This window comes from Sphaerisporangium rhizosphaerae, assembly GCF_042665155.1.
GTDB classification, from domain to species: domain Bacteria; phylum Actinomycetota; class Actinomycetes; order Streptosporangiales; family Streptosporangiaceae; genus Sphaerisporangium; species Sphaerisporangium rhizosphaerae.
Genome location: NZ_JBHTCG010000034.1, coordinates 1 through 57671 on the forward strand (window position 1 = coordinate 1; position 57671 = coordinate 57671).

The window sequence follows — 57671 nt, forward strand, 5'->3', positions numbered from 1 at the left end:
GGCCGCGCGGACGGCGGCGGACAACCGCTCGCCGTGGGCGTGGCCGTGCCCGCCCGCCTCCGCGCCGCCGCGGGGCAGCCAGGTGACGCGGACGCCGGACGGCACGAGCAGAACCCGGGTGTCCGCCGGGTCGGGCACCTCGAGGATGACCTCGGCGTGCACGTGGCCGGGCAGGGACTCGGCGATGGCGGCGATGGCCGGGACGGCGGTCTCGTCGCCCGCGATCAGCAGTCGTGTCGCGTCCGGCGGCGGAGCCCATTCGCGGCCGGTGGCCGGGCCGCGATGGCGCGCGTCCGGGCCGACCACCACCAGCGGGTCGCCGGGCCGGGCCGAACAGGCCCACCGGGAGGCCGGGCCGGCGGCCCCGTGCAGCACGAAGTCGATGTCGAGCTCGCGGGCGCCGGGGCGCACGGCGCCCGCGGTGTAGGTGCGGATGGGGTTGCGGTGCTCCTGCGGCAGCATCCGCCACCGCCGGTACCAGTCGCCGCCCTCCGGCAGGTGCGGGTAGCCGCGACCCGGGATCGGGAACAGCAGGTTGATCCGCTGGTCGAGCCCGTGGCCGGCGAACAGGTCCAGGTCGTCGCCGGTGAAGGTGACGCGCGTGAAGCTCGGCCCGAGCCCGGTCACGCGGGTCACCCGCACGCGGAACACCCGGTACGCGGAGACCTCCCCGGTCTCCGGACCCGCGGTCTCCTCGGTGCCGACGGCCATGGGCTGCCTCCTTCAGGTCGTGGCTCCCGCTGTAACTTAGCTTTGCCTAACCTAAGAACTCAACCCGGAGTCACCCCGGCTTCTCGAGGGCGGCCAGGCGCACGGGTCCCCGCCGGCGCGGTCGCGACCTCCGACCGGCGCCGGGACGCGCGATTCCGGCACGGCCGACATGCCGCTCGACGACCGGCACCTGTGCAAAAATTGCGGGTCCCGCATCTTTTCTGATCGCGCACTTATTTGCTAGAGTCGGTGGCGTGGACATCGGACAGGACGGCGCGGGGCTGAGAGAACGCAAGAAGCTGCAGACCCGCATCGCCCTGAGCTGGGCGGCCATCCGGCTCACCGTCGAGCGCGGCTGGGACAACGTCCGGGTGGAGGACATCGCCGCCGACGTCGGGGTCTCTCCGCGCACGTTCAACAACTACTTCTCCAGCAAGGCCGAGGCGATCGCCTCACGGCACCTCGACCGCGCCCGGCTGATCGCGGCGGAGCTCCGCGCCCGGCCGGCGTCCGAGCCCATCTGGGAGGCCGTCGTCAACGCGGTGACGGCCCGCTTCGACATGCGGGAGGACGGCGACAGGGCGAAGGACGACACCGGCGCCCTGCCGGAGGTGTCCCACGACCAGTGGGCCGCCGGGCTTCGCGTCATGCTCGCCGAACCGGCGATGCACGGCGAGTTCCTCAAGGCCGGCGCGATCGCCGAGGCCGAGTTGGCCGCGGCGGTCGCCGAGCGCACCGGCACCGACGTCGTCCGCGATCTCTACCCGCGCCTGGTGGCGGCGGCGGTCGGTGCCGCGCTCGGCGTGGTCATGGACCACTGGGTGCGCACCAACGGCTCGGCCCCGCTGATGTCGCTGCTGCACGACGCTCTGGGCAGGATCTCCGCGGGCCTGCCCGATCCGAGGACTCCACCCGCCTGATCCACGAGCTTCACCCGCCTGATCCGAGAGCTCCAGCCGCCCGATCCACGAGCTTCACCCGCCCGATCCGAGAGCTCCAGCCGCCTCAGCTCCACACCGCCGTCCGCTGATCCGGCCGGTTCACCGGCCTCACACCGCCGGCCGCCCCGGGCCGGCCGTCCAACGGCTGTCGCCGACGCCCCCTTGGGCCGCGACCGCTGCCCGCACGCCCATCGACAGGCCGGCGCCGCCGGCCCTGTTCGCCATGCCATCCGAACGCGAGGAGAACCCCCATGTCCGAATCCGAGTCCCGGTCCGCGGCCGTGTCCGCCGACGTCGTCATCGCCGGGGCCGGGCCCAACGGGCTCATGCTGGCCTGCGAGCTGAGCCTGGCCGGGGTGCGGCCGCTGGTGCTGGAGCGGCTGGCCGAACGCGCCCAGGAGGGCAAGGCCAACGGCCTGGTCGGTCAGGTGGTGCGCATGCTCGACCGCCGCGGCCTGTACGAGCGGCTCGGCGGCTCTCCCCCGCCGAAGCCGCAGCCGGGCTTCGTGTTCGGCGCGATGCCACTGCACCTGCACCTGCTGGCCGATCGCGACAACCCGCTGTACATCCTGCAGGTGCCGCAACGCGAGGCCGAGCGCGTGCTGGAGGAGCGCGCCACCGAACTCGGCGTCGAGATCCGCCGGGGCCACGAGCTGACCGGGGTGTCGCAGGACGACGACGGGGTCACCGTCGAGATCTCCGGACCGGACGGCGCCTACCGCCTCACCGCGCGGTACCTGGTGGGGGCGGACGGCGGGCGCAGCGCGGTGCGCAAGCTGTCGGGCATCGGCTTCCCCGGTGTCACCAAGGACGACACCACCTCCCGCACCGCGCACGTCAGCGTCCCGGAGACCATCATCGACCGGGCCACGGGCGGGCTGGACCTTCCCGGCTACGGGGCCGTCATCCCGCCGTTCATGCACCACCGCACCGAGCGCGGGATGTTCGCCTACGCCCCGTTCCCGACCGGGACGATAATGACGACCGCCGAGTGGGAGCCGGGGGCGCGGGAGGACGCCACCGCCCCGCTCACCCTGGAGGAGCTGCGCGCGAGCCTGCGGCGCGTGCTCGGCGTGGATGTGCCGTTCGGCCCGCCGCGAGGCGAGGGACCGCACATGCTGCGCCGGCTGACCGGCGGGAACACCCGCCTGGCCGACCGCTTCCGCGACCGCCGCGTGCTGCTGGCCGGGGACGCCGCCCACGTGCACAGCGCGATCGGCGGCCCCGGCCTCAACCTCGGCCTGCAGGACACCATCAACCTGGGATGGAAACTCGCCGCCGAGATCCACGGCTGGGCGCCGCCTGGGCTGCTGGACAGCTACGAGGCCGAGCGGCGACCGGCGGCCGAGCGGGTGATCATGCACACCCGGGCGCAGTCCGCGCTGATCGCCCCGGGCGGCGATGTCACCTCGCTGCGCGAGCTGTTCGGCGAGCTGTTGCGCGACCCGGGCGCCGTCCGGCACATCGCCGCCACGATGGCGGGTGCGGACGTCCGGTACGACATGGGCGGGGAGGGTGAGGCCCATCCGCTGGTCGGAGGATGGGCTCCGGATCTGACGCTGGACACCGGGGCGGGCCCGGTCCGGCTCGCCGAGCTCACCGCGAGCGCCCGGCCGCTGCTGCTGGACCTGACCGAGGACGGCTCACTGGCGGCGGAGGCGTCCGGCTGGCGTGACCGGGTGGACGCCGTCGCCGGCCGCCTGGCCGCCCCACCCGAGGGGGACGCGGGCGGGACCGCGCCGGTCACCGCGCTGCTGCTGCGGCCGGACTGCTACGTGGCCTGGGCCACCGGCGCCGCCCGTCCGGGCGAGCAGGACCGGCGGGCGCTCAGAGCGGCGCTGTCGCGCTGGTTCGGCGCGCCGGTGGACTCCCTGCGGGACGCCCCGTCCTTGCGCTGATCAGCGCGGACCGGCCCAGCGCGTGCGTGACCACCCGCCCGGCCGCCGGCCGACGCCGGCCATACAGGTCCTCACCAGCGGGTCCGCCAGGTCGCGGAGGGCACGCCGATGTGGCCTCCCATGGCCGGCCCGCCGGGCAGGGCCAGGGCGGCCTCGGGTTCGGGGGCCGTGCGCGGGTCCCCGGAAGCGCCGCTACGGGCGATGTCGCGGGCGACCAGGCCGGCGAGCAGGCTGAGGGCGTGCTCGGAGAGGCTGCCCGGTTCGGCCTGCAGGATGACCAGCTGCTGCCCGGGCGCGCTGTTGACGGAGAACGACTCGTAGGCCAGCTGGAGCTCGCCGACCTCGCGGTGGTGGAAGTGCTTCCACTCCTGGCCGGTGCTGCGCACGTCGTGGCGCGCCCAAAGGCGGCGGAACTCGTCGCTGTGGGCGGACAGCTCCTCCACCAGCTTGGGCAGGAACGGGTCGTCGGGATCGGTGCCCGCGGCGGCGCGCAGCATCGCGGCCTTGTTGTAGGCGGTCTGCTCCCAGTCGAAGAAGAACTCGCGCGCGGCGGGGTCCAGGAAGGTCATCCGCATGAGGTTGTCGCGGTGGCCGAGCCCCGCGTAAAGCGCGTCGGCCATCGGGTTGGCGGCGAGGATGTCCATGTAGCGTCCGTGGACGAACGCCGGGGTGGCCTGCCAGCTGTGCAGGAGGCGCACCAGATGCGGGCTGGCCTCCTCGTGGCGGGCGGCGGCGGCCTGGCGGCGCCGCACCCTGGGGCGCGCGAGCTCGAACAGGTGCTCGGTGGCGTCGGAGTCCAGGTCCAGGACGCGGGCGAGGGCCTCGAGCACGTGCTCGGACGGGCGGCGCTCGCGTCCCTGCTCCAGCCGGATGTAGTAGTCGGTGCTGACGCCGGCCAGCATCGCCACCTCCTCGCGGCGCAGTCCCGGAGTCCGTCGGCGGCCTACTCGCCTGATCCCGACCTCCTCGACGGCCTTGGCTTCGCGCCGGGCCCGGAGGAAGTCACCAAGGAGACGCTCACTGTCCATTTCGTCACGTTACGACACATCTACGGCTTTAGGGTGGGAGTGTTACACCCAGCTTAAATTCTCCCGGGTAGAACGCGTCCTGGCAGGTCAAGCCAGAGTGAAGCACGATGAACGCATGCCTCTCACCGTCACGGAACACAGAGCCACGGCGTCCCCTGGTCGCTTCGCACCGAAGCGACGGACGAGCGCCGAGGCGCCCGTGGCCTGACCTTGTCCCCATGGGCCGTGCGTCCCTCGCCACCGGCTCGCGCCACGGCCCACCGCGTCACAACGCGTGCCGAGAGAAGAGAAGATCATGCAGATGTACCTGTACGGTTTCGCACTGAGCAACTCCGAGATGCTGCTCGCCACCTTCAGCTTCGTCCTGCTCTGCGGAGCGGTGATCGGCGGGGTCAAGGTCATACTGCACGACCCGCTCGACGACCTGCTCCCCGGCGGGCGCTCCTGCGAGGAGGACATGCTGTTCCGCAGGTTCGCCGACGGCGAGATCGACGACGACGAGTACCGCCACCACCGCGAGGCCCTGCGCGGCTCGCCAGGGGCCAGGACGCCATGCGGTGCCGGCGCCGGGAAGGTGAAGCAGTCCGCCGGCCGTCGTCCATGAGGCCGCGCCGGCCGAGAACGGGCCGGCCGGATCCCCCGGTTCCACCGGCGGTACGCGATCGCGTACCGCCGGTGGCTCATGTGCGGACCGGTCACCTCGTCCGGGGCTGGACCGCCGCGGCGGCCCCGCGGGCGAAGCCCCACCTGGCGGGGACGCCACCCGGCTCGGTGGCGCGGGAGCGCTGCAGGACGGTGTCCAGCGCCCACACGCCCGGGCCCAGCACCGCGATGAGCAGGAAGGCCCAGCAGAACATCGCCGCCGCCTCACCGCCGTTGTTCAGCGGCAGCAGGGCCTGCGGCTGGTGCACCGTGAAGTAGGCGTAGGCCATGGAACCCGACGCCAGCACGGCGCTGACGCGGGTGAACAGTCCGACGAGGACGAGCGCGCCGAAGACCAGTTGGATCGCCGCGGCCCACCAGCCGGGCCAGGTGCCGAAGGGGATGGCATGGCCCGAGCCGCGGTTGCCGCCGAGGACGCCGAAGACGGACGACAGCCCATGGCACAGGAACAGCAGGCCTGTCACGAAGCGGAACAGCGAGAGCACCGGTCCGGAGAACCTGTCGACGTTCATGAGTCACCTCTTGGTCTGTGTGGCCGCCGCGCATGGCCCCGGCACGGCATGAGGCCATGCGGGACCGCGGCCGGACGGCCGGGGGTGGGAACCGTCCTCGCGGTCTGCCTCGGGACGGTTCCCGCCGCGCGCGTACGCGCACCGAGTTCCGCCCGCCCGCGAGATACGGGAAGTTCAGGGCGCAGGCGTCGGCGCCTGCCTTTCCGCTGGTCCTCGTCATCCCGTCCATGGACCTCGAGGTCGTCTCGCCCGGCGCCGTCCACATGTGGCCGGACCGGTGAGCGCCCACCCCAGAATCAAGTGCGAGCCACCCCTAGTCAACGCCCCGCGGGCTCGGGTGGACGCCCGCTCCAGGCCGCCTCAAGGCCGCTTCGAGGTCACCGGCCCTGAGCTGCGCATCTTCGCCCCACCCGGCCGGGGCGGCGCGTGCCCCGTGTCACACGCCGGTGAAAGTTTCCGTTGGGATATTCCACTTGCGCGGTAAATCCGCTCCCGGCGCGGGCGGCGAGGCCGTTCTCCGGCGCCGGTCAGGCCGGGAAGGTCACCGTGCAGGGCACGCCGTTGAGCAGGAAGCCGGTCGGCCGGTCGTTGACGCCGCTGTAGGAGGCGTTGAAGCCGAAGGAGTAGGTCTGGCCCGCGTCGATCGCCTGCTGCCAGGCCGGGGCGGCGAAGGTGACCCAGGGCGGCGCCTGGGTGGCGGTCGCGTTCCAGACGACGGTGACCGTCTGGTTCCCCGAGAAGGCCAGCCGCAGCGTCCAGTTCTTGATCGGGATGGTGCCGAGGTTGGTGACGCGCACGTTCGCCGACAGGCCGGTGCCCCAGTCGACGGCCGAGTAGGCCACCCGGCAGGCGGGGACGGGGACCGGGGTGGAGGGCGTGGGGGTGGGGGTGGGCGTCGGCGAGGGGCTCGGGCTGGGCGGGGGCAGGCCCTGCTGGGCGCGGGCGGTGTAGAGCGCGGACGGGACGCTCTGGTTGCCCGCGGCGTCCCTGGCGATCACCCGGAAGCTGTAGAGCCGGCCCGGCACCAGGTTCGTCGCGGCGAAGTAGGGCCGGTCGGCGTTGGCGGAGGTCACCGTCACCGTGCCGATGCGGGAGAAGACGTCGCCCTGCAGCATGGAGACGTCGTAGGCGACGACCCCGACGTTGTCGGTGGAGGGCCGCCAGCAGAACGGCACCGCGCCGGTGTAGTCGGCCGCGCACTCCCACAGCCCGGTCGGCTGGGACGGCGGCTCGGTGTCGGCGAGGGTCGGCGTGGGCCTCGGCGAGGGGGAGGGCGGCGGTACGGGCGCCGCCGCGTGGGCGGGGGTGGCCAGCGCGGTGATCAGCGCCGCCGCCACGGCGACCGCCCAGCGTTTGCTCGAGCGCATGGGTCACCTTTCTCGGTCGGAGGTTCGCGGTTCGGCGGACCCGGTGCGCGGGACCGCCGGCGGTCGCATCAACGCACCGGGGCCCGGAGGGGTCAACCCCCAGGGCGGGGGCGTGGACGGCGGCCATGCGTCCTGCGGGGAAGCCCCGCGCGCGAGGTGAAATTTTCAGCGCCGGCCGCGCGCCCGGCCGTACGAGGGTCCATGACAGCACCACGGAAAGTGTGTTTCGCGGACATGTCGGAACGCGCACCGGAGATCTACCGTGCGCTGAAAGGCCGTGAGCCAGGTCACATTAGGAGCCCCCATGGTCCCATCACCCCCCTCTCCCCCCTCTCGCCGAGCCGGGCCCGCGCGGGCCGCCTCCTTCCTGACGGCCGTCCTGCTCGCGCTCGCCGGCCTGTTCGGCGCCACGCTGACCGCCCCGCCGGCGGGCGCCGCCTCGCTGGTCCAGGTGGGCTCGTTCGGCGCCAACCCCGGCGCCCTCGCCATGTACGCCTACCGGCCCGACGGGCTGGCGAGCGGCCGTCCGCTGGTGGTGCTCCTGCACGGCTGCACCCAGAACGCGAGCGGCTACTTCGCCAACTCCGGCTGGCGCAAGTACGCCGACCAGTGGGGCTTCACGCTCGTGCTGCCGCAGACCGGCAGCGCCAACAACTCCTCCAGTTGCTTCAACTGGTTCCAGACCGGCGACACCGCTCGCGGACAGGGCGAGGCGGCCTCGATCCGCGCCATGGTGGCCTACGCGGTCGCCACCTACGGCTCCGACCCGGCCCGGGTGTACGTCAGCGGCCTGTCGGCCGGCGGCGCCATGTCGGCGGTCATGCTGGCCACCTATCCCGACGTCTTCGCCGCGGGGTCGATCGGGGCGGGGCTGGCCTACCGCTGCGCGACCAGCCTGACCGAGGCGTCCGGCTGCCAGTACGGCGCGACGTCCAAGACCCCGCAGCAGTGGGGCGAGCTGGTGCGCGGCGCCTACCCCGGCTACTCCGGGCCGTACCCGCGCGTCGCGATCTGGCAGGGCCAGTCGGACTACACCGTCACCCCGGCGAACGGCACGCAGCTGCGCGACCAGTGGACCAACGTCCGTGGGGTGTCCCAGACCGCGACCTCGACGAGGTCGCTCACCGGCGGCACGACGCTGCGGGTGTACGGAGCCGACGACGTGCGGCTCTACGAGATCGCCGGGATGGGCCACGGCCTGCCGGTCGACCCCGGGAGCGCGGCCGGCCAGTGCGGCGCCACGGCGGCCTACTTCCTGGACACGATCTGCTCGGCCTACCACGACGCGCTGTTCTTCCGCCTGGACGGCGGGGCCCAGCCGACCCCGACTCCGACGCCGACGGTCACCCCGACCCCGACGCCCACTCCGACCGTGCCGGGGACGTGCGTGCGGGCGAGCAACTACGCCCACACCTCCGCGGGGCGGGCGCACCAGTCGGGCGGCTACACCTACGCCAACGGCTCCAACGACGCCATGGGCCTGTGGAACACCTTCACCGTCCACGCGCTCAGGCAGACCGGCCCGAACTACTGGGTGCTGGCCGACGGCCAGTGCTGAACCCCGGCCGCCGGCGCGGCCCGAGCCTCTCAGCGGTACTCCTCCTGCTTGTCCACGATGTCGCGCGTGTCCAGGACGGCGTGGACCTCGACCGCGCCCGGCCAGGCCGAGCCGGACACCCGCCACACCTCCTCGCGCCCGTGCGGCCGGACCTGCAGGTCGCCGCCGAGGAACACGACGATGCCGGCGGCGGCGAGCGCGCCGAGCTCCACCAGCTCGGCGGCCGGCGGCCCCTCGGCGAGGAAGCGGGTGAGGCCGTCGAGCCAGGGGTCGGCGTGCCGCGTTCCGGCCAGCCCGTCCCGGGCCCGGCGGAGCGCGCGCGCCAGGGCAAGGTCGGCGCTGAAGGAGGGGTCGGCGCGCCTGGCCAGGTCGGCGTGCAGGTAGCCGCGCATCCAGCGCTGCAGCCCGGCGCGGTCGCCGAATCGGATGCCGGCGAGCGGGCGATCGAGCCGGTCCAGGTCCAGCCGGTCGGCGAAGCGCGGCACGGCGCGCCTGATCAGCGCGCGCACCGCCCTGCTCCCCCACTCCTCGGCGGCGTAGGCGGGGGCGAAGTCCTCCCAGGTCGTCCGGACCCGCCCGGGGTGGGCGGTGATCAGGTCGTGGTAGTAGGCGTAACCGAGGTCCTTGGCCACCAGCGGCCACACCTCGCGCCGGAAGTGCGCCGGGCCGCGCGGCAGCGCCTCCGGCGCGGCGAACCGGGGCTCGGGGGCCAGAGCTCCGCTCGGCCGATAGGCGATCGCGGCGTGGCAGGGCACTCCCCTGGCCGAACCCAGGTAGAGCACGGGCTCGCCGCCCGACGGCAGGTAGACCACCTCCCCGCGGCGGTCGCGGGAGAACCGGCCGCCGCGTCCCTCCGTGAGCGGCGCGAGGACCCCGGCGAGCCCGGGCCCCATTCCGCGGACGAGCACGGGGAGGCCCGCGGGCGGACCCCCCGCCGTGAGATCGGGCATCAGCCGGTCGGCCACCGTCACCGCGTTCACGGTCCACCTCCAATATACCTACAAAAAAGGTAGGTAAACCATGAAGTAATGTCAACGCGAGTGACGGAACCCTTCCCCTGCGTCACCTTCCCCGGCCGCCCCGCCGCGGCACCGCGAGTCGCCATCCGCTCGGCGAAGTCGGGAGGAAGTCGGGAGTTCGCGCCCCCCTGGCCGCGGACAGGCCGCGGGCGACCGGGCGGCACGCGGAGGCCGGCCACGGTCGCCCGGAAGACGACGAAGGCCGCTTCCCCGAAAGGGAAGCGGCCTGTGACGTGGTGGGCGATACTGGGATCGAACCAGTGACCTCTTCGGTGTGAACGAAGCGCTCTCCCGCTGAGCTAATCGCCCTTCGCCGTGGCCTGCGCCCCGCTCGGAGTGCCTGCCGACGGGGAAAACCATACCTCACTCCGGAGGGTCCTGGCGAAGCGAGGCGAAGATCCAGTGGGGAAGGTTCCCGGGAGTCCGGCGGCGTGGCGCCCTGTTGTCATAGCATCGTCATGCCCCATACTCATCCGAATCGCACCACTTATGATCTTTACTCCGACACACCCGCAGATGCCCTGTAGGACGGCAGGACGACAGCTAAAACCCTTGCAAACACGCACCTCTAAGCGATGTTTGACCAGGTAGAGGCGCAAATGTCGGGCTGTGATATGCGTTACAGAAGGGCCCAGGAGCGGAATCTCTCCTCCAGGTCTCTTCGTTTCGCAGACACAGCTCCGAGCGAAGTCCTTCAGAGCACCGCAACCCAGGCCCCGCGCAGGGGACCCACCGACGAAAGGTTTGGCTGACGATGAACGCCACCGTCTCTGCCGAGCTGGGCCTTCGACTTGTGGTCCCCGACCGTACGACCGTCCCCCTGCTCGCCGGACTGAGCTACACCGCCGACGACCCGTACGCCATCAGGATGGCCTTCCACGTGGGGAACGACGAACCGGTCGAGTGGATCTTCGCCCGCGAGCTGCTCACCGTCGGCATCGTCAGGCGGGTGGGCGACGGAGACGTGCAGGTGTGGCCGGCCAGGGCCGACGGCGAGCGGACGCTGAACATCAGCCTCACCTCCCCCTTCGGCCAGGCCCTGTTCGAGGTGCCGCTGCCGCCGCTGACCGAGTTCCTGCACCGCACCTACGAGCTGGTGTCCGCCGGTCGCGAGACCGACTTCATGGACCTGGACGAGGAACTGACCAACATGCTGTGGAGCTCCTGACCCGCCCAGCCGGCCCGCCCCATCGGCCGCCCCGCCCCGCTTAGTGCATCAGCGCGCGCATCCTGCCGATCTCCACGCGCTGCCCGGACGCCATGTCCTGGGCCATCTTCCGCATGATCTGGTCGGCGCCGCCCGCCAGTTCCTCCCCCGCCATCTTGAGCGCCCCCTCGTGGTGCCTGATCATCAGGCGCAGGAACAGCGCGTCGAAGGCCGCGCCCCGCGAGGCGCGCAGCCGGTTCATCTCCCCAAGGCTCGCCATGCCGTACGCGTCGGGGCCCGGTGAGGCCCCGTGACCGTCGTGACCGTCGGCGGCCTGGCGGCCGAGCGCCCGCAGCCAGCGCGTCATCACGTCGATCTCGGGCCGCTGACCGGCCGAGATGCGCCCGGCCAATCGTCGTACCCCCGGCCCGGCGGCCCGTGAGGGGGCCAGGTCGGCCATCTCCAGGGCCTGGCGATGGTGCGGAACCATGCGCTCGGCGAAGCGGACGTCGGCGGCGGACGGCCCCCGGCCCGCGGTGCCGACCCGCTCGCCCGGCTCGGCGGTGCGTCCACGGTCCCCCGGGGCGCCCGGGACGATCACCGGGGCGCCGGTCCCGGCGACGACGGGCTCGCCCGTCCGCGGGCTCCGGCTCGTGCAGGCGGTGATGGTGGAAGCCAGCCCGGATGCCAGCACAACCGTTACACAAACCCCGCACACGCGGCTCCGGATCGACATAGCTTCCATACTGCGACAGATTCCCATATGGGGTACGAGGCACGGGGGGCATTGTGGGCAGGCGGCGGATCGGCGTGTTCGCGTCCGCGGTGGGCGCGGTCCTGCTGCTCGGGGCATGCGCCGCCGATCCGGGGCAAGCGTCCCCGTCCGCCCCGGCGCCGTCCACCGGCGCCGCCGCGGCGGCCTCGCCGGGTTCCTCCGCCGCCCCAGAAGCCGAGCGGCGCAGCGCCAACGCCAGGGTCGTGGCCCGGGTCCCGCTGTCGGCGCCGTTCGACGGCCATGAGGCGTGGGGCACCGACCTGGCCTTCCAGGGGGACTACGCCTACGTCGGCAACTACGAGGGCTTCACGGTCCACGACATCAGCGACCCCACCAAGCCCAAGGTGGTGACGCGGGTGGTGTGCCCCGGCGGGCAGAACGACATCTCGGTCACCGGGAACCTGCTGTTCCTGTCGGTGGACGACCCGCGGGACGGCGACACGTGCGACAGCTCCCCCGGCGACCCGCTCGGCGGCTGGGAGGGCGTGCGGATCTTCGACATCTCCGACAAGGCCCATCCGCGCTACGTCAAGTCCCTGGCCACGGCGTGCGGCTCGCACACCCACACGCTGGTGCCCGCCAAGGACGACCCCGGCAAGGTCTACCTGTACGTGTCCTCGTTCGGGCCGGACGAGAACTCCTCGACCTGCAAGCCGCCGCACGACTCGATCGCCATCGTCGAGGTGCCGGTGGCCGCGCCCGCGCAGGCGAAGATCGTCGCCCAGCCGCTGCTGTTCACCGACGGGGGCGCCGACGACGACACTCAGCCGGGCGCGACCAGCGGCTGCCACGACATCACGGTCTACCCCGAGAAGGACCTGGCCGCGGGCGCGTGCATCGGCAACGGCATCCTGATGGACATCTCCGACCGGGTGCGGCCGAAGGTGCTCCAGCAGATCACCGACACCGAGAACTTCTCCATCTGGCACTCGGCGACCTTCAGCAACGACGGCAAGCGGGTGATCTTCTCCGACGAGCTGGGCGGCGGGGTCGCCCCGGCGTGCGACGCCAAGACCGGGCCGGACAAGGGCGCCGACGCGGTCTACGACATCACCGGCGACCGTAAGCTGGAGCGCAGGGCGTACTACAAGCTTCCCCGCTACCAGACCGCGACGGAGAACTGCGTGGCGCACAACGGCGCGCTGCTCCCCGTCCCCGGCAAGACGATCATGGTGCAGGCCTGGTACCAGGGCGGCGTGTCGGTGGTCGACTTCACCGACCCCGACCACCCCAAGGAGATCGCCTACGTCGACCCGGCGCCGCTCAGCGCCTCCGGCGACGAGCCGCGGCTCGGCGGGTCGTGGTCGGCGTACTACTACAACGGCTACATCTACTCCAGCGACATCACCAAGGGCCTGGACGTGATCGCGGTCGACGATCCGCTCACCGACCCGGCCAAGAAGGTGACGACGGCCGAGCTGAACGCCCAGACCCAGGTGGCCTACCCCGAGTGACCTCCGGCGCGCGCGGGGCCATGCCGGTCGTCTGATCACCGGGGCCGCCGCCGGCCCCGGTGATCAGACGACGATGACGACTCGGGGTGCTCAGGGGTCGATGTCGGCCGCGCTGCGCTCGGCGAACACCCGCATCGCCTTGGCGGTGATCGGGCCGGGCGCGGCGGGGAGCACGGTGTCGTCCACCAGGCGGATGGGCTGGACGTCGCGGGTGGTGGAGGTCAGGAACGCCTCCTCCGCCTCGTACAGGGCCGAGATCGGCACGTCGGTCTCCTCGCCTCCGTGCCACTCCAGCGCCAGCGCGCGGGTCACGCCGGCCAGGCAGCCGGAGGCGATGGTCGGAGTGACCAGGGTGCCGTCGCGGACGATGAAGATGTTGCTGCCGGTGCCTTCGCACAGGTCGCCCGCGAGGTTGGCGAAGATGGCCTCCTGGCCGCCGCGCTCCTTGGCGTAGGCCAGCGCCTTGGCGTTGTCGCCGTAGGAGGTGCTCTTGATCCCGGCGAGCGCGCCGCGCTCGTTGCGCGGCCACGGCACCACGGTGACGGCGGCGCTCTCGGGGAACGGGGCCTGGGCGCCCACGATCACCACGGCGGTGGTGCCCTGGTTGCCTCGGTCGGAGCCGAGAGGGCCGTTGCCGCTGGTGTAGGTGATGCGGATGCGGCCGAGCGGCCACGGCGGGGCCGCGGCCAGGCAGGCGCGCACGCCGTCCGCGATCGCGTCCAGGTCGGGCTCGGGCAGGCCCAGGCGTTCGGCCGAGAGCTTCAGACGGTCCAGGTGCCGCGTGAGCGCGAACGACCCGCCGTTCATGCACTTGATCGTCTCGAACACGCCGTCGCCGACCATCAGTCCGTGGTCGAAGACCGAGACGCTGGCCTGCGCGGGGTCGAGCAGCTCGCCGTTGACCCAGACCGGAACGTTCATCTGTCCAATCTCCATTCTTGCTTCGTCAGCCCCTCCCGGAGGCGAGCGCGACGAGACGGGAAGCCTTGAGCTCGGTCTCCCGCCACTCGCGCCGCGGATCGGAGCCCCAGGTGATGCCGGCTCCGGTGCCGAATCGGATGAGGTCGTGCTCGACCCAGAAGGTGCGGATGCCCACGGCCAGCGCGGCCCGCCGCCGGTCGGCGTCGACCCAGCCCACCGCCCCACAGTACGGCCCCCGTGGCTCAGGTTCGAGTTCATTGATGATACGAACCGCGGAGGACTTCGGCGCGCCGCTCACCGAGCCGGGCGGGAAGGTGGCGGCGAACAGCTCCGGCCACCCCTGGCCGTCGGCGAGTTCGGCCCGGACGGTGGAGACCAGGTGGACCAGCCCGGGGTGCTGCTCGATCTCGCAGAGGGCGGGGACTGTGACCGACCCCACTCGGGCGACCCGGCCGAGGTCGTTGCGCACCAGGTCGACGATCATGACGTTCTCGGCGCGGTCCTTCTCCAGCAGGTCGCCGGCGGTGACCCCTGTCCCCTTGATCGGCCGGGACTCCACCACGTCGCCGTCGCGGGACAGGTACAGCTCGGGTGAGGCCGACACGACGGCCATCCCCGGCACGCGGACGACGGCCGCGTACGGGGCGGGGTTGCCGCGCGCCAGCCGGGCGGCCAGCACCAGCGGGTCGGAATCCGGCGGCAGCCCGGCGGTCAGCACGCGGCAGAGGTTGGCCTGGTAGACCTCGCCCTGCTCGATGTAGGCGCGGATGCGCCGCACGCCGTCCTCGTACCCCTGCCGGTCCAGCGAGGTGGTCCACGCGAGGGACGCCGGCCACGGCCCGGACGGCGGGGGCAGCGGCGCCCGCTCGACCCGGTCGAAACGCGCGCAGGTGACCTTGCCTTCGTAGGTGACCACGACGGCCCACCAGCCGGTCCCGTCCAGGACCCCGAGATCGGTGGTCACCTCGCGCAGCCCGGTGGCCAGTCGACCGCCGACGTGGGCGAAATACACGGTTTCATTCTCTCGCGCGGGCCGGGCCCCGGACCCCGGGGCGTCAGGCGAGCGGGCCGGTGACCGACTCGGCCGCCGCGACGACGCCGCCGCCGGCCACCAGGCGGGTCACCGACTCGATCTCCGGGGCGAGGAACCGGTCGGGCCCGGGGCCGGCCACCTCCTGGCGCAGGGCGGCGACCACGGCGCCGGTGGCCGGAGCGGGCTCCAGCGGCCGGCGCAGGTCGATGGCGCGGGCGGCGGTGAGCACCTCGACGGCGAGCACCCGGGTGAGCCCGTCGACGGCGCGGCGCAGCTTGCGGGCCGCCGACCAGCCCATGGAGACGTGGTCCTCCTGCATCGCCGAGCTGGGGATGGAGTCGACGCTGGCGGGCACGGCCAGCCGCTTGAGCTCCGAGACGATGGCCGCCTGCGTGTACTGGGCGATCATGTGCCCGGAGTCCACGCCCGGGTCGTCGGCCAGGAAGGCGGGCAGGCCGTGGCTGCGGGCGACGTCCAGCATGCGGTCGGTGCGCCGCTCGGCCATCGAGGCGACGTCGGCGACGGCGATCGCCAGGAAGTCCAGGACGTAGCCGACCGGGGCGCCGTGGAAGTTGCCGTTGGACTCCACCCTGCCGTCGGCGAGCACCACGGGGTTGTCGACGGCCGAGGCCAGCTCGCGGCCGGCGACGGTGGCGGCGTGGTCGAGGGTGTCGCGGGCGGCGCCGGCGACCTGCGGGGCGCAGCGCAGCGAGTAGGCGTCCTGGACGCGGGTGCAGGAGTCGTCGCGATGGGAGGCCATGATCCCGGAGTCGCGCAGCAGGGCGCGCAGGTTGGCGGCCGAGGCGGCCTGGCCGGGGTGGGGGCGCAGCGCCTGCAGTTCGGGGGCGAAGACCCGGTCGGTGCCGAGCAGGGCCTCCACGCTCATGGCCGCGCTCACATCGGCGGTCTTGAGCAGCCGGGTGAGGTCGTGCAGGGCGAGCACGAGCATGCCGAGCATGCCGTCGGTGCCGTTGACCAGGGCGAGGCCCTCCTTGGCCTCCAGCTCGACCGGCTCGAGGCCGGCCCGCTTCAGCGCCTCGGCGGCGGTGGTGTGCTCGCCGTCGCGATCGCGTACGGGCCCCTCCCCCATGAGGGCGAGGGCGACGTGGGAGAGCGGGGCCAGGTCACCCGAGCAGCCGAGGCTGCCGTACTCGTGGACCACGGGGGTGATTCGGGCGCTCAGCATCCCGGCCAGGGTCAGGGCGGTGGCGGGCCGTACCCCGGTGTGCCCGGTGGCCAGGGTGTGCAGGCGCAGCAGCATCATGGCCCGGACGACCTCGGTCTCGACCTCGGGGCCCGACCCCGCGGCGTGCGAGCGGATCAGGGACCGCTGCAGCTGGGCGCGCAGCGCGGGGTCGATGTGCCGGGTGGCCAGGGCGCCGAACCCCGTCGAGACACCATAGGCGGGGACGGGGCTCTCGGCGAGCTCCTCGACGCGCGCCCGGGAGGCGGCGATGGCCGCGACCGCCTCGTCGGTGAGGCGGACGGCGGCGCCGCCGCGGGCGACCTCGATGACGTCGGCGAAGCTCAGCGGCTCGGGACCGATCTCCACGACCTCGTTGTCGCGCATGGTGTCACTCTCTCGCTTAGGTAACTGGCGTATTGGATGTTAGCCCCTTACAGGAGAACATCGCGGCCAGCCCCTCGCCGCCCAGGTCGGTCAGCTCCAGCAGGCGCGGCGCGGGCCCCGGGCGGTACCACCCGCGCTCCAGCAGCGACCGGGTGATCGCCGCGCCGAGCGCGCCCGCCAGATGGGGACGGCGCTCGGTCCAGTCCATGCAGGCGGGCGCGAAGCGGCGGCGGACGGCCCGCACGGCGTCGACGTCGACGCCCAGCTCCGCCAGGGCCCGCCCGCCGTGCGCGGTGAGCTCGTAGGAGTCGCGGCCGGCCAGGTGCCCGGCCGCCAGCATGGCCTCCAGCAGCTTCACCCCGGCCCGTCCGGCCAGGTGGTCGTAGCAGGTGCGCGCCTCGCGCAGCATGCGGGCCTGCCGCGACTGGCGCAGGGACCGCACCTGCGGGCGGGGGCTCACCCGGGCCAGCACCTCCAGCACCTCGGCCACCTCGGGGCCTGACAGCCGGTAGTAGCGGTGGCGGCCCTGGCTGACCACGGTGACCAGCCCGCCCGCCAGCAGCCGGGCGAGGTGCGCACTGGCCGTGGCCGCGCTCACCCCGGCCAGCCGGGCCAGCTCGCCGGCGGCCAGCGCCCGGCCGTCCAGCAGGGCGGTCAGCACCGCAGCCCGGGTGGGGTCGGCGATCAGCGAGGCGACCGCCGCGATGTCGGCGTCGTACGCCACGTACTCGGCAACCATGTTTCGACCGTAGCCCAACCATGCTTCCACCAGCATCGAAGCATGACCGCACCGCAGGCGCCCGCCGCCGGCATCACGACCCCCTCCCCCACCATGGACGTCGCCATCTCCCCTCCCGTCGGCGACGTCCCTCCCAGCACCGGCGACGTCATCCCCGCCCCCGTGGCGGAGGCGGACGGCAACCCGGGGGCGCTCGTCGTGGCGGCCGTCGAGCGCTGCCTGGCCCTGGCCGCGACCTGGCATGCCTGGGACGGCCGTCCCATCGTGACCGACGGGGAGAACGTCTGGACTCCGGCCAAGGCGGCCAGGCGGATCCAGGACCACCTGGTCGACCACCTCGCCGAGGTGGAGGCGCTGCTCGCCGGGACACCGTCCCAGCCCGATGGCCGGCACGGGCGCGCGGTGACACTGGAGGCGGACTGGGCGCGCCTCACCGAGCTGGACCTGGCCGAGGCCCGCTCGCGGTGGACGCGACTCGGGGCCTGCTACCTGCACCGTTACGCGACCGCGGGTCCGGCGGAGTGGGATCTTCCCCGGGACCCGAACTGGACGCTGCGCCGGATCGCCGAGCACGTGGCCGGAATCACCTGGTACGCGGAGCAGGTCGGCGCGCTCTGAGTTTGGGGAGTCGGCCGGGATTCGCTAGAGTTCTCTGCGTGAGGCCGGGTGTTCACCGGCCGATCACGCGGACGTGGCTCAGCTGGTAGAGCATCACCTTGCCAAGGTGAGGGTCGCGGGTTCGAATCCCGTCGTCCGCTCGGAGAGGCCTTGCCGCGACGAGGCCTCGCCCGGTGGAGTGGCCGAGAGGCGAGGCAGCGGCCTGCAAAGCCGCGTACACGGGTTCAAATCCCGTCTCCACCTCTGCTTCACGCAGCGCGGGCGATTAGCTCAGTGGGAGAGCGCTACCTTGACACGGTAGAGGCCACTGGTTCAATCCCAGTATCGCCCACCACGTTCATGCAGGTCAGGCCATGCGCCTGGCCTGCATTTCCGTTTCAGGCGCCGGCCATCGGCCGAAATCGGGGGCAGACCGCTCCAGGGCACCCGGAACCCCCCACTTCACAGGTCGGGGGATTCAGGGGGTCACCTCGATCGTCCGGGTCCGTCGGCCAGAAGGTCGCCGTCGTTCCACACGGGCGAGCACCCCTCCGGGCCGTCCTGCGGACACGCATAGATCATGTAACGCTGCGGCGCCATGGCCGTAGGCCACCTCGGCGCCATGGCCTCACCCAGCCACATCCGAGGCAGGACCGGCTCGGTCTCGGCTCCGTGGGCAGACCGCCGGTCGCTGAGCAGCTCGCGCATACAGGCCGCGTGCGCGAGCTCCGGCGTCAGCACGGTGTCCCCGCTGCGCAGACGGACGGTCAGAAGGCCGTCGTCCGCGCTCACGGAGACGTCCTCGGCTCGGCATCCCGTCGCCGTCGTGACGAGTTCGTGCACAGCTCCGGTGTCCACCCAAGCATCCTCGACGACCAGCCAGTCGCCGCCACGGGCGGGCGGGGACACACCGACCTCCGGAGCGAGGTGATCGAGGTGCATGTCGTCCAGAGCCGCGACGACGACCCGCTCGATGCCCTGGATGATCAGCCGGGCAAGACCCGGCGGGTAGCACCGGCTGTCAGCCGCGACACCGAGCCGCGTCCATCCGGGCGCGTCGTCGGCGAGCAGGACGGACATCCGCACGTACTCGTGAGCCACACCGGGACTCCAGGTGAACTCGCTGCCTCGACTCCACTTCCGGATGTCCTCCGCACTCATCTCGTCGTCGTCGACGTCTTCGCATGGGAGGTGCCCAAGCGAGCGGATGTCGTTGAAGAAGGTGGAAAGATCCGGCTCGATTCCGCGGCGCCAGGCGATCTCATCGCGCGTCCGGTCTATGAGCACGGGATCGTAAGGACCGGACAGGTAGCCTTGAAGAGCCGCTCGACGGCTCGCATCGACCAGTTCACCGAAGTTCGGGCGGCTCGTATCGATGACCGCGCAGACGTTCTGAACGAGAGTGGCGACCGAACGCTCATCCTCGGGTACGGCCCGGTTGCTGTAGACGAGGGCGACCGCACACCGCGTCACCCCCCCGGCGCGAGCCAAGACGTAGGCCGTCGCGGCGAGGGCGACATTGGTCGTGCTGGTCGACAGGCGTCGTGCGAGAACGCGCAGGGCGGGCCCGAGGGCGCGCGATCGCAGGTGGCCCGCGATGAACCGCGGATCCACTGCTTCAGGTGAGTGGTCCACGCTCATGAGCGTGCGCGGCATCCCCTCCAGGATTCCGCGCCATTGACGCGCGGCACGCCCTGATCGTTTCCGGCCTGAGACCGAGCATTCGAATTCCGCCCGCTCGAAGGGCTGACGACCCGGGGCGCCCAGAGACCTCTCGGCCACGGCCGTGTCCTGAGAGCCGAGCAGTGACCCGAGCTCGCGCCTCAGGATCATCGCCGCGGTGCCGTCCATCGCGATGTGGGCCGCCGTGAAGGCGATCCGTACGGGTGCGCCATCGCGGGTGATCACCATCCACCGGATCAGGAGGTCTTTCGCCATGTCGAAAGGCGCGGCGTGCAGTTCCTCCAAGAGCACGGAGTCGTCCGAACCCATCGATGTGGCCACGCCGCCGGCCTCGCACGCGGACACGGTGACCGTCTCCTGCGGCGACAAGCACTGCAGCAGTCGCCCGGCATCGTCGAGCCGGTAGCGGGTCCTGAGCGATTCGTGTCGACGCATCACGGTCGTGATGACCGTCAGGACTCCGGCCAGCGAAGTTTCGGCATGGACGACGTCCTCCGTCATGGTGATGTTGTGCCGGGATGCCTCCGGCTCCATCCATCGCAGGTAGACCCACATCTGCTTCTGGGCCCAGGTCGCGGGTCGCCGCCCTGAGCGCAATCCGTCGAGCAGCAAGCGAAACGACCTTCTGCTCACGCCGCACCTCCTGCGAATCAGGTATCCGCGCTACTCGACGCCGCTTTTCACCAAATCGCTGTACAGCTGTAAGTAGCGGGGAGTGGCGCGAGCCCAGCTGAAGTGGGATCGATAACGAGTCACCGCAGCCTTCAGGGGCACCGGCCCGAGCTTGCCGGCGACTATTTCCGACACCGCGTTCGCCAGATCCGTCGAATTCCCAGGGTCGACCGAGAGCCCGGTGACGCCATCTGCGACGATGTCCTGAAGGCCTCCCACGCGGGAGGCGACCACCGGGACCCCACACGCCATGGCTTCAACCGCGACAATGCCGTAAGGCTCGTAATGCGACGGCACTACAGTGACGTCAGCCGCGTTGTAGTAGTCGATGAGATCCGTATGGGGCACCGGTCCCGCCAGAATCGGAGCAGGATCCTCCAGCAAGAGGTCGGACAGTGGTCGTAATTTCGGGTCCTCCGCGAGAGATGCCTCGTCCGGCCCTACCATGACCAGGGTCATGCCCGGGTGGCGGTCACGCAAGGTCTGCCAGGCGACCCCCAGCGTCATCAGGCCCTTTCGCAGTTCAGGTCGCCCGACGAAGAGCACCACGGGCCCGCGCTCGTCGATCCCCAGGCGTCGCCGGGCACCCAGCCGGTCCGCCGGCCGGAATCCGCGATCGGCACCGATCGGGATCTCGTGTATGGAATCGGGGTCGGCCCCGAATCGCTCGCGCACGAGTCGGCCTTCCCACGCACTCGAAACGACGGTGGCGGCGACACTTCTCGCAATGCGACGCTCGGCATCCTCGCGGATGGCATAGAATTCATTACGCCATTCACCGTAGCTCGCTCGCCGAAGATGCCCGAAAGAGCAGTTCATGTGGACCTGCGGCACGCCGAGCAGGTCGCGCAACCGCAAGCCGGCGATTCCGGAGAACCAGTAGTTCGACTGGATCAGGTCATATGTGAACGCCTGACCGTTCACATGCTCACACAGTGCGTCCGTGAATTCCGGCAGGACATCGAGAAACGAGTCCCTGGGGAGCCTTCCCGGGGGACCCGCGTCGAGTCGCACGACCGTGACCCCAGGTGCGATCGTATCCGTTCGAGCCGCGTCCGCGGAGCTGCGACGGGTGAATATGTCCACTCGCACGCCGGCGCGGGCCAGTTCCGTCGCGAGTATCCGCACGTAAACGTTCTGCCCCCCCGCCGCGTGCGATCCGGTCGTCAACGGGGTCGGAGTTCTCGCTGTCAGTGATGTGGGATCCGCATGATCAGAAATCATCAGTACACGCATCGGATGCGACCAGCTCCCCTGTAGCTCGTCCGGTCCGAACCGTCATGCGGCGCCTCCAGGCTCGGCTCATATCTGACTACAATAAGCGGCGCCTCCAGGTTCGGCTCATATCTGACTATAATAAGCGGCGCCTCCATGCGCGACTCAGATCCGACTACAATAAATCGTCCATCACGGCGGGCCCAAACCGCTACCCCTTCGCGACCGACGGTTGCCGCGGCCTCCGATCGAGACCGGGACCGAGCGCCTCCGCTCGGCCCGCGACACGCCGTTACCGCTCGAATCCATGGGCGGACGACCGCTGCATAGACGACACCTTGCCGCTCGGCTTCCAACCCTCGTCGTTGACCACCGAGGAGTCCGTGTGTTCTTAGGCATCAATTACAACGGCATGCACGACAGCTCTGTATGTCTAGTGGGCCCCGACGGCACCATTCAGTACGCCGTCAGCGAGGAACGCTTCTCGCGCGTCAAACAGGACGGGCGATTTCCGTACCGCTCCCTCGCCGACATCGACCTTGGGCAGGTTCAGGCGATCGGAGTGCCGTACCTGGACTCTCCCGGCAAAGTCGTCGCCAGCGACGACGTCTTCCGAAATGTCATGGCACCGGGGACCGGAGATGGCGTGGGCGACTTCCCTGTGATATGGCGAGAACGGCTCGCGGCCCTCGGCCGGCCGCTCGAGTTCTTCGACCACCACGAGATGCACGCCTATTCCGCGTATGTCCTCTCAGGGCACTCCGAGGCCATCGTTCTGACGTCTGACAACGGCGCGTACACCTGCCCGGTCACCTCGGCCGTCTTTCACGTCCGGCCCGGGGCCATCGAGCGAATCGCGGCCGCCGGCTTTGGAGAACTGGATACGCTGGCCTCGCTGTACACCGACGTCACCGCACTGCTCCGGTTCACTCCTTGCAAACACGAAGGCAAGGTCACGGGTCTCGCCGCACGCGGGACGCCGCGGGCCGAATGCCGCCGGGACCTATGGCGGTTGCACCGGCAGATGCGCAAGCCCCCGAAGGCTTACGGATGGATCGGTATCTTCGAGGAAGACGTTCCGCCGTTCTACGAGCCGAACCACCATCAGATCGCGCAGTACCGCCGGCAGTTGCCCTATGACGACGCCGACATCGCCCGAGCCGCCCAGGACATCCTGGAAGAGAAGATCGTGGCGATCGTCCGGTGGATCGGGCAGCACTGTGGGAAAGACCTGCCGCTGCTGCTCTCCGGCGGGGTGTTCGCGAACGTCAAGGTCAACCTGGAGATCGCACGCCTTGGGTTTCGCAGCATCTTCGTCTGCCCGCCGATGGGTGATGAGGGCCTGGCGATCGGAGCCGCCCGGGCCGCGTTCGACCGACACGCGGTGACCGCGCCGGTCCGGCGATCGGCGGCGGCGCGCTTGAGGCCGGCCCGCGACACGGTGGCTCTCGGTCCAAGGCCGTGTGAGGACGCGTCGTCGTTGCTGCGGGAAGCAGGCCTGGTCCACCACCGCCTCACGCCGTTGGACGCCGGCCGCATGTTGAGCAACGCCCTGGTCGCGGGGCAGGTGGCGGCCGTGGTCCGCGGCCCCCAGGAGTTCGGGCCGCGCGCCCTCGGCCTGCGGTCGGTCCTAGCGGGCGCGGCGGACGCGTCGCTCAACGATCGGCTGAACGCGAAGCTGCGACGGACCGAGTTCATGCCCTTCGCGCCGATCCTCCGGGCGGAGCGCTTCGCCGACGTCTTCGAGTTGGATGCCCTACCGACCGACGTCGAGGATTGCGGGCGGTTCATGACGATCTGCCTCCCGGTGCGCCCGTGGGTGGCTGAGAAGTGCCCGGCCGTGGTGCACGTGGACGGAACGGCGCGGCCGCAGGTTCTCCGACGGCAGGACGACCCGTTCCTCTATGACGTACTCGCCGCCTATGAGGAACGCACCGGCCTGCCCATGGTGGTGAACACGAGTTTCAACATCCACGACGAGCCGATGGTGTCGAGCGCGGGCGACGCCGTCGCCGCGTTCCTGATGGCCGAACTGGACTTCCTGCTCGTCGAGGACTGCGTGGTGCGACTGGCCGAGAACCCCCACGCCCGGCACTTGGCTCGGCTGTTGCGCCGGCAGGACGGCGCCGTGGCCAAGGCACGGCACGCCGCGCTCAACCGCAGCTTCGGCCGGCAGATCTTCGAGGGGCCCGGCCGGTTCAGATGATCGCCCGGTCGCCCGGGCCGGCGTGGTCGTGGCCGGCCGCCCGGCCTTGGCCCGGGCGTCGCCCGAATCCCCACTCGGCGCGGGCCGGGTACCTGGTGTGAGGTCGGGCCGCAGCGCGGCGCCGTCTTTCGACCGGCGGCCCGCGCGTGCGATCCGCCGAATCGCGACGGGGTTTCCATCGGCCGGGTGGTCGATCTCGGGACCACGAGCCCCTACTCCGAAGCGGGGCGGACCTGCCGAGCTTTGAAACCACCGGCGAATTCGGCTACGGCTTCAAATCGGCCTTCATCCGCTCTTCGAGCTCCTTGGCGAAGGAATTCCACATCCGCACCAGTCCGCGAGCCGCCTCTATCACCATGCTGGCACTATGCGGCGGCAGGCCGTCAACATACTGTGTCCACTTCTCGGCGCCTGCCGTATGCATGCTGAGCCACTTCAACAGAGCTCTCCCCGATTCGGTCGAACGAATCGAGGGATCTTTTCTGAGAAGCTCGAGAATGATCGTCGGCTGGCGCACCTGAGCGCGCACCGTGACTCGCGGCACGGCCGAGCCGAGCTGCAGCTGCGACACCGGGCCCTCGCCCGCGTTGTGTTTCCGCGTGACACCTCTATGCCGCCTGGACGGTACCGGATCCTCGCCTCGCTCCACCCGGGCGCGTACGTCGCGCGCCGTGCCCGGAGAGATGCCCGCTTCCTTCGCTATCTGACGCAGCGATGCCGTGGGCTTCCTGGCGATCACCTCGCCCGCCCGCCTGCGCCCTTCGGCCGCTTCGAGCGGGCGCATACGGCCGTCCTGGCCGATTCTCGTGTTCGACCGGCCGGATTGCCCGGTCGCACGCCGACGAATGGCTCCCACCGTGCTGGCGGAAAGTCCGGCTATATTCGCGATTTTGCGATCCGACCAACTCGTATGAGCGTTGAGCAGACGCTCGGCGGCCGCAGTGCGGTCCCGCAAGGTGAGCGGCAGACCATGCTCGATGTTCAGACGCACGGCCAGGATGAATGCGGCTTCCTCGTCACCGTCGAAGAAGCTCGCCTCGATTTCTCGTTCGCATCTGAGCTCGGCCGCGCGCAACCTGTGCATCCCATCGATCACCTGCATGCTCTGGCGGTGCACTAAGATCGGCGGCAGCGGCTGCTCCGTCTGGGCGAGAAGTTCGATGTGCTTGCGGTCCTGACCGGACAATCGCGGGTAATCACCATCACGCAGTGAGCTCAGCGCAACGACCTCTGTGGGAAGGCGGCTTATATCAAGATATTCGGCGTTTGCACTCAGCTGGATCCGATCGGAATATGGATGACTATGGGATTCGGCGCTTGAAGTCACTCATCTCTCCACGAACACCAAGGCTCAACAGCGAATCGGCGGTCATTCGCTCATCGCTGAGCTGACCGGCCTGGGAGGGTGCACGGCTGGTGGGCTATATCCCCCTTCTCGATCAACGCGTTCTGCATTCTCTCGTCCGCCGAACTGCGGCCACGCGCCATCGCCCCGTGTCGAATGATCTGCCCCGGGCAGAGAGCGGTTGCGCGGTCTTGCCGAACGGAACGGAGCCAGGGCGGTCCATGTGGTCACTGATAGTCGACTCGCCGCTCGATTTCCCTGGAAGCGCCAACGCTCACATTCCCCGTGTCGGGCGGCGTCTTGTCCAAGCATGGGCACCTGGCCCCGGACGCCGCTCCACTGTGCATCGCGTGACCTCTGACGACTAAGAGCGATACATCAAGTGATGTCTATAGTAAAGTAGATGAGTTGAATCATGTCAACCGTCTTATCAGCCGCCCTTGCACGGGGCGGTCTCCCCCGCCGCACGTAGGATATTTCGCAGGTCACGCGAATTGTCGGGGATCGCAGAGGGCACGCACCCGGCCGATTCGTGCCGTGGCTCGCCGCGACGCCGCAGGCACGTGTCAATGGAACGTGAACCGGCCTCGGATGGGCAACGCGATTCCAGACGCCTATATTGATCAGAACTGGTGCAGACAGCTGGTGCCGAAGACCTCGCTGATGAGCAGCGCCGGCGTCCCGCCGATGAAGATCCGGTACTCTCGGCAGGCCCAGCGGTCGGGTCGTTCGCCGTCGAGCGCGTACGCGAGGATCTCCCGGAACGTCTCGATGCGCTGGCGGCGAAGCATCGCTCCGATCGGCTCCCCGGTGCGCAGCAGGCCGTGCCGTAGCTCCTGGGGCAGTGCGCGAGGCACGGCGATGGACCGCGCCTGGACGTACACGGCTCCCGACCGTGCCCCGACCAGCTCGGTACTCCGCGACAGCAGCCGTTCACAGGCGGAGACCTGGAGGAGAGCTCGGGTCCTGTCATCGGGGTCGACGTAGTGCTGGTCGATCCGTGCGGCGACGACGGGCTCGTCCACGATGTGCTCCAACAGGGGGGTGACGGTCCCGTCGGTGGTGAGGACGATGCGGCCGAGAACCTCACGATGCCGAAGCCGGCCCGCGAGGGTGGGGCCCGTCTTCTCCGCGGGTGTCATGCCTGTTCCTCGGCGGTGACGAGCCCGGCGGGATCGACCTGAGCGAGCCTCTTGCCGGTCGCCGACCGCGGGATCTCCTTCACCGGTTCGAAGCTTCGCGGGATCTGGTACGGCGCCAACCGCTGTCTGCACCACCCCACCAGCGCGTCGGACGTGATGTCGTTCCGCAGCACGATCCGTGCGACGGGCACCTGTCCCCTGGCCTCGTCGGGGGCCGCGAGTACCTGTACGTCGACGATGTCGGGGTGGGTGGTCAGCACCCGTTCGATCTCCTCCGGGGTGACCTTCTTCCCCGCGATGTTGATCACGGTGGACATGCGGCCCACGAGCCGCAGTGCGCCCTCCGGGCCCACCGTTTCGGCCAGATCGCCGGTCGGATACCAGCCATCCGCCGCCGCGAGCGGCTCCACTCCCCCCGCGCCCAGCCGCCCGGCCGCCAACGACGTGGTCCTGAGCTGGAGTTCGCCGGCCGTAGACGTCGCATCGAGCGGGACGACACGGGCCTCCACCCCAGGCAGGGGTTCGCCGATGAACCCGGTGTCCTCGGTTCCCGTGACCCGCGTGAGAGTGACGGCACCCGCCTCCGAGGACCCGTAGCAGTTGTAGAAGGCGAAGGTGCATCGCCTGGCGACGCTCCCGGCCACCCCCGGAGCGAGGGGCGCCCCCGCGGACACGCCCGACCGCAGACCGGCCAGCCCTGCGGCCAGGTCGTCGCGGCCCTGTTCGAGAGACCGTGCCAGGAGGCCGTAGTGGGCGGGTAGCGCGATGAGCGTTCTTGCTCCCAACTCGCGAACGGCACGCACGAGCTGGGACGGCACAACGTGCGCGGCGCAGGAACGGACCGCCGCACCGGCCAGGAGCGGCGCGAGAAGCCCGTAGTTGAAGCCGTATGCGTGGAAGAGGGGAGCGGATGTGACCACCGGCGCGTCCGAGGCGTAGGCGAGGAAGCCGCCCACGCGCAGGGCGTCCGCGAGCACCGCGCGGGCGGTCCGCACCACTCCGACGGGAGCGCCGGTGGACCCTGAGGTCAGGAACGTCTGCGACCGCGCCGGCAGGCCGGCCGGCGGAGGCGTCCCGTCCCGGCTGTGGCGCAGCCACAGGCGTCCCCCCAGGCAGGCGGTCTCCTCGTGGCCGGGGCGGCGGGCCTGTCCGTCGTGCACCAGCCGGCCGGGGATCGAACCGGGCGACCGGGGGTCGCGGTGGACGAGGGGGACCTCCGCCAGGTCGCACCCCAGAGTGACCACGGCCGTGCCCCAACGGTCGCTCAACTCGCATACCAGTGGCTCTCCCGGGTCCGGGCCGGCGGCCAGGGACGCGGCGAACTCAGCGGCGGCGCGCAGCAGCTCGTCGTAGGTGTGCGTCTCATGGTCGGCGAGAAAAGCGGGGTCGTCAGGGCGCCCGGCCTCGCGAACGGCTTCGTACAGGCTATGGGTACTCATGTGCTGTCCCTTCGTACGAGGTCGGGGAGGTCACACAGCGACGCCAGGTGTGGGGGGCCGTCGGCCGAGGCCCGCAGGCCGGGGACACGGGAGGGGCGGGCCAGGAGCAGTGTGCGCACACCCGCGTCACGGCCCTGCGCGACGTCGGCGGCGCTGTCGCCGACGTACAGCGCCGTGTCGGCGGTGAGGTCGAGCAGTTCCAGGGCGCGTAGCAGTCCATCGGGGGCCGGTTTGGGCCGGTGTGCCTCTTCGCGTGCGACGGTGAGGTCGATCAGCAGGTCGCTCGCGTCGAGTAGTCGTTGGGCGTCGCGCCGCGAGCGTCCGGTGCACACGCCAACGGCGATATCCGCGGCGCGAAGCCGTGCCACGGCCTCGGCGGCGCCGGGCATGGCCGGCACGGACCGGGTGGACAGGGCCGCCCGCAGCGCGGCGCCATAGGCGCTGTCGGCCCGGTCAAGCCGTTCGTCGCCCACCAGCGCTCTGAGGGTGTCCAGGTCGGTGGCCCGCTGGACCGTCGCCAGTGTCGCGGCACTCGGCGCGACCAGGCCCACGGTCACCGCCGCCTGCCTGAGGCTGTGGCGGTGCACGGTCCAGGTGTCCAAGAGCGTGCCGTCGAGATCGAATACCACCCCGCGGATCACGACGGTTCCGCCAGGCCCACGGCCTTCGCCGGCGGGGTGAGCCCTGCGACGGCGAGCATCGAGTTGATCAGACCCAGCGCGAACGCCGCGCCGGACGCCATGCCCAGCCGCATGTCCAGGCCGAGCAGGGGCTTTTGTCCGAGCGCGGCGAGCAGCGGAGCGTGAGCGGGCTCCGTGGACAGGTGCGCGGCGACGATGCTGCCCGCGGCCGTCGGACAGATGCGGACCGCGAGCAGCGCGGCGACGGCGGTGATGGTGCCGTCGATCACGACGACCTGGTGGCGGGACGCTGCCGCGATGACGACACCCACATTTCCCGCGATCTCCAGACCCCCCAGCGCCGCGAGGAGCCGCAGCGGGTCGTCCGGCACCCCGCGTACCCGGAACAGTGCCTGGTCCACCAACTCCCGCTTGTACCGCACCGTTGGCTCGTCCACCCCGGATCCGGCGCCCACCAGCCCCGCCGACGGAACGCCGAGCAGCCGGGCCGCCAGCGCCGCCGCCACGGTGGTATTGCCCACGCCGATCTCGCCCACGCCGATCATGGCCGCGTCGGCCAGTCGCCGTTCACAGTAGGTGGCACCCGCCAGGACGGCCCGGTGCGCCTCGTCGGGCGACATGGCGTCCGCGACGCCGATGTCGGCCGTGCCGGCGGCGACCTTATACCGCTGGTCCCCGACGGCGTCCAGCAGTCCGAAGTCCGCCGTCTCCACCCGCGCGGGGATGCGGGCCGCGATCCGGTTCACGGGGGCCTGGCCGGCGTTGACCAGCCGCAGGACCCGGCCGGTCAGTCCGTGCGGGTGCGCCGACACCCCCCGCGCGGCCACTCCGTGATCGGCGGCGAGGACGCTCACCACGGCGGGTAGCGGTCCCGACGCGTGGGTGCGGCGAACGGCCGCGATCTGGTGCGTCAGCTCATCGAGCCTGCCGAGGCTGCCCGCGGGCCGTGCTTGGGTGCGCTGCCGTACTTCCGAGAGCCGGCGGCTGTACGGGTCAGGGGCCGGGACCCTCGCGCACAGCTGCTCGATGCGGGCCCGATGGTCCAGCGGACCGGGCCCGCCGGCGGCGCCGGAGCCGGAGCCGGAACGCACCGCGTCCGATGTCTCAGGCACGGCCGGTCACCGCCGTCAGCTCGCGAAGCAGTGCGGCGACACCATGGGCGAAACGGTCGTTGGTGAAGCGATCCAGGATCCTGGCCCGCGCCGCGGCACCACGGCGCGCGGCCTCCTCGGGGTCGGCGAAGGCCTCGCGCAGCGCGTCCGCCAGGTCCTGTGGTGCGAGAGTCCGCTTTCCGAGCTCTCCGCCGACGGGCACGGGGTATCCGAAACGGGCGTCGGGCAGGAGTTCCCGCAGCGAGTCGACCGCCGTCGCCACGACCGGCCGTCCGAAGGCCATCATCTCCGCGCACACGTAACAGAAGGACTCCCACAGGCTCGGGACCACGGCCACGTCCGCCACCGACATCCAGCCGAGCGCTTCCCGGCGGGGAACGTCGCCGAGGAAGGTGACGCGGTCCGTCAGGTCCAGCCGGGCCGCGAGGTGCCGCAGCGTCCCCTCCTCGGGCCCCACCCCCACCAGGGCCAGGTGCGGCAGGGCCACCGAGCCGCCGCGTGGCGGCGCGACCGGGCCCATCAGGTGCAGTGCCTCGATCAACTGGGTGAAGCCCTTGACCGGGACGAGCCGGCCGCAGGCGACCAGCAGCGGACGGTCCGGCCCGTCGCCGCACAGCCCGTCGCGCCGCGAGCGCCACCGCGGATCCGCCTGTACCTCGGCGATCTCGGCGGGATCCACGCCCAGGTGCACCAGGCTGTGCGGCGCGAGGCCGTCGGTGTAGTGAGCGGTCACGGCATCGGACAGGGCCTGGCTGATGAAGACGACGTGGTCGCTGTCCTGCACCGCTTTGCGTTCCAGCTGGAGCAGGTGCTCGCGGTCGGCCGTCACTCCGCTCGTGACCCGGTGCGCGTCCCGGTCGTAGGGAGTGATGGCGCGAAAGTCCTGGAGGAGGATGTTGAGGAGGGGGATCGCGTGCCGCCGGGCGAACATGACCGCCTCGGGGAAGCAGAAGAGATCCGGCAGGACGACGGCGTCCGGGCGTCCCAGTTCCGCGGCGAGGTCCTCGGCGGCCCGGTACAGCCGCCGGTGGGCGCGGACGGTCTGGTCCGAGACTCCGGACGCGGTGTTGTAACTGCCGTCCATGGCCGAGCGGTGTACCCGCACCCCCTCGATCTGTTCCCGCCGGTCGGTCCCGGATCGCGGCGCGGTGGTGATCAGGGTGACCTCCCAGCCCGCCGACACCAGACCGACGCACAGGTTGCGGGCCACGGTGCCGGTGCCGCCGATCGTGCTGGGCGGATACTCGCGGGACAGGACGAAGACGCGTCGGCCGTTGGTCATCTGGGCAGCCTGTTCTCTGGTCGGAATCGAGCCGTCCGGTCGTCGGCGTGAAACGCGTGGATCTGTGCGCTGGTCGCGTCGGCCGGGGACCGCCCGCGGGCCACCGCCCTCTCCCACTCGACGATCGCGCACGCGGCCGCCTCAAGGTCGAAGGCGTGGCTCCAGCCGAGTGCGCTCGCGGCCTTCCGCCCGTCCAGCCGGAGCAACTCGTCTTCCACGAAACGTCCGTCGCCCTCCGCCCGGACCGGTACGTCCGCACCGCCGGCGCGCCAGGCCCGGGTCAGGGCCGTCACGAGTTCCTGGACGGTCGCGCCGTCGCCGGGCGGGGCGAAGTTGAACACCTCACCTGGTTCCACCGACCCGTCGGCCAGCGAGGCCGCGAGCAGCAGCAGGCCGTGGACCACGTCCATGACGTGCTGCCAGGGCCGGACGGCCGACGGCCGGCGCAGCTCGATGGGGCGGCCGTCGCGCAGTGCGGCCATGACGTCGGGCACCAGGCGGCGGGGGGCGTGATCACCGCCGCCGATGACGTTGCCGAAACGTACGGAGGCCGCACGTACCGAGCCGCCCTCGTGCCGGAACAGGGATCCGTACGCCTCGAAGATCAGCTCGGCGGCGGCCTTGGAGACGCTGTACGGGCACCCTCCGCCGATCTCGTCCACCTCGCGGTACGGCCAGGGCCATTCCCTGTTCCGGTAGCACTTGTCGGATGTCACGTGGACCAGCACGCCCGGCCGGCAGAGCCGCGCGGCTTCCAGGACGTTGACGGACCCGCCTGTGTTCGTCGTCAGGGTGCCCCAGGGGTCGGCCAGGCCGACGCTCACGAGGGGCTGCGCGGCGAGGTGGAACACGACGTCGAAGTCCCGTGCCGCCATCGCCCGTTGCACCGACGCGAAGTCTCGGACGTCCCCGGCGGTCCCCTTCACGCCGAGATCGCCGAGAACGGCACCGCCCCCTGGGGTGCGCTCGCCGTCCAGGGCGAAGCCGTCGACCTGGGCCCCCAGGTGCAGCAACGTCATGGACAGCCACGTGCCGATGAAGCCGGTGTGCCCGGTGATCAGTACGTTCTTCCCCTCCCAGGCGTGCGGGTGACGGCGGCTCAGATCGGTTGCAGCCATGGGCACCCCTTCTGGTGGATCAGCGTCTCCACGTCGATGAAGTCCTTGTAGGTGTCGAAGGGCAGCCACAGCCCGTCGTGGAGGACGGCGTGGACGGCCCCGCGCGCCACCAGCAGAGGAATCACCTGCTGCTCCAGGTCGATGTCCGGCGAGAGCACGTCGAACAGTCCGGGGGCGCACATGAAGTACCCCGCCGAGATGAGCGCGGGCTGCAGCGGTTTCTCCTCGAATCCCGTGACCGCCATCGTGGCGTCGACCGAGAGTTCGCCGTAGCGCGAGCGCACGCGAGTCGCGGTCAGGGTGAGCAGCCCGCCTGCCGCGCGGTGCCGGCGGGCCAGCGCGCCGAGGTCGAAGTCGGACAGCACATCGCCGTAACCGAGCAGGAAGGGGCCGTCGCCGATGTGCTCCCTGGCCTGCAGGAGCCGCAGGCATTTCCCGGCCCAGGGTCCGCCGTCGACCAGTGTGACCCGGGTGCCGCCGGCCTCGAAGCGGTGCCAGCCGGCACCTGCCCGCACGTCGTGGGACCGGACGCGGAACTCGTGGAGGAGCAGGTCCTCCACGGCCTCGGCGCCGTACCCGACACACAGCACGAAATCGGTCAGCCCGAAGGCCCGGTAGTAGTCCAGCACGTGCAACAGCAGCGCCCGTCCGTCGGGAAGGGGCCGTAACGGCTTGGGGACGTCGTCATCGTCGGCGCGCTGGCGCAGCCCGAGTCCTCCGCACAGCAGGACGACCGGCGGTGGTGCGGTTCCGGGGAACGCGCTCATGACGCCGCCGCCTTGCGCACGACGAAGTCCCCCAGTACCAGCAGGTCCATTCCCGTGCTCAGGAAGCATCGGACCGCTTCCTGGGCGGTCTCCACGATCGGTTCCTCGTTGTCGTTGAAGGAGGTGTTGAGGAGCACAGGCACCCCGGTCACCTTGTCGAAGGCGGTCAGCAGACCGTGCAGCTTCGGGTTGAGTTCCGCCGTCACGGTCTGGAGCCGGGCCGATCCGTCGACGTGCGTCACCGCGGGCACGACCTTCTGCTTCTCCTCCCGTACGGCCGGCACGAGCAGCATGTACGGCGTCGGCACCTCCGAGGTGAAGAACTCGCCCTGCCGCTCCTCGAGCACCACAGGCGCGAAAGGGCGGAAAGGCTCGCGATGCTTCACCTTGGCGTTGATGCGGTCCTTCATGTCCGGCCTGCGGGGATCGGCGAGAATGCTCCGGTTCCCGAGCGCCCGGGGGCCGATCTCCGACCGCCCCTGGAACCAGCCGGTGACGGCTCCGGCCGCCAACTCCTCCGCGACATGGACGAAAAGGTCGTCGGGGCGCGACACCCGCAGCCGGTCCCCGTGGGTGGCGAGAGCGGCCCGCATCTCGGTCTCGGTGTAGAGGCGTCCGAGGTAGGGAGAGAAGGCCTCGGGAGAAGGGATCCAGGAGCCGTGTCCTTGGCCATAGGTGGCGTGCAAGGCCGCACCAAGCGCCGTGCCGTGGTCGCCGGCGGCCGGCACGATGTGCAGCTCCTCGAAGGGGGTCTCCTGGAGGATCTTGAAGTTGGTGACGCTGTTGAGCGCGACGCCGCCGGCCAGGCACAGGGTGCGCGCACCGGTGCGGGCGTGCAGCCAGCGGGCCAACTCGAGCACCACGTGCTCGGTCGCCGCCTGCACGGCGTAGGCGACGTCGGCCCGCACCTCGTCCTGGGCCTCGGCGTTCCCTGCCCGCTTCAGCTCTTGCGCGATCAGTGCCAGCAGCCGGTTCAACTGACGCGTGGACTGGCGGAATTCGCCGTCATCGAGGTGGTACAGCTCGGCCACTTCCTTGACATAGCGCGCCGTGCCGTACGGGGCGAGCCCCATCGTCTTGCCGGGCGCACCCATGCCGCCGCTCGTGAAGAAGCCGATGGCCTTGGACACCGCCTCGTACATGCCGCCGATGGAGTCCTCGTAGGTGTCGTCCAGGCGGCGCGCCGCCGTCCCCAGGCGTCCGTGCAGCGCTCGCACCACACGCAGACCCGAGCCGTCGCCGGTGTAGAAGGTGATGGTCTCGCCGAACCGCTCGCCGTTTCGCGTGATCTCGGATCCGCGGCCGTCCATGACGAGCACGGCGGACCGCTCGAAGGGTGAGGTGTAGAAGGTGCTGGCCGCGTGCGACAGATGGTGGCCGATCCAGGTGACGCGGTCCTTGAACCGCAGCGCGTAGACCCGGTTGAGCAGGTCGTTGGCGACGATGAGGTCGACGTCGCCGGGTGAGGCGTCCGCCTCCGCCAGCACGTAATCCGCGGCCAGACAGCGCTGAAGCCGTGGGCCGAGACCGAAGGCCGCCTTCTTGCGGGTCAGGCGCTCTTCCTCCACGGCCGAGACGACACGGCCGTCCTGAACGAGGCAGGCGCAGAAGTCGTGATGAGATCCCCCGAGGCCCAGTATGCGCACGGGTCGGTCCCCTTCCATCAGATGTCCATCAGATCCGTAGGAGGGTGCAGGCCCAGTGCATGCCGTTGCCCGTGCTGGTCAAGGCGACCACGTCGCCCTCGCGCACCTCGCCCCGCGCGAGCTTCTCGCCGAGGGCGAACATCTGGTCCGCGCATCCGAAGTGGCCGTGGTCCAGCGAGATCTCGGCGTTCGTGCGGTCCAGCGGGATGCCGAACGCTCTGGCGAACTCCTGCATGCCTTTGCGGCTTCCGTTCATGTGCAGGATGTGACGCAGTGATTCGGGGGGCACCGATGCCCGCTTGCACGCCTCCTCCACCACCGCGCGCAGGTTCTGCCTGCTCAGGCGGGCGACCCGGATCGTCGCCCGCACGTCGTGCCCGAGGAACTCGTCCATCAGTTCCGCGGGATTGCGCAGTTGTCCCGGTGGCTCGGCTCCCTCGGTGAACGGCCGGGCGGCCCCTCCCCCGCGCAGGTGGCTGAAGTCGGCGTAGCGCCCGTCGGTGATGACTTCCGTGGTGAGCCAGCGGTTGCGGGGATGGCCGCGCACCAGGACGGCCGCGGTCGCACCGTCGGAGGAGACCGCCGGGCTGGAATCCATGCGGTTCCAGTACGCCTCGCAGACCCGGTTGGCCGCGACGAGCAGGGCAACGCGGTAGTCGGGGTGGGTGGCGAACTTCCCGGCCACGGTGTCGAAGGCGGCCACCCCGCTGGCGCAGGCCTGATTCACCAGGACCGACTCCGCACGGTGCGCCCCGAGCTTGTTCTGTGTCGAGGCGGAGGGGTCCCAGTACAGGTGCTCGGGAATGTCCGCCACGGCCAGGACCACCAGGTCCACCTCGCCCGCCGCCAGACCGGCGTCCGCCAGCGCCCGCCGTCCCGCCGCGGCGGCGAGGTCGGTCAGACCCGTGTCGTCGGGGGCTCTGTGGAAGGTACGGAAACCCCAGTTGCGGACTCTGAGCCTCTCGTGGGTGTAGTCCGGCGCCGACTCCTCGACCGAGCGGGGTTCCCCGAGCGCGTTGCCGAGAGCCGCGATTCCGAAGACCGCGCTCATTTCACGTGTGCCTCCGTCCCATCACCCGTTCCACATACGCCCGGCGTGACTTGGCCAGGAAATACTCACCGGAGGTGATCTCGGGGTGCCGTGGCGGGTCGTCGGGGCCCACGCAGGAGGGAATGGCCGTGATGACGGCCTGCGGATCGGGCTGGTAGAAGAAGGCGATCGAGATCCGGTCCCGGTGCGACTGATCACGCGGTGGATTCACGACCCGGTGCACGGTGCTCGCCCAGCGGTCGTTGGTCCATCGCGTCATGAGCTCGCCGAGGTTGACGACGAAGGACCCTTCGATGGGCGGCACGTCGAGCCAGCCGCCCGACGGGTCGCGGACCTGGAGCCCGCCCGGGGCCTCGTCCTGGTACAGGACGGTGACGGCGCCGAAATCGGTGTGCGGTTCGTTGCGGAACGTGCCGGGCGGCGTGGCCGTCTGGGCCGGATAGTAGTTCACCATCAGTGGTGTCATGTGGCGGGCGAACTTGTCGTCGAACCAGTCCTCGGGCAGGGCGAGGGCCAGGGCGAACAACCGCATGATGTCCAGGGCCAGTCGCTCGACCTCGGTGTGGTAGGCGAGGTAGCTCTCCCGGAAACCCGGGATGGCCGGCCAGCGGTTGGGGAAGAGCAGGGCGGGGTCCGGGGGTGCTCCGTCCCTGTCGAGGGCGCGCTCGCCGAAACGCGTGGCCGAGTACATCTCCAGTCGCGAGTAGCCGCCGTAGCCCCGCTGCAGGGGGTCGGTGGGATCGCGCTCGACCCGCGCTTTCCGCTCCCGCTCCTGACCGAAGAACGTCCTGCTCGATCGGTACAAGGCGGAAACGGTGCCGGCGGACACCGAGTGGCCCACGACCACCAGGAACCCGCTGCTCTCGCAGGCCTTTCCCACGGCCCGCGCGACGGAGGCCCGGCGGAGCGGGTCAGGAGGAGCGTCGAGGCCCAGGTCGACGACGGGTACATAACCGTCCATGAGCGTGGCGTCGCCGGTCCGGAAAGGTTCGGCGGAACGCGGGGCGTCGGGCACGTGCTTAAGTCCCTTCGGGAGGCGGAGAGGAGACTCACCAGGCCACGGGCAGGACACGCAGGCCGTAGACGAGCATGTCCTCGAGGAACTCGAGGCCGGCTCGCGGATCGCCGGCCAGCCGCAGCGCCGGAAGTCTCCCGAAGAGCTCGACGACGGCTCGCTGGACCTGCGCCTGACTGACGGCGCTGCCGAGGCAGTGGTGTGCGCCATGGCCGAATGCCAGGTGGGTCCGGGTCTCGCGGGTGATGTCGAAGGTGTCGGGTTCGGCGAACACGGCGGGATCGCGGTTGGCCGACGCCAGGTGCACGATGATGGCGTCGCCCGCACGAATGCGCTGACCGGCCAGTTCGGTCCCACGGGTCGCCACCCGCGCCGCCCCGTGCTGGACCAGCGTCCAGTAGCGGAGCGCTTCGGTGACGGCGGGCTCGGCCCACCGCTCGGGATCGGACCGCACCAGGTCGCCCTGGGCGGGATCGCGTAGCAACGACAGCACGGTCAGGGACAGCAGTCCCGCGGAGGTCTCCTGCCCGGCGATGACCAGGAGGTTGGCGACACCCACGGCCTCCTTCAGGGTGAGGCCGTCCTCGGTGGGCTCCGCGCCGTCGTCCGGCACGGAGGCGGCCAGATCACTGAGCAGATCGTCCCCCGGGTCGCGCTTCTTTTTCAGCAGGAGCTTTTCCAGGTAGCGGTTCAGCCGGCCCGCCGCAACCGCCCTCTGCGCCTGAGTGACGTCGTGCCGCTGGAGGTCGCGTGTGCGATCGAGGAAGAAATCGAGGTCTTCCAGCGGGGTGCCGAGGATCTCCGAAGTGCTCAGGCCGGACAGGGGCACGGAAACGGACGCCACGAGATCGCCGGGACTGCCCGCCTCACGCATCGCGTCGACCACCCCCGCCGCCGCCGCGGTCATGGCCGCGCCTCGTGCGCGTACCTGGGCGGCGGTGAAATGCGCCGCCACCGTGCGGCGCAGCCGAGTGTGGTCGGGCGCGTCCATCGCCAGGAAATGCCCGGGCACCGGGCGCTTGGAGAACAGGGGGAAGGCGGGATAGCCGGGGCAGGTGGGGTCGGAACTGAAGGTCACGCCGTCCGAGAGCACGGCCCGCGCCGTCCGATGGCCCGTCACCAGCCACGCGTCGCCGCCGTAGGCGAGGCGAACCCGCAGCGGAGCGCCGTCCTCACGGGCCTTGTAGGCGGCCGGCGGCGCGAATGGATCCTCGCGTTTCAGCGGGAAGAGCAAGACGTACCCTTCTGTTCACGAACTGCGGCAGCTCAGTGGACGGGCGAGCATGGCGGTGGAGGAGAGTGCCTCCGCGGCGCGGTCCAGGCCGACGTGCAGGGAGCGGGAGAGCCGCTCGACATCGTCACGCTCGTAGACCAGGGCCGGTGCCAGCTGCACACAGCCGGGCCCCATTGACACCAGGGCGCCCGCCGCGCGGATCTCCGCCGCCACCAGGGCCACGGCCTCGGCCGCCAGCTCCTCACCGTCCACGGCGAGCCGCAGCGCCCGGAAGCACCCGACACCGTCGCCCTCGGTGACCAGGACGTGGCCGGCCAGCTCCGCCAGCAGGTCGTCCAGCCAGTGCGTGACGGCCGCGGCGCGCTCGAGCGCCCTCAGCCGCTCCATCTCCTCTAGGGTCGCCAGGATCGCCGCGCAGGATGCGGGCACTCCCGCCTGCGTCTCCGCGTGGGCCAGCACGGCGTCCCGCCGCTCGAAGACCTCGCAGATCTGATGGGAGACCGCGACCGTCGCGACGGCGCACGTCCCGTTCGTGATCCCTTTCGAGGCCAACAGCATGTCGGGCCTGCCGGGCCAGGCCTCGGAGGCGAAGTATCGCCCGGTACGTCCGAACCCGGTCGCGACCTCATCCGCGACCAGGAGGAACCCGTACTCGTCCCGCAGCCGGCACAGGCCGGCGACCATCTCGGCCGGCAGCGGATACGCGCCTGTACCGAGCACCGGTTCGACCACGACGGCCGCCACGCGCTCACCCTCCCGGCCGAGCAGGTCGACGAGCTCGGCGGGGTCTTCGTGGCCGACGTGCCGGATGTGCCGCCGGTCGACGCCGTAGTAGCTCTGGCCGAGCGGCGTTCCGGTCAGTGCGTGGCTGCCGTACGTCAGTCCGTGGTAGCTGCCCTTCAACCCCACGACGATCCTGCGTTGGAACTGACGTTGCAGTGCCCAGTACTGGCGGGCCAGCTTCATGGCGAGGTCGTTGGCGGCGCCACCCGACGTCGAGAAGACGATGCGGCCGAAATGACGTGGCCCGAACAGATCGAGGAGTGCTCTCGACGCCTCCACGGCCGCCCGGTGGCCGCCCCTGAAGAGAGTCAGATACGAAGCGTCCAGGAGTGCCCTGTGGATCTCCTCAGCGATTCTCCGGTTCCCGTATCCCAGGTTCGCGTTCCACAGACCGCTCGTGGCGCACTGCCTCCAGACGCCATCCGAGAAAAGAACCCGGGTACCTTCGGCCCGCACCGCGGTAGCCGTTTCCAGGCCGAAGGAGCTGGGCGGGTTCAGCAATTCCCACAAGGGGTATCTGTCGCTTTCGACAGGCACGGGAATCTCCGTTTCCCAATTGAGTGGCCCTGCGTTGACGGCCGGCCGGCCGATACACGAGCGCCGGTACCGCGACGTGTGGATGGCGACGGGGATGTCGAATCGTTTGAGACATCGAATGTTGACATGCACCTAATGTCGCAGTCAAGGGATGTATTCGCCTCGGCCGAGGACCGACGTATGCTCCGCGGTTCGGAGGTTTGCCGTCCGTTGTGCAACCGTCCAATCCGTTCACTTGAACACAAGCATCGGCCGGGGCGCGCCGGCGGCGGGCCCGAGAGGAGCCGTACGCGATCGCGCGGCCGTGACCTGCGACGACACGCCACATCGTGGCGGCATGCGAGAACCACTCCGGCGAGTTCAGATTACCGATTCGCCGGACCGGACGTGATCCGGAGCCTTGACGCGAGCCGTTACGAGAGCAAGGATGATAAATCACTGGCGAATCGTTTCAATCGGTCGCGCGCCGCACCTGCAATCCTGCCTCAGTCACCTAACAGCACCTCGGGAGGGGCGGTATGCCTGAACGTGAACAAATCATCAAGACCGTGACCGCTCATCTGTCCGGAATTCTTCCCGGCATGAGCGTCGAGAATCCTGATATCGACAAGGATCTACGCGACTTCGCCGAGTACGACTCACTGAGCATTCTGGAAGTCCTGGTATGGCTGGAATCCGAATTCTCGTTGTCCATTCCGGACGAGGAGTTGATAGTCGACAATTTCAGCTCGGTCGGAAAGATGGTTGACTATGTCATCGCCCACCGGTAGCCGCTGCATCGGACTGGATGATGAGCATCTTCACTCTCGGCGATCTCCTCGCCCACCGGGCCGTGACGAGAGCGACGGACACGGCGGTCGAAGTCGGCGAGGCGACGATCACGTACCGGCGGTTGCACGAATCGGCCTGTGACTTCAGCCGTCGGCTCGTCCAACGTGGCATCAGGCCGGGCGATCGCGTCGCGATCCACCTGCCGCGCTCGTTCGAGATGCTCGCCTGTTTCTTCGGGGTGACGCGCTTCGGCGCGGTCGCGGTCATCGTCAACAGTTCGCTGCGTGAGCGCCAGATCGAGCACATCATTCAGCACAGTGGCGCGCGGCTCGTGGTGACCGACACGCGGCTGAGGAGCCGGATGAGTCCCACCCTCCAGCGCCCCACCCTCCTGGTGGATGAGGCGGTGACCGCGGAGAGCCGGTCGGCGGAGGCGTCGAGTCGTCCCATCGGACGAGATCTGGCCGCCTTGATCTATACCTCAGGGTCGACAGGTCTCCCCAAAGGTGTGATGGTCACCCACGCCAACCTCATCGCCGGTGCCCGCATCGTGGCCGACTACCTCGGCCTCACTCCGGCCGACCGGACCCTGGCCTTGCTCCCCTGGAGCTTTGACGCCGGCCTGAACCAGCCCTTGGCCACCTTCTGGGCGGGCGGAACACTGGTCATCGACGGCTCGCCGTTCGCCCCGCATCTGTGCCGCACGCTCAAGGCCGCGCGGATCACCGGGCTGGCCGGAGTGCCCCCGTTGTGGGAGATGCTGGTCAGGCCGCCCTCTCCGTTCCTCCGCATGGAGTTGCCGGATCTGCGATACCTCACCAACACAGGCGGGCACCTCCGTCCGGAGACACTGGCCAGGATCCGGGCCGCCCACCCTCGGACATCGGTCTACCTCATGTACGGCCTGACCGAGGCGTTCCGCTCCACCTACCTGCCGCCCGAGCTGATCGACGCCCGCCCCGGCTCCATGGGGCGCGCCATTCCCGACACCGAGATCCTGGTGCTCGACGAGGCGGGCCGGCCCTGCGCACCCGGCGAAACAGGCGAACTCGTCCATCGGGGCCCCACCGTGGCCGCCGGCTACTGGAAGGACCCGGAGGCCACCGCGAAGGTCTTCCGGCCCCATCCCTTCGCCGTCCGCGGCTCGGCCCCCGAATACGTGGTGTATTCAGGCGACTACGTACGCAGGGATGAGGAAGGATTCCTCTATTACGTCGGCCGGCGCGACGAGCAGTTCAAGTCTCGTGGATTCCGGGTGAACCCGATGGAGATCGAGGCCGGACTGCTCGCCTCCGGACTCGTGGCGGAGGCCGTGGTCTTCCCCGACGGGCAGGTCGGAGACGACACCAGGATCACCGCCGTGGTGGTGCCCAATGACCCCGAATCGTTCACGGTCGAGGTCCTCGACTCCTACTGTCGTTCGGCGCTGCCGGTCCACCAGCACCCGCACCGGTTCGCCGTCCTCGACAGGCTGCCCCGCTCGAGCTCGGGCAAGGTGGACCGGATGGCGGCCAGGGCGAACGCGGCCGCCCATACCCCGGTCGGACCGGCCCAAGGACCGCACCCGCCGGACGGAGGGGCGCCCTAGTGCCGGCCGACGAGGAGGAACGCCTCGCTCAGCCGCTGGAACGCTTCGCGCGACTCCATGCCGAGACCGTGCGGCGATCGGGACGACGGCTGCTCGACCTTTCCTACCCCAACCCCCGCGTCGACCGGGACACCCGCGCCTACGACCTGTTGCGCGGGCTGGTGCCGCTCGTCCCCCAACAGGACTTGCAGTACACGCCTCTCGGAGGAGGGACGATCGTCCGGCGCAGGGTCGCCTCATCCTTGGCGCGCCGGCTCGGCGTACCCCTCGGCCACCGCGACGTGCTCCTCACCCCCGGCGCCACCGCCGCACTGATCGTGGCCCTGACAGCGCTGTTCCGGCCCGGTGACGAGGTGCTGATCGTGACGCCCTGCTGGATGGACTACCCGCTCTACCTGCACCGGCTGGGGGCGAAGATCACGCTGGTGCCGTCCGGCTCCGACAAACGCATCCCCGTGGAGCGGGTGGCGGCTTCGATCGGGCCGCGGACGGCCGGCCTGATCCTCGGTCAACCGGCCTGCCCCACCGGCGTGGTGCACACCGCCGCGGAACTGGCGATGCTCGCCGACGTACTGCGCGCGGCGGCCGCCCGCTTCGGCCGGCACGCGGTGCTCGTGAGCGACGAAGCACATCGTGATCAGGTCTGGGGCGATGCGGAGTTCACCAGTCCGATGCGGCTGTATCCGCACACGGTGAGTGTGTACTCCTTCGGAAAGGCATGGTCCCTCCAGGGCCAGCGCACCGGTTATCTGGCGTTGAGTCCCAGCATGTGCCACCACGACGACGTGGCGGTCCGGGCGGAGCGAGCCATGCGCTCCACGGGGACCTGCGCCCCCACGGCGCTCATGCAGCGGCTGATTCCGCAGATCGTGGATCTGGAACCGGACCAGGGATCACTGCGCCGGGATCAGACCCGGATCCGTGCCGAGTTGGAGCGACTCGGCTACCGCATCGTGGCCGGGCAGGCCACCGCGTTCGTGTACATCCACTGCCCCGACGGAATCGGCGACTGGGAGTTCGCGACCAGACTCGCCGGCCAGAACCTCCTCGCCATGCCGTCGGAGGTCTTCCACGACGCCGGACACGTCCGACTCGCCCTGAATGTGGACGCCGAACGCTTCCCTGAGATCGGCCGGCGACTGTTGGCCGCGGCCCCTCCCCCAAGCCCGTAGGAGAAGATGTGAACACCGTGAGCCACGCGGGCCGGTCAGTGACGGACCGGCTGGAGGAGTTCGTGAGGGAACTCGGCCGCGTCGCCGAGGATGACGGCGACTTCAACCGGCAGGTGCACCTCTTCCAAGCCGGCTACCTGGACTCCCTCGGTGTGGAGTCGCTCATCGTGTTCATCGAGGACGAATTCGACATCGAGCTGAGCGACGAGTCCTTGAACAGTCCGGGCTTCTCCACCATCGACGGGATCAGCGCGATCATCGACGCCGAGCTGCGAGCGAAGGGAGGCGCTCATGCCCGCGAGCCGCGAACCGTACGGGGAGAACAGCAGTAGGACCGCCGACGGCGCGCGGCCGGCTCACCGGCCCGAGGAAAGAGTTCTGGTCCCGTGGATCTGAGTCTTTTTTATTTCTCGAACGATGCCCAGCTGCCGGCCGAGGACCGCTACCGCCTCGTGCTCGAAGGCGCCCGCTTCGGCGATGCCCGCGGATTCACTGCCGTTTGGACGCCAGAGCGGCATTTCCATCGGTTCGGTGGCATCTATCCGAACCCCGCGGTCACCAGCGCCGCGCTGGCGAGCGTCACCGGCCGCATTGACATCCGCGCGGGCAGCGTGGTGGCTCCGTTGCACCACGTTTCGCGGATCGCCGATGACTGGGCCGCGGTGGACGCCCTGGCCGGGGGCCGGGTCGGGCTGTCCCTGGCCTCCGGTTGGCACAAGGGCGACTTCGTGCTCCGACCCGACGCCTACCAGGACCGCCAGCGCGCGACCGTGGAGTACGCCGACAGGCTGCGCCGGCTGTGGCGGCAGGCCCGGCCGTCCCGAGGCGACCTTCCGATGTGGTTCTCCACCGGAGGAAGCCCAGGGACGCTCAAGGCCGCGGCCCACGCCGGAGTGGGGGTCCTCACCCATCTGGCGAATCAGAGCGCCGCGGAGCTCGCTGCCCGTATTGCCGAGTATCGCGCCATGTACGCGGCGTGCGGGCACCGCGGCCGCGGGCACGTCGTGCTGATGCTCCACACCTATCTCGACGAGGATCTCGCGGCGGCCGAGGAACAGGTGCGGGATCCTCTCGAGCGCTACCTGATGAGCGCGCTGGGGCTGTTCCACGGCGACACCACCTCACAGGGCCGGCCGCGGGGTGAGGCCAGGGCCAGGCTCGCCGTCCGACCCGCCTACGAGCGTTACGTCCGGCAGGGCGCCGGGCTCTTCGGCTCGGTGGACCAGGCGGTTTCCACCGTGCGCGGCTACCAGGAAATGGGGGTGGACGAGATCGCCTGCCTCATCGACTTCGGCGTCCCGGTGCGGCACGTGCTGCGTGGCCTCGAGTACCTCGACGAACTGCGCCTGCGGGTGGCCGGCTTGACGACGTCGTCCGCGCGGCCGGCCAACGGATACCGGGGAACGGGCGTCCTTCGGACAGAGGAGGGTCATTGACCCCGCGAACGCCCAGCGCGGATCTGCGTGCTTTCGCCGATGTGGACCTGGCCGCCGATCCGGCGGCGCTGGTCCGGGCACTGGACGTCGGAAAGGCGTCGCCCGGAATGCGCGCGGTCGGCGACATGATCATGCGGCAGCTCCGGCTCGACGACGCTCGATCCGTGATCGACATCGGCTGCGGCCCCGGAATCGACATCCTCACGATGGCGGCACGCGTGCCCGAGGGAGTGCGCGTCGTAGGGGTCGACCACAGCCACAGCATGATCGCGGAGGCGCGTAGACGGGCGGCGGACGCGGACGCGTCGGTCTCTTTGACCGTCGCCAGTGCCACCGACCTTCCCTTCGACGACGGCGATTTCGACCGCGCCCGCATCCAGAGCCTGTTGCTGCACATCCCCGACGCGCGGCAGGCGGTCGGCGAGGTCGCGCGTGTGCTCCGGCCGGGCGGGCGGGTCGTGGCCTTCGAGTTCGACCTGGGAACGACGTTCGTTGATCACCCGGACGGCGACACCACTGCGAAGCTGCTCGCCTATGTCGCCGGCGCCTCACACCGGGGCCGGATGGGGCGCCAACTGCCCCGGCGGTTCCGGCAGGCGGGGTTCGCGGACATCACGGTGACTCCGTACGTGGTGCTCAACGACTACTCGTTCTTCGCCTCCACCATGCGGCAGCCCTTGGCCCGGTTGGTCAGAGACGGGGCGTTGGGCGCCCGCCAAGCCCTCTCATGGATGGAAGAACTCCGAAGTCTGCACGAGGCAGGTGAATATCTGGGAGGAACGACCGGATTCGTGGTCTCTGCCATTCGCGCCTGAACCGGATTCACAGAAAGACGTCGCATGCCTCCTACACTTCGAGACGATCCGGTCCGCGCGGCCCCTCGCGCCGGCGTACTGCGCAGCTTGCGCGCCCGCGAGGAATGGAAGTTCTTCGCCGTGCTACCACGCGCCTCCCGCGGGCTCTGCGCGACCTGGTGGGCACTTGTCGTGGTGCGCGGAGCGCTACCGGCCATGGCCACGGTCACCGTGGCCCACCTGGTGGGCGCCGTGGAGCACGGAGCCTCGTTGTGGTCGCCGCTGATCGCGGTCGGCGTCGTGTTCGTGACGCTTCAGGCGCTGGCCCCCCTGCACACCGAGGTAAGCGCCAATCTCGGCGACCGGCTCGCACTTTGGCTGCACGACCGCCTCCTGATCGCCACGACGGGGCCGCCGGGCATGCGGCACCTGGAGTCCAGGGAAATGGCGGACCAGCTCACCAGCGCCCGTGACTTCGACCTGGGCATCGCCGGGCCGCCGATGAACCTGACCATGGGGTTCGTGGCCGGCGGTCTGGTCGAGGCGGTGGCCGGAGTGGGGCAGGCCGCGCTGCTCGCCGCGTACGCGTGGTGGGCGCCACTGCTCGTGGGCGGAGCCTGGGCGGCGACCCACTGGCTACTGCGGGAGAGCAGCCGCTGGGACCGCCATACCGGTGAGGCGCTCGATGCGCAGCGAAGGGCCGAGTACACCTATCGGCTGGCCGTGGACGCCCCCGCGGCCAAGGAGATCCGGCTGTTCGGCCTGAGCGAATGGACCGTCGGGCAATTCAGCGCCGCCCGCCGCCATCTGGTCGACCTGCGATGGCGGGAGACCCGGCTGCGCCAGCGTCCCCTGCGCTGGGCGGTCGCCCTGCTCGTGGTCGCCAACGGCGTGACACTGTGGGCACTGGCGCGGGACGCCGCTTCCGGTGCGCTCGACCTCGGCCAGACCCTGCTGTTCGCACAGGCCGTCATCGGCTCCAGTGCGCTCGCCTTCGGCGGACTGAACTGGGCTCTTCCGCAAGCCGCGCACTCGGCGGCCACTGTGCTGGCCCTGGGACCGCAGATGGCCGACAGGGGCCGGATCGGCTCGGGAACCGTGCCGGCGGATGGCGCGGTCCGCGCCGCCATCCGTTTCCGGGACGTCGGGTTCGGCTATCCCGGGGACGGCGGGCCGGTGTTCGACGGGCTCGACCTGGAGATCCCGGCCGGCGCCTCGCTAGCGGTGGTCGGGCTCAACGGCGCGGGCAAGACCACGCTGGCCAAGCTGCTGTGCGGCCTGTACACGCCGGCGCGGGGGGCGGTGGAGATCGACGGAGCCGACCTGCGCGGGCTGGACCTGGAGTCCTGGCGGCGGCGGATCACCGCCGTGTTCCAGGACTTCATCCGCTACGAGCTGCCGCTGAGGGAGAACGTGGCCCCGTTGGGCGCGCCCGACGAAGTGATCGCCGCGGCGCTGGCCGACGCCGGAGCAGGGCAGGTGAGCGACCTGGACACCGTCCTCTCCCGCGGCTACGACGGCGGGACGGATCTTTCGGGCGGGCAGTGGCAGCGCGTCGCGGTGGCGCGCGCCCTGGCGGCGGTGCGCCAGGGCGCCGATGTCGTGGTCCTCGACGAGCCCACCGCGCAGATGGACGTCCGAGGCGAGGCGGAGATCTTCGCTCGGATCCTGCGGGCCACGCAGGGGTGCACGACGGTGCTGATCTCCCACCGGTTCTCCACCGTGCGTCATGCGGACCGCATCTGCGTCCTGGAGAAGGGCAAGGTCATCGAATTGGGCACACACGACGAGCTGATGGCACTCGACGGCCGCTACCGCGAGATGTTCGACCTGCAAGCGTCCCGTTTCGTCCATGAGGGGTCAGATGCCGTCGTCGAGTGATGCCCTTCCCCCTTCCCTGGCCTCTATCGTCCGCTCGCTGAAGACGGGATACCGCGCGGGTCCTGGGCTCATCATCGTGGCCTTCGTGACCACGGTGTCCGCCGCCGTCCCCGACGCCCTGTTCGCCCTGGGCCTGGCGGCGGTGGTGGACGGGGTCGTCACCGGTGACGAGAACCGCGTCCTGCTCGCCGCATGTCTGGTCGGCGCCCTGGCGGCCGGCAGCTGGCTCCTGGGGGTGGTGAGCGACCGCGCCAACCGGCGCTTCGCCGACCGGGCGGCCGTGGTGATCGAGTCGCACGTCGCCCGGCTCCACTCCTCCGTGGCGACACTGGAGCTCCACGAACGCCCCGACCACCAGGACCGCCTGGCGGTGCTGCGCAATCACGCGGGCGCTCTCAGCTTCCTGTACCAGCAACTGTTCGCCACCGTCGGCGCGTTCGTCCGGCTGATCCTCACGCTGATCCTGCTTCTGTCGGTACACCCCGTGCTGGGGCTGCTCGGTCTGCTGGCCGTGCCCGACGTACTCGTCACCCACAGGCGGGCGGCCGTGAAGAAGGAGGCCGAGGAGGCCACCGCCCAGGACGAACGGCTCGCCCGGCACCTGTTCGACCTGGGGACCACGCCTTTGGCGGGCAAGGAAGTCCGCGTGGCGGGAATCGGGACGTGGCTGCGCGGACGGCACAGGGACGCCTGGATGAGACGCTACGTTCCGCTGGCCAGGGCGAGATGGATCTCCGCTCTCTGCCAGTCCTCCACCCAGGCGCTGTTCGGCGCGGCCCTGGTGGGAGCCGTCGCCTGGACGGCGTTCGCCGGCCTTTCCGAGGCCGCGTCCGTCACGCTGGTCCTCACCGCGGGCAGCCGGCTGTCGCAGTACATCGCCCAGACCGTCAACCACACCCAGTTCTACCGTTCCATCTGGCTGGACGTCTCCCGCAGGCTGGCCTGGCTGGAGGACTACGCCGCGGCGGGCACCGCCACCGCCGACAGCCCGGCTCCCCGACGGCTGGCCGAGGGCATCCGGCTCGACGGCGTCGGCTTCCGGTACCCGGGCACCACGACACCGGTTCTCGACGATGTCCGCGCCTTCCTGCCGGCGGGCACAGTGGTCGCGCTCGTCGGGGAGAACGGCGCCGGCAAGTCGACCCTGGTCAAACTTCTGTGCGGCTTCTACACCCCGACATCGGGAACCATCAGTGTCGACGGCGTCGACCTGAACCGGATCCCCGCCGACCAGTGGCGGCGACGCGTGGCGGGGGCCTTCCAGGACTTCCTGCGCATCGAGTACCCGGTGCGCCAATCGGTCGGCGTGGGCGATCTGCCGCGGGCGGACGATCCGGCCGTCGTCCGGGCGGCCGTCGAGCGGGGTGGCCTGGACGACGTCGTGGCGGGCCTGGCCCACGGCATGGACACCCAGCTCGGCGCCTCCTGGAAGGACGGCGTCGACCTGTCGTACGGGCAGTGGCAGAAAGTGGCGCTCGCCCGGGGATTCATGCGGGAATCGCCCCTGCTGCTGGTCCTGGACGAGCCGACGTCCGCGCTGGACGCCGAGGTCGAGCACGCCCTCTTCGAGCGCTTCACCCAGGTGGCGAGATCGCGCGAGGACGCGGCGGAGGGCCGGATCACCATCCTGGTCTCCCATCGCTTCTCTACCGTCCGCATGGCCGACCTCATCCTCGTCGTGGACGGGGCTCGAGTGACCGAGTGCGGATCGCACGAGGATCTGATGGACCGCAGAGGCCGCTATGCGGAGCTCTACGAGATCCAGGCGGCGTCGTACCGCGCGGGATACACAACGGCCAGGGGCGGCCGGGAGGGCAGGCGGTGATGGGCGGTCCGCTCGCGGGCAGGACGGCGGTCGTGTCGGGCGGTGCGCTGTGATGACGGCTCCCGTGCCCGGGAACCCGCCCGAGGCGCATACCGGGACAGCGGTGGGCGACCTCGTCGAGCGACTCGCCCGCGTTCCCGGCCGGTACCGCAGGTTCGTGGCGACGCGCGAGGACGCCACCTGGCGGCACGGCATCGGCCCCGAAATGCTCGACGCGCTCACCTCCGCCGGAATGCCGTGCGAGCGGGTCGACGGCGCGACGCGTTACGACGAGCTCGACCTGGTCAACGTGTCCCTGTCCCTGCGGCTTCCCTCGCCCAGGCTCATGGTGATGCGCGGATGGGCGGCCGCCATCCGGGCCACGGCGCACGCGGGACCGACCACGTACACAGTGACGATCAACGCCCACTGCCGGCACAGCACGCCTGACGAGCCCTGCTCGATCGAGGCGTCCACGGAGCTGCGGGGCAACCTCGCCGTCAGCGCGCCACGGGGCGGACCGTTGACCCTGACGAGGCATGTGACCGCCGGGGAGCCGCGGGCGTACCCGGACCTGGCCCCCTTCTTCGGCCTGATCGACGGCGTACGCTTCCACCTGCTCCCGAACGGCCTGCGTGAGGACGTCGGCTTCCTGCGCGAGACGGGCCTGGCCGACTGCAGGCTCGCCGCGGCACATCTGGTGGAGGAGGCGGCATCCCGGGGGCTGCTCGCCCGCCGCTCGTTCGGCCTGTTCCTGTCGGCGCCGTACTCGATCTCCCATTCCTGGCTCGACCTGCGCCTGGACGACCGGTGGGTCTCCTTCGACCCGCTCCTGCTCAACCTGTTCACCGGATGGGGACTTCTGGCCGCCGACCAGTGGCCCGCCCATCGGTCCACCGGCGACGGCGCCTGCCGCCTGGGGGAACGGGAGTTCGTGCTGGCCACGCACAACGGAGAAGCGCTTCCCCTGTCCTTCCCCACCGAGATTCTCGACACAGAGCGCCGTCCATGACGCCGGGCACCGCGCGCGGTGCCGGTCATCACAGAGAGGAGTCCTCGCCCATGGGGCCCAACGGCGAGGGTGGCGCGGACGCCGCGCGACCGATGGAGCACGCGCTCGGCCTGTACTTCTGCTCCGCGCTGGAGGAGTGGGCCGGTGGTCCACCGGCGGAGGGCGGTCCGCGGGGAGAGGACGTCTCGGCGTACCGCCTGCTGATGGACGCGGCCGTCCTGGCCGACGAGTCAGGCCTGGACTTCGTGTGGCTTCCGGAACGGCACCGCACACCTTCCGGCGCAGGCCGTCCCAACCCCGCGGTGATCGCGGCGGCGTTGGCGGTGCGCACCCACACGGTGCGGATCCGCGCGGGCAGCGTGATGCCGCCCCTCCACGACCCGCTGCGGGTGGCGGAGGAGTGGGCCGTCGTCGACAACCTCTCGAACGGCCGCGTCGAGATCTCCACGGCGACCGACGGGAACCCGCGCGACTCCGTCACGGCTCCGGACGCGTTCGCCGAACACGCCGACCGGGCACTGCGCAACCTGCGCATCGTCCAGGACCTGTGGAGCGGCCGAGAAGTCACCAGGACCGGGCCCGACGACACCGAGTACGAGGTGCGCACCTACCCTCGGCCGGTGCAGCCCCGGCTTCCGTACTGGATCACAACTGCGGGCGACCCGGACACCTTCGCCTACGCCGGTGCGGCAGGAGCGGGGCTGCTGACCGGCTACGGGGCGTTCCCGGGCGAGCGGCTCGCCGAACTCGTCACGGTCTACCGCCACGCCTACGCCACGCACCACGAGGGCCGCGGCCGGGTGGCCGTGATGGCGCACACCACGATCGGCGACGACGGCGCGGAGATCAGAGGTCTGGCGGAGCGGCCGTTGCGTGCCTGCCTGGCCGACTGTGCGAGCCGGCAGGACGAGCCGGACGAGGCAGCACTCCGCACGAGCCTCGACCTCGCCGTCCAGCGCCACCTGCACGGCCGCTCGCTGATCGGTGACCGGTCCGAAGTCATGTCGAGGATGCGGGAGATGCACGACGCCGGGGCCGACGAGATCGCCTGCCTGGTCGACTTCGGCATGCCCCGCGAGACCGTCCTGGACACCGTCGTCGAACTCGGGCGCATCCGCAAGGACCGGCCGTAGCACACTGCGAAAGGACCATCATGCAGTTCGAGCCCCCGCACACGGCGACCGTCCCGTCCCGCGCGGCAGTCCGGTCCTACGTCCGCCAGGTCGTCGCGGGCGTCCTGGGCTTGGACCCCGGTGCGCTGGCCGGCCCGGACGCGCTGCGCGAACTGGGCATGGACTCCATCACCCGCATGAACATCACCCTCAGGTTCGAACGAGACCTCGGGGAGATGGCGCCGACCCTGATGTTCGAGCACCACACCATCGACGCGCTCGCCGACCACTTCCTCAGCACACGGCGATCTCGGCTGAGCGACCTCCTGCCGACTCAGGACGGTGCCGCCGCGAGCCGCGTGATCATGGAGGAGAAGACGGACAGACCCGTCCCGGAGCGGTCGTACGCCGAGGGGGCCATCGCGGTGGTGGCCGTCACCGGGCGCTATCCGGGAGCCCCGGACATCTCAACCCTGTGGCGCAACCTCCGAGACGGCGTCGTCAGCATCACCGAGGTACCGCCCGACCGCTGGGACTGGCGGGAACACCACGATCCCCGGCGCGGCCGGCTCCACACGACCTACGGCCGGTGGGGCGGATTCATCGAGGGCGTGGCGGACTTCGACGCGGAGTTCTTCGGCATCCTGCCGAGCGACGCGGCCGTCATCGACCCGCAGGAACGACTGTTCCTGCACACGTGCTGGGACTTACTGGAAGGGGCCGGAAGGCTGGGCGCCGCCACCCACCAGCCGGACACCGGGGTGTTCGTCGGTACGATGAGCGGCTCCTACGGCAAGCTCGGCGCCACCGAGTGGCCGCTCGGAAAGCTGGTGGGGGCGAACTCGGCTCCCTGGTCGATCGCCAATCGGGTCTCCTACGTCTTCGACTTCCACGGACCGTCGTTCGCGGTCGACTCCGCCTGCTCCTCGTCGCTCACGGCCATTCACCTGGCATGCGAGAGCCTGCGCCGGGGCGAGTGCTCCGCGGCCATCGCCGGTGGCGTCAACCTGATCCTGCACCCGGCTCATCTGGTGGGCCTGTCGGCTTCCACCATGCTGTCCTCGGACCGCTTCTGCAAGGTGTTCGACGCCGCCGCGGACGGCTTCGTACCCGGCGAAGGCGTCGGCGCCGTGCTGCTCAAGCCTCTCTCCGCGGCGCTGGCCGACGGCGATCGCGTCTGGGGAGTGATCACCGCGGGCGCGCTCAACACCGCTGGACGCACATCGGGTTTCACCGTGCCCAACCCGGCGGTTCAAGCGGACCTGGTGACCGTCGCCCTGGGCCGGGCAGGTCTGCGACCTCGCGACATCACCTACGTCGAGGCTCACGGCACCGGTACGTCGCTGGGCGACCCGCTGGAGATGGCGGCGCTCGCCCGGTCGCTGGAACCGGGACGCCCGCGGGACCAGGCCTGCGCGGTCGGCTCCCTGAAGGCGAACGTGGGACACCTGGAAGGGGCCGCGGGGATCGCCGGCCTGACGAAGGTCCTGCTGCAACTGCAGCACCGTCACATCGCCCCGTGCGCGGCACTCCACACACTGAATCCGAAGATCGCCGCCGTGGCCTCCGCACTGCATTTCCCGCGGTACGTGACGCCGTGGCGGGCGCCGGGCGAGGGTCTGCTGCGGGCCGGGGTGAGTTCTTTCGGGGCGGGCGGAGCCAACGCGCACCTCATCGTGGAGGAGTTCCGCACCGAGGCCCCGGCGACGGACGCGGCCTCGGGACAGACCCCCCACCGTGAGCACGTGGTCCTATTGTCGGCCCGTACCGGGGAGCAGTTGCGGGCACTGGCCACCGCGGTCGGTCGAGACCTCTCCCGCGCCGGCGAGGACGATCATGACGAGGACCTGCTGCGGCGCCTCGCCTACACCACGCAGGTCGGCCGTCGCGAGATGCGGGAGCGGCTCGCCGTCACCTGCTCGCGTGTCGACGAGCTGAGCGCCGCCCTGGAGGAGTTCGGGACCACGGGGCGCTCGGCCCGAGCGGTGCGCGGAACCGCCTCGAATGACGGTCAGGGCGATCCTCGGCCAGAGGACGAGGACGATCAGAACTACGTCGCCGCCCTGATGGAGAAGCTGCGGGTGGATCGGCTCGCGCGGCTGTGGGTGGAGGGCATGCCGGTGGACTGGTCCCGTTTGTGGCCCGGTCGGCCGGTCCGCCGGGTGGAACTGCCGCCCTACCCATTCGACATGAAGCGCTACTGGGCGCCCGCCGGTCCTGTACCGGCCGCCGCACCGCACCCTTCCGGCCTGACGCCCGGTACGTCCGCGGACGCCCCGCCGTTGGCGCCGCCGACGGCCGCCTCGGCGGAGATCGTCGAGGACCCCGCGGCTCCGCTCACAGGGAAGGACGCGATCACCGACCCCCTGCCTGACGCCGCCGACGAGGCCTCTTTCGAGGTGGTCGAGCAGGACCTGCGGACGGCGGCAGGCGGCTTCCTGCTGGTCGATCCCCATGAGGTCGACATCGACGCCGACCTCATGAAACTCGGCTTCGATTCCATCGCCCTCGTGCGCCTCATGGCGGAGGTCGACGAACTGTACGGCGCCGACGCGGACCCGGGGATCATCTTCGACCATCCCACGTTGCGGAGCCTGGCCCGGTACCTGATCACCGAGCATCCCGCGGCCGTCGCGGCACGGAGGTCGCGACGCGACGCCGATGGTTAGCAAGGGCCGGCGAACACCACATCCGGGCCCGGCCACCGGCAACGGTATTCATGTCTGCGCTGCCGCGTGAACCGGACCGAGCGCACGACCTTGTCACGGGGCCGGACGCCAGTGCCTCGATGTGTCGTTCCGGGAGGCCATCGGACTCTCCGTGTGCGGCGCCGGCGTCTGTCGTCCTTCTCCGCAGTCCAGTGAAGCCCAGAACAGCTCTCCGAACGTCGGCAGCACTCGCGGGAACATCCTTCGCGCCAACGCCGCCGCATCCGCCGCCGACCGGCCCGCATCGCCCTCGTCCGGGACAGGCCACTCGATTTCCACCCAGTTCACTCCGGGCCGGGTCGCCGCAGCGGGAACCTCGACGGCCGTCGTCGTCCATTCCGAGACGGGCGAAAGGGCACCCAGCCGGATGTCGTTCACCGTGAGCATCGCCGGCGGCGTCCGCTCTCCCCCGGCGGATCCGCCGCCGGGAAGGCGATAGGTGAGACGAAGCACACCCGATCGCGCTTCCCCCAGCGCGAACGCGAGCCGCGTGCGCTGTGTCGTCGCCTCGAGGTAGGCCTTACCGGGTGCGAAGCTCGGGGTCCGCAGGCCGCGGCCGTCCGCGGTCGCCAGCAGGTCCTTCCTCGTCCAGCCGCACTGATGCCGGGCGGGAAACCGGTGCAGCATTTCCTGCGCGCATTCTCGGAACGTCCAGAATCCGACGGCGTGATGGCGGGTCCGGGCCAGTTGCAGGCAGAGCAGCATGGCCTGTGGAGTCTCCAGCAGATGTCCGAGAGACCGACTGATCCACTTGGGACCGGGGCTTTCCAGGGCATCGAGAAACGACGTGATGAACCGGGAGGAGACCTCCGCGTCCGCGTCGAGCGCCCGGCGCAGTTGCACCCGTACGACTTGCGCGGATTGGTTGCGGAAGGCGCAAACGGCCGCGGCGAGCGAATGCGCTACCGCACGTACGGACGCGGCCGCCCCTTCGCCCGGTTTCGTGGTCCCGACCGGTATGCCGAGCACGGCATCCGCCACCCGGCACATGGCCCGCTCGATCCCCTCGTCGGTCATGTGGCAGTTGTCGAAGAAGAACTCGGGGTCCGGGAGATCAGGTAGATCCGGAGAGGCAAGGACTTCGCCCAGATCGATGTACCGCATCCCATGGCGCTGGGCGAACGCGATCTGCGCCTGGCGCACCTCGGTGAGGATGCTCGTGACATGGTCGACGAGAAGGCCGGAGACCGCATCCCGGGACATCTGGAGAAGCTCACGAGCCGCCCGGCCGTCTCCCAGCGCCTCCGCCGCCCGGCCTTGCAGCCGCCAGGAAACGGGACTGGTACCTCCGTCCAGCTCGGACATCTCCGCGGCGAGCGCGCGCACGTGTTCCCACCGCGCCTCGGCCCGGGCGCTCATCGCTTCGCCGCGGAGCTTGTACCACTTCGCCAGCGTGGCGCCCGGCAGCGCCGGCACGTCGATATGCGGGGCCGCCGCCCATCCGCGCACGTTGGCCTGAGGCACCACGACCACGACTTCTATGCCGCGATCGCGCTGGAGTGCGCCGACGTGTTCCAGGAAGCGCTCCGTTCGCGGCAGCACCACCGCGTCGACGAAGCGTCGCAGCATCTGCGGGTATCCGCCCGTCCGGAGGGCTTCTGCCAGCAGATCGCGGTAGGAGTCGTCCAGCGGCGGAAAGGCGAAGTTGTTGCCCGCGAACAGAATCACCACATCGGGTTCGATGACCGGAAGGCGCCGGACGATGCCCTCCAACGTGGCCAGGTCGGCCCCGCTCTTCGCCAGATCGACGCACTGGTATCCGCCCGGCGCCGCGGCGTCCAGATGACGGCGTAGCACACCCACCGGGTTGTACACGGGATCCAGCAGCCAGCCGCGCGCGGCGGACTCCCCTACCAGCACGACGCGTCGAGCGCCGCCAGGCGTGGAGACATCGCCGGCATCCGCCCACATCATCGCGTCCGTCGCGTCGTCGCGACGCCGCAACTCGACACCGTCGCCGGTACGCTCGGCCCGCCATATTCCGATCTCGAGATCTCGGTCCGCGGACGACGGGCCGGTCGCCTCAGATGCGGGCTCGGCCGCTCGAACGCCGAGCTTCTGCCACTCGGCCATGATCTCGGCGCCCCGAGTGTCGGCCAGCAACTGAGCGAGGCGGGCGGCGGCCTCGGCCGACGCCTGTTCAGGTTCCACGCCGACTGCCTCCTAGAAGAACGTGTAGAGATCGCTGCTGACGCTCGGCGGCTGATACGGCACCACGGCCTCCGCCACGGCCCAGCTCGGGGGGATGTCCTCACGCAGGACGATCAGATCGCCCAATACGAGCGCGTCGAGCCGGCATCGGACGAAGCAGGCCAGCGCGTCGCCCGGATCGCAGACGATGGGCTCCCCGCGCATATTGAAGGAGGTGTTCAGCAGAATCGGATAACCGGAGATCCTGCCGAACTCGCTGAGCAGGCCATGGAATCGCGCGTCCACGGAGCGGTCGACGGTCTGCAACCGCGCCGAGCCGTCGACGTGCGTTATCGCCGGCAACTTCTGCGCATCCCGGACCTGGGCCGTCTCCAACATGAAAGGCGACTCGGCATCGAAGTCGAAGAACTCCGCGCATCGCTCCGCCGGAACCGCAGGGGCGAACGGCCGGAAACTCTCGCGCTTCTTGACAAGGGCGTTTATGTGATCTCGCATCGCCTCGTCCCGGGGGTCGGCGAGGATCGAGCGTGCCCCCAGCGCCCTCGGCCCGAATTCCATCCGCCCCTGGAACCATCCGACCACCGAACCGCGGGCGATGAGGTGCGCCGTCGTCCGCAGCAGGTCGGTTACCCTGCCGCTGAAATCCTGATAGGTGACGCCCGCGGCGTCGAGGCAGTCACGAACATGGTCCACGTCGTAGGCGGGGCCGAGCCGCGCGTCCATGAGCCGCCTGCGGACCAACGTACCGGCCATTCGGTGATGTGCCAGCGCCGCTGCTCCGATGGCACCGCCAGCGTCACCGGCGGCGGGCTGGATGAAAATATCTCGGTACGGACCATTCTGTCGAATACGGCTGTTGGCCACACAGTTCAGCGCGACACCACCGGCGTAACTCAGGCGGTCGCCGCCCACCAGATCATGCAGGTATCCGATCTTGCTGAGCAGCAGATCCTCCATGACGATCTGCAGGCTGCTCGCCACGTCCTCGTGGACGGAAAGAATATCGTCACCACTTCGCCGCGGCGGCAGACCGAAAAGGTCCGGCAGAGATGACGCGTACATGCGGTCGCCACCGCCGAAGTCGAAGTATTTCAAGTTGAGCTCGAATTGGCCGCCCGGCAGGTCGCGCACCAGCTCTCCCAGCTCGCCGGCATACCGGGGCTCGCCGGCCGAGGCCAGCGCCATCACCTTGTACTCGTCGCTGTTGACCTCGAAGCCGAGATACGAGGTGATCGTGCTGTACAGGAGCCCGATGGAATGGGGAAACCGGACCTCCTCGACGAGCTCGAGCTTCTCGGCGTCCGCCCGCCCATAGCTCGTCGTCGCCCATTCGCCCACCGCGTCGGCGGTGAAGAGGGCCGAGTCGGTGAAGCCGGAGCAGTAGAAGGCGCTGGCGGCGTGCGCCTCGTGATGCCGGACCGTCACGATCGGGCCTTCGTAACCGAGGAGCTCACGGATCTCCCGGTACGGGCGCGTCGCGTCGAGTTGGAGAAGACGCGTCTCCTGCACCCGCGGAAGGCCGCCTCCGGTCCAATCCAGTTCGAGAGCCGGTGTCGCCGCCGCTCCCGGGAGACCCATCCACAGTTGGCGTGCCAGCTTCTCCACGGGATCTTCATAATAAGCGACGTAGTCGATATCGGTGATATTCAAACCGACGTATCCCAAGCAGGCGCGAAATGCGTTCACCGGCATCGACCGGTCGAACCGCCGCCGCGTGAATCGTTCCTCGTGCGCCGCCGCGACCAATTCGCCGTCCACCAGCACCGCACAGGCCGAGTCGTGGAACAGCGCGGATATTCCAACGACGATCATAACTGTCTCCTCACCGGCACTGAGCCGCGCGCAACGGATGAACGTCCACGCTCATCGATGAGCGCACGATCTTAAGGTGAGTTGCACATTCGAGAAGTCTAGACGATCGGCACGACCCTGACCACGTTCAGACCAGACGGACTCTTCACGTAAGCGTGCGCGCATCACGCGGAAAGCCGTCGTAATCGCGATGGTAATCCGCCTCGTCGTATCCGGGAGAAGCGAGCACCGGGCAGACGGAGCCGGCAGAGAAGTGCAGCGGATTCCGCCATACCATCGGGTCGCCATACAGTCCTCGGCCAGGCTGTTGCACCCGCCGAATTGCTCATGATCACCCGTAATCCGGGAACCGGACGAACGCCGACCGACGCCCCGGTCTCCCCACCGTGACCGGAGGATCCGATCAGGATGGCGGGGCCGCTGCCACGGTCCCGGACGGTGGCCACGGCGGCCCTTTGCGAAAACGCGTAAGCCTACGCTAACGTATTTCGAGTGATCGACGCCCTCTCCGCAGCAGCCGAGCCGACCCGGCGACGCCTGCTGCAGCTGCTGGCGACAGGTCCGCGGACGGTCAGCGAGCTGGCCGAGCAGTTCACGGTGACCCGGCCG

General features: G+C 70.4%; 48 protein-coding genes and 4 tRNA genes (1 of these 52 running past the window's edge). 23 read left to right on the forward strand and 29 right to left on the reverse strand.

All coding sequences use genetic code 11. The features are described from left to right. Positions 1-711: siderophore-interacting protein (locus tag ACFQSB_RS33125; protein ID WP_380830770.1), on the reverse strand; the 711-nt coding region annotated here is incomplete at its 3' end. Between the two features lie 254 nt (positions 712-965). On the opposite strand from ACFQSB_RS33125, the gene ACFQSB_RS33130 reads away from it, so the two are divergent. Beyond that, a complete protein-coding gene (locus ACFQSB_RS33130; protein ID WP_380830771.1) occupies positions 966-1631 on the forward strand; it encodes a TetR/AcrR family transcriptional regulator in 666 nt (221 codons plus the stop codon). A gap of 272 nt (positions 1632-1903) precedes the next feature. Next, positions 1904-3550, forward strand: coding sequence for an FAD-dependent monooxygenase (locus tag ACFQSB_RS33135; RefSeq protein ID WP_380830772.1), 1647 nt, complete (start codon positions 1904-1906; stop codon positions 3548-3550). A gap of 71 nt (positions 3551-3621) precedes the next feature. Here the strand turns inward: ACFQSB_RS33135 and ACFQSB_RS33140 are convergent, their stop codons facing one another. Beyond that, positions 3622-4578, reverse strand: coding sequence for a helix-turn-helix transcriptional regulator (locus ACFQSB_RS33140; protein ID WP_380830773.1), 957 nt, complete (start codon positions 4576-4578; stop codon positions 3622-3624). 295 nt (positions 4579-4873) lie between these two features. Between ACFQSB_RS33140 and ACFQSB_RS33145 the strand changes: the two genes are divergently transcribed. Further along, entirely contained in the window at positions 4874-5182 is a 309-nt protein-coding gene (locus tag ACFQSB_RS33145) for an SHOCT domain-containing protein (RefSeq protein WP_380830774.1), read from the forward strand. A 91-nt stretch (positions 5183-5273) separates the two neighbouring features. Here ACFQSB_RS33145 and ACFQSB_RS33150 read toward each other — a convergent pair whose 3' ends face one another. Further along, entirely contained in the window at positions 5274-5753 is a 480-nt protein-coding gene (locus ACFQSB_RS33150) for a DoxX family protein (RefSeq protein ID WP_354923758.1), read from the reverse strand. A 527-nt stretch (positions 5754-6280) separates the two neighbouring features. Continuing rightward, a complete protein-coding gene (locus ACFQSB_RS33155) occupies positions 6281-7120 on the reverse strand; it encodes a cellulose binding domain-containing protein (RefSeq protein ID WP_380830775.1) in 840 nt (279 codons plus the stop codon). A 304-nt stretch (positions 7121-7424) separates the two neighbouring features. Between ACFQSB_RS33155 and ACFQSB_RS33160 the strand changes: the two genes are divergently transcribed. Continuing rightward, entirely contained in the window at positions 7425-8678 is a 1254-nt protein-coding gene (locus ACFQSB_RS33160; protein WP_380830776.1) for an extracellular catalytic domain type 1 short-chain-length polyhydroxyalkanoate depolymerase, read from the forward strand. Positions 8679-8707: 29 nt separating this feature from the next. Here ACFQSB_RS33160 and ACFQSB_RS33165 read toward each other — a convergent pair whose 3' ends face one another. After that, complete coding sequence (locus tag ACFQSB_RS33165) at positions 8708-9658, reverse strand: hypothetical protein (protein ID WP_380830777.1); 951 nt, start codon at positions 9656-9658, stop codon at positions 8708-8710. Between the two features lie 273 nt (positions 9659-9931). Next, positions 9932-10006 (reverse strand) — tRNA-Val (locus ACFQSB_RS33170). 445 nt (positions 10007-10451) lie between these two features. Here ACFQSB_RS33170 and ACFQSB_RS33175 point away from each other — a divergent pair. Further along, positions 10452-10865: an SsgA family sporulation/cell division regulator gene (locus ACFQSB_RS33175; protein ID WP_248960202.1), complete on the forward strand. Its 414-nt coding sequence runs from the start codon at positions 10452-10454 to the stop codon at positions 10863-10865. A 40-nt stretch (positions 10866-10905) separates the two neighbouring features. On the opposite strand, the gene ACFQSB_RS33180 is transcribed toward ACFQSB_RS33175, so the two are convergent. After that, a complete protein-coding gene (locus tag ACFQSB_RS33180; protein WP_380830778.1) occupies positions 10906-11538 on the reverse strand; it encodes a DUF305 domain-containing protein in 633 nt (210 codons plus the stop codon). Between the two features lie 95 nt (positions 11539-11633). Between ACFQSB_RS33180 and ACFQSB_RS33185 the strand changes: the two genes are divergently transcribed. Then, the gene (locus ACFQSB_RS33185) at positions 11634-13073 is read left to right on the forward strand and encodes an LVIVD repeat-containing protein (RefSeq protein ID WP_380830779.1); all 1440 of its coding nucleotides are present in this window, start codon (positions 11634-11636) and stop codon (positions 13071-13073) included. A gap of 90 nt (positions 13074-13163) precedes the next feature. On the opposite strand, the gene ACFQSB_RS33190 is transcribed toward ACFQSB_RS33185, so the two are convergent. Genes ACFQSB_RS33190 through ACFQSB_RS33205 form a run of 4 tightly spaced genes read right to left on the reverse strand, consistent with a single transcriptional unit; the run spans position 13164 to position 17336 of the window. Further along, positions 13164-13994, reverse strand: coding sequence for an aminotransferase class IV (locus tag ACFQSB_RS33190; RefSeq protein WP_380830780.1), 831 nt, complete (start codon positions 13992-13994; stop codon positions 13164-13166). A 25-nt stretch (positions 13995-14019) separates the two neighbouring features. After that, positions 14020-15006 carry a chorismate-binding protein gene (locus tag ACFQSB_RS33195; protein ID WP_380830781.1) on the reverse strand — a complete coding sequence of 329 codons (987 nt, stop codon included), beginning with the start codon at positions 15004-15006 and terminating at the stop codon, positions 14020-14022. A gap of 43 nt (positions 15007-15049) precedes the next feature. Beyond that, entirely contained in the window at positions 15050-16597 is a 1548-nt protein-coding gene (hutH, locus tag ACFQSB_RS33200; protein WP_380830782.1) for a histidine ammonia-lyase, read from the reverse strand. Between the two features lie 16 nt (positions 16598-16613). Further along, on the reverse strand, positions 16614-17336 hold the full coding sequence (locus ACFQSB_RS33205) for an ArsR/SmtB family transcription factor (protein WP_354847649.1): 723 nt from the start codon (positions 17334-17336) through the stop codon (positions 16614-16616). A 42-nt stretch (positions 17337-17378) separates the two neighbouring features. On the opposite strand from ACFQSB_RS33205, the gene ACFQSB_RS33210 reads away from it, so the two are divergent. The 4 genes from ACFQSB_RS33210 (at position 17379) to ACFQSB_RS33225 (ending at position 18288) form a co-directional block, all read left to right on the forward strand. Beyond that, on the forward strand, positions 17379-17954 hold the full coding sequence (locus tag ACFQSB_RS33210; protein WP_380830783.1) for a hypothetical protein: 576 nt from the start codon (positions 17379-17381) through the stop codon (positions 17952-17954). 67 nt (positions 17955-18021) lie between these two features. Then, a tRNA-Gly gene (locus ACFQSB_RS33215) sits at positions 18022-18094 on the forward strand. Between the two features lie 32 nt (positions 18095-18126). Then, positions 18127-18197 (forward strand) — tRNA-Cys (locus tag ACFQSB_RS33220). 16 nt (positions 18198-18213) lie between these two features. Beyond that, positions 18214-18288, forward strand: a tRNA-Val gene (locus tag ACFQSB_RS33225). Between the two features lie 131 nt (positions 18289-18419). On the opposite strand, the gene ACFQSB_RS33230 is transcribed toward ACFQSB_RS33225, so the two are convergent. Continuing rightward, a complete protein-coding gene (locus tag ACFQSB_RS33230; RefSeq protein ID WP_380830784.1) occupies positions 18420-20228 on the reverse strand; it encodes a condensation domain-containing protein in 1809 nt (602 codons plus the stop codon). A gap of 51 nt (positions 20229-20279) precedes the next feature. After that, complete coding sequence (locus ACFQSB_RS33235) at positions 20280-21524, reverse strand: glycosyltransferase (RefSeq protein WP_380830785.1); 1245 nt, start codon at positions 21522-21524, stop codon at positions 20280-20282. A gap of 364 nt (positions 21525-21888) precedes the next feature. Here ACFQSB_RS33235 and ACFQSB_RS33240 point away from each other — a divergent pair, with 364 nt between their 5' ends. Further along, positions 21889-23709, forward strand: coding sequence for a carbamoyltransferase C-terminal domain-containing protein (locus ACFQSB_RS33240; RefSeq protein ID WP_380830786.1), 1821 nt, complete (start codon positions 21889-21891; stop codon positions 23707-23709). 265 nt (positions 23710-23974) lie between these two features. Here the strand turns inward: ACFQSB_RS33240 and ACFQSB_RS33245 are convergent, their stop codons facing one another. From ACFQSB_RS33245 to mpaD, 13 genes are all read right to left on the reverse strand, one after another. After that, positions 23975-25036 (reverse strand): ParB/RepB/Spo0J family partition protein, encoded by a 1062-nt coding sequence (locus ACFQSB_RS33245; RefSeq protein WP_380830787.1) that lies wholly within the window; start codon positions 25034-25036, stop codon positions 23975-23977. A gap of 641 nt (positions 25037-25677) precedes the next feature. Continuing rightward, positions 25678-26196, reverse strand: a complete 519-nt coding sequence (locus ACFQSB_RS33250; RefSeq protein ID WP_380830788.1) for a chorismate--pyruvate lyase family protein — start codon at positions 26194-26196, stop codon at positions 25678-25680. Beyond that, on the reverse strand, positions 26193-27635 hold the full coding sequence (locus ACFQSB_RS33255) for a class I adenylate-forming enzyme family protein (RefSeq protein ID WP_380830789.1): 1443 nt from the start codon (positions 27633-27635) through the stop codon (positions 26193-26195). Before ACFQSB_RS33255 ends, ACFQSB_RS33250 begins: the two co-directional genes overlap by 4 nt. Continuing rightward, entirely contained in the window at positions 27632-28264 is a 633-nt protein-coding gene (locus tag ACFQSB_RS33260; RefSeq protein ID WP_380830790.1) for an HAD family hydrolase, read from the reverse strand. The genes ACFQSB_RS33255 and ACFQSB_RS33260 overlap by 4 nt, the downstream gene beginning before the upstream one ends. An 8-nt stretch (positions 28265-28272) precedes the next feature. Then, the gene (locus ACFQSB_RS33265; RefSeq protein WP_380830791.1) at positions 28273-29388 is read right to left on the reverse strand and encodes a nicotinate-nucleotide--dimethylbenzimidazole phosphoribosyltransferase; all 1116 of its coding nucleotides are present in this window, start codon (positions 29386-29388) and stop codon (positions 28273-28275) included. After that, positions 29381-30670, reverse strand: a complete 1290-nt coding sequence (locus tag ACFQSB_RS33270; protein WP_380830792.1) for a glycosyltransferase family 4 protein — start codon at positions 30668-30670, stop codon at positions 29381-29383. Before ACFQSB_RS33270 ends, ACFQSB_RS33265 begins: the two co-directional genes overlap by 8 nt. Next, a complete protein-coding gene (gene rfbG, locus ACFQSB_RS33275; protein ID WP_380830793.1) occupies positions 30667-31788 on the reverse strand; it encodes a CDP-glucose 4,6-dehydratase in 1122 nt (373 codons plus the stop codon). The genes ACFQSB_RS33270 and rfbG overlap by 4 nt, the downstream gene beginning before the upstream one ends. Then, on the reverse strand, positions 31770-32555 hold the full coding sequence (locus ACFQSB_RS33280) for a sugar phosphate nucleotidyltransferase (RefSeq protein ID WP_380830794.1): 786 nt from the start codon (positions 32553-32555) through the stop codon (positions 31770-31772). The genes rfbG and ACFQSB_RS33280 overlap by 19 nt, the downstream gene beginning before the upstream one ends. Beyond that, complete coding sequence (locus ACFQSB_RS33285) at positions 32552-34201, reverse strand: carbamoyltransferase family protein (protein ID WP_380830795.1); 1650 nt, start codon at positions 34199-34201, stop codon at positions 32552-32554. The genes ACFQSB_RS33280 and ACFQSB_RS33285 overlap by 4 nt, the downstream gene beginning before the upstream one ends. 28 nt (positions 34202-34229) lie before the next feature. Beyond that, positions 34230-35252 (reverse strand): 3-oxoacyl-[acyl-carrier-protein] synthase III C-terminal domain-containing protein, encoded by a 1023-nt coding sequence (locus ACFQSB_RS33290; protein ID WP_380830796.1) that lies wholly within the window; start codon positions 35250-35252, stop codon positions 34230-34232. A gap of 1 nt (position 35253) precedes the next feature. Next, positions 35254-36267, reverse strand: coding sequence for an isopenicillin N synthase family dioxygenase (locus ACFQSB_RS33295; RefSeq protein WP_380830797.1), 1014 nt, complete (start codon positions 36265-36267; stop codon positions 35254-35256). A gap of 34 nt (positions 36268-36301) precedes the next feature. Continuing rightward, complete coding sequence (locus ACFQSB_RS33300) at positions 36302-37501, reverse strand: cytochrome P450 (protein ID WP_380830798.1); 1200 nt, start codon at positions 37499-37501, stop codon at positions 36302-36304. Positions 37502-37516: 15 nt separating this feature from the next. Continuing rightward, complete coding sequence (gene mpaD / locus ACFQSB_RS33305) at positions 37517-38821, reverse strand: daptide-type RiPP biosynthesis aminotransferase (protein ID WP_380830853.1); 1305 nt, start codon at positions 38819-38821, stop codon at positions 37517-37519. Positions 38822-39339: 518 nt separating this feature from the next. Here mpaD and ACFQSB_RS33310 point away from each other — a divergent pair. The 11 genes from ACFQSB_RS33310 to ACFQSB_RS33360 all read left to right on the forward strand — a co-directional run bounded on the left by ACFQSB_RS33310 (position 39340) and on the right by ACFQSB_RS33360 (position 53060). Beyond that, complete coding sequence (locus tag ACFQSB_RS33310) at positions 39340-39591, forward strand: acyl carrier protein (RefSeq protein ID WP_380830799.1); 252 nt, start codon at positions 39340-39342, stop codon at positions 39589-39591. Positions 39592-39611: 20 nt separating this feature from the next. Next, on the forward strand, positions 39612-41180 hold the full coding sequence (locus tag ACFQSB_RS33315) for an AMP-binding protein (RefSeq protein WP_380830800.1): 1569 nt from the start codon (positions 39612-39614) through the stop codon (positions 41178-41180). After that, positions 41180-42352 carry an aminotransferase class I/II-fold pyridoxal phosphate-dependent enzyme gene (locus ACFQSB_RS33320; protein ID WP_380830801.1) on the forward strand — a complete coding sequence of 391 codons (1173 nt, stop codon included), beginning with the start codon at positions 41180-41182 and terminating at the stop codon, positions 42350-42352. The genes ACFQSB_RS33315 and ACFQSB_RS33320 overlap by 1 nt, the downstream gene beginning before the upstream one ends. Before the next feature lie 8 nt (positions 42353-42360). After that, on the forward strand, positions 42361-42684 hold the full coding sequence (locus ACFQSB_RS33325) for an acyl carrier protein (RefSeq protein ID WP_380830802.1): 324 nt from the start codon (positions 42361-42363) through the stop codon (positions 42682-42684). 54 nt (positions 42685-42738) lie between these two features. Continuing rightward, entirely contained in the window at positions 42739-43788 is a 1050-nt protein-coding gene (locus ACFQSB_RS33330) for a MupA/Atu3671 family FMN-dependent luciferase-like monooxygenase (protein ID WP_380830803.1), read from the forward strand. Beyond that, entirely contained in the window at positions 43785-44603 is an 819-nt protein-coding gene (locus ACFQSB_RS33335; RefSeq protein WP_380830804.1) for a methyltransferase domain-containing protein, read from the forward strand. The genes ACFQSB_RS33330 and ACFQSB_RS33335 overlap by 4 nt, the downstream gene beginning before the upstream one ends. 24 nt (positions 44604-44627) lie before the next feature. Continuing rightward, positions 44628-46463, forward strand: coding sequence for an ABC transporter ATP-binding protein (locus ACFQSB_RS33340; protein WP_380830805.1), 1836 nt, complete (start codon positions 44628-44630; stop codon positions 46461-46463). Between the two features lie 85 nt (positions 46464-46548). Continuing rightward, a complete protein-coding gene (locus ACFQSB_RS33345; protein ID WP_380830806.1) occupies positions 46549-48288 on the forward strand; it encodes an ABC transporter ATP-binding protein in 1740 nt (579 codons plus the stop codon). 103 nt (positions 48289-48391) lie between these two features. Then, positions 48392-49279 (forward strand): transglutaminase domain-containing protein, encoded by an 888-nt coding sequence (locus tag ACFQSB_RS33350; RefSeq protein WP_380830807.1) that lies wholly within the window; start codon positions 48392-48394, stop codon positions 49277-49279. Positions 49280-49329: 50 nt separating this feature from the next. Next, positions 49330-50412, forward strand: coding sequence for a MupA/Atu3671 family FMN-dependent luciferase-like monooxygenase (locus ACFQSB_RS33355; protein WP_380830808.1), 1083 nt, complete (start codon positions 49330-49332; stop codon positions 50410-50412). 20 nt (positions 50413-50432) lie between these two features. Then, entirely contained in the window at positions 50433-53060 is a 2628-nt protein-coding gene (locus tag ACFQSB_RS33360; protein ID WP_380830809.1) for a beta-ketoacyl synthase N-terminal-like domain-containing protein, read from the forward strand. Between the two features lie 93 nt (positions 53061-53153). Here the strand turns inward: ACFQSB_RS33360 and ACFQSB_RS33365 are convergent, their stop codons facing one another. The 3 genes from ACFQSB_RS33365 to ACFQSB_RS33375 all read right to left on the reverse strand — a co-directional run bounded on the left by ACFQSB_RS33365 (position 53154) and on the right by ACFQSB_RS33375 (position 57375). Then, on the reverse strand, positions 53154-55250 hold the full coding sequence (locus tag ACFQSB_RS33365; RefSeq protein ID WP_380830810.1) for a hypothetical protein: 2097 nt from the start codon (positions 55248-55250) through the stop codon (positions 53154-53156). A 12-nt stretch (positions 55251-55262) separates the two neighbouring features. After that, complete coding sequence (locus tag ACFQSB_RS33370; RefSeq protein ID WP_380830811.1) at positions 55263-57062, reverse strand: carbamoyltransferase family protein; 1800 nt, start codon at positions 57060-57062, stop codon at positions 55263-55265. 145 nt (positions 57063-57207) lie between these two features. Then, a complete protein-coding gene (locus tag ACFQSB_RS33375; RefSeq protein ID WP_380830812.1) occupies positions 57208-57375 on the reverse strand; it encodes a WxcM-like domain-containing protein in 168 nt (55 codons plus the stop codon). Between the two features lie 179 nt (positions 57376-57554). Here ACFQSB_RS33375 and ACFQSB_RS33380 point away from each other — a divergent pair, with 179 nt between their 5' ends. Next, a protein-coding gene (locus ACFQSB_RS33380; protein ID WP_380830813.1) for an ArsR/SmtB family transcription factor crosses the window boundary here: on the forward strand, positions 57555-57671 show its 5' portion. It continues 207 nt past the right edge of the window; 117 of the gene's 324 nt are visible here — the first part of the coding sequence; the start codon lies at positions 57555-57557; its stop codon lies off the right edge, out of view.

Coding starts and splice junctions, on each gene's coding strand:
- ACFQSB_RS33135 (WP_380830772.1), top strand. CDS start 1,904: ATGTCCGAATCCGAGTCCCGGTCCGCGGCCGTGTCCGCCGACGTCGTC.
- ACFQSB_RS33140 (WP_380830773.1), bottom strand. CDS start 4,578: ATGGACAGTGAGCGTCTCCTTGGTGACTTCCTCCGGGCCCGGCGCGAA.
- ACFQSB_RS33145 (WP_380830774.1), top strand. CDS start 4,874: ATGCAGATGTACCTGTACGGTTTCGCACTGAGCAACTCCGAGATGCTG.
- ACFQSB_RS33150 (WP_354923758.1), bottom strand. CDS start 5,753: ATGAACGTCGACAGGTTCTCCGGACCGGTGCTCTCGCTGTTCCGCTTC.
- ACFQSB_RS33155 (WP_380830775.1), bottom strand. CDS start 7,120: ATGCGCTCGAGCAAACGCTGGGCGGTCGCCGTGGCGGCGGCGCTGATC.
- ACFQSB_RS33160 (WP_380830776.1), top strand. CDS start 7,425: ATGGTCCCATCACCCCCCTCTCCCCCCTCTCGCCGAGCCGGGCCCGCG.
- ACFQSB_RS33175 (WP_248960202.1), top strand. CDS start 10,452: ATGAACGCCACCGTCTCTGCCGAGCTGGGCCTTCGACTTGTGGTCCCC.
- ACFQSB_RS33190 (WP_380830780.1), bottom strand. CDS start 13,994: ATGAACGTTCCGGTCTGGGTCAACGGCGAGCTGCTCGACCCCGCGCAG.
- hutH (WP_380830782.1), bottom strand. CDS start 16,597: ATGCGCGACAACGAGGTCGTGGAGATCGGTCCCGAGCCGCTGAGCTTC.
- ACFQSB_RS33205 (WP_354847649.1), bottom strand. CDS start 17,336: ATGGTTGCCGAGTACGTGGCGTACGACGCCGACATCGCGGCGGTCGCC.
- ACFQSB_RS33210 (WP_380830783.1), top strand. CDS start 17,379: ATGACCGCACCGCAGGCGCCCGCCGCCGGCATCACGACCCCCTCCCCC.
- ACFQSB_RS33235 (WP_380830785.1), bottom strand. CDS start 21,524: ATGCGTGTACTGATGATTTCTGATCATGCGGATCCCACATCACTGACA.
- ACFQSB_RS33250 (WP_380830788.1), bottom strand. CDS start 26,196: ATGACACCCGCGGAGAAGACGGGCCCCACCCTCGCGGGCCGGCTTCGG.
- ACFQSB_RS33255 (WP_380830789.1), bottom strand. CDS start 27,635: ATGAGTACCCATAGCCTGTACGAAGCCGTTCGCGAGGCCGGGCGCCCT.
- ACFQSB_RS33270 (WP_380830792.1), bottom strand. CDS start 30,670: ATGACCAACGGCCGACGCGTCTTCGTCCTGTCCCGCGAGTATCCGCCC.
- rfbG (WP_380830793.1), bottom strand. CDS start 31,788: ATGGCTGCAACCGATCTGAGCCGCCGTCACCCGCACGCCTGGGAGGGG.
- ACFQSB_RS33280 (WP_380830794.1), bottom strand. CDS start 32,555: ATGAGCGCGTTCCCCGGAACCGCACCACCGCCGGTCGTCCTGCTGTGC.
- ACFQSB_RS33290 (WP_380830796.1), bottom strand. CDS start 35,252: ATGAGCGCGGTCTTCGGAATCGCGGCTCTCGGCAACGCGCTCGGGGAA.
- ACFQSB_RS33310 (WP_380830799.1), top strand. CDS start 39,340: ATGCCTGAACGTGAACAAATCATCAAGACCGTGACCGCTCATCTGTCC.
- ACFQSB_RS33315 (WP_380830800.1), top strand. CDS start 39,612: ATGAGCATCTTCACTCTCGGCGATCTCCTCGCCCACCGGGCCGTGACG.
- ACFQSB_RS33340 (WP_380830805.1), top strand. CDS start 44,628: ATGCCTCCTACACTTCGAGACGATCCGGTCCGCGCGGCCCCTCGCGCC.
- ACFQSB_RS33355 (WP_380830808.1), top strand. CDS start 49,330: ATGGGGCCCAACGGCGAGGGTGGCGCGGACGCCGCGCGACCGATGGAG.
- ACFQSB_RS33360 (WP_380830809.1), top strand. CDS start 50,433: ATGCAGTTCGAGCCCCCGCACACGGCGACCGTCCCGTCCCGCGCGGCA.
- ACFQSB_RS33370 (WP_380830811.1), bottom strand. CDS start 57,062: ATGATCGTCGTTGGAATATCCGCGCTGTTCCACGACTCGGCCTGTGCG.